Annotated in this window: 37 protein-coding genes, 2 tRNA genes and 2 pseudogenes; 20 read left to right on the forward strand and 21 right to left on the reverse strand. The window is 64.8% G+C overall.

The window, feature by feature from the left end; genetic code table 11:
- The coding region (locus tag ABSF49_RS02305) for an efflux RND transporter permease subunit (protein WP_424111014.1) at positions 1–1,196 on the reverse strand (1,196 nt) is incomplete at its 3' end.
- 1 nt (position 1,197) lies between these two features.
- On the reverse strand, positions 1,198–2,484 hold the full coding sequence (locus ABSF49_RS02310) for an efflux RND transporter periplasmic adaptor subunit (RefSeq protein WP_424111015.1): 1,287 nt from the start codon (positions 2,482–2,484) through the stop codon (positions 1,198–1,200).
- Between the two features lie 526 nt (positions 2,485–3,010).
- Here ABSF49_RS02310 and ABSF49_RS02315 point away from each other — a divergent pair.
- Complete coding sequence (locus ABSF49_RS02315) at positions 3,011–3,313, forward strand: hypothetical protein (protein WP_424111016.1); 303 nt, start codon at positions 3,011–3,013, stop codon at positions 3,311–3,313.
- Between the two features lie 249 nt (positions 3,314–3,562).
- On the opposite strand, the gene ABSF49_RS02320 is transcribed toward ABSF49_RS02315, so the two are convergent.
- On the reverse strand, positions 3,563–4,123 hold the full coding sequence (locus ABSF49_RS02320) for a general stress protein (RefSeq protein ID WP_424111017.1): 561 nt from the start codon (positions 4,121–4,123) through the stop codon (positions 3,563–3,565).
- Positions 4,124–4,466: 343 nt separating this feature from the next.
- On the opposite strand from ABSF49_RS02320, the gene gad reads away from it, so the two are divergent.
- From gad to ABSF49_RS02350, 6 genes and pseudogenes are all read left to right on the forward strand, one after another.
- A complete protein-coding gene (gene gad / locus ABSF49_RS02325; RefSeq protein ID WP_424111018.1) occupies positions 4,467–5,849 on the forward strand; it encodes a glutamate decarboxylase in 1,383 nt (460 codons plus the stop codon).
- Positions 5,850–5,872: 23 nt separating this feature from the next.
- Positions 5,873–7,357, forward strand: a complete 1,485-nt coding sequence (locus ABSF49_RS02330) for an amino acid permease (protein WP_424111019.1) — start codon at positions 5,873–5,875, stop codon at positions 7,355–7,357.
- Between the two features lie 302 nt (positions 7,358–7,659).
- Positions 7,660–7,815: pseudogene (locus ABSF49_RS02335) on the forward strand (glutaminase); the annotation flags it as partial.
- Positions 7,816–7,899: 84 nt separating this feature from the next.
- On the forward strand, positions 7,900–9,522 hold the full coding sequence (locus ABSF49_RS02340; protein ID WP_424111020.1) for a bifunctional aspartate transaminase/aspartate 4-decarboxylase: 1,623 nt from the start codon (positions 7,900–7,902) through the stop codon (positions 9,520–9,522).
- Positions 9,523–9,657: 135 nt separating this feature from the next.
- The gene (gene aspT, locus ABSF49_RS02345; RefSeq protein ID WP_424111021.1) at positions 9,658–11,403 is read left to right on the forward strand and encodes an aspartate-alanine antiporter; all 1,746 of its coding nucleotides are present in this window, start codon (positions 9,658–9,660) and stop codon (positions 11,401–11,403) included.
- A gap of 328 nt (positions 11,404–11,731) precedes the next feature.
- Positions 11,732–12,778, forward strand: coding sequence for a CBS domain-containing protein (locus ABSF49_RS02350; RefSeq protein ID WP_424111022.1), 1,047 nt, complete (start codon positions 11,732–11,734; stop codon positions 12,776–12,778).
- A gap of 382 nt (positions 12,779–13,160) precedes the next feature.
- Here the strand turns inward: ABSF49_RS02350 and ABSF49_RS02355 are convergent.
- Both ABSF49_RS02355 and ABSF49_RS02360 read right to left on the reverse strand, forming a co-directional pair.
- A pseudogene (locus ABSF49_RS02355) lies at positions 13,161–13,595 on the reverse strand (integrase core domain-containing protein); the annotation flags it as partial.
- A gap of 420 nt (positions 13,596–14,015) precedes the next feature.
- The gene (locus ABSF49_RS02360) at positions 14,016–14,438 is read right to left on the reverse strand and encodes a VOC family protein (RefSeq protein ID WP_424111023.1); all 423 of its coding nucleotides are present in this window, start codon (positions 14,436–14,438) and stop codon (positions 14,016–14,018) included.
- A gap of 364 nt (positions 14,439–14,802) precedes the next feature.
- On the opposite strand from ABSF49_RS02360, the gene ABSF49_RS02365 reads away from it, so the two are divergent.
- Positions 14,803–15,690 (forward strand): NAD(P)-dependent oxidoreductase, encoded by an 888-nt coding sequence (locus ABSF49_RS02365; protein WP_424111024.1) that lies wholly within the window; start codon positions 14,803–14,805, stop codon positions 15,688–15,690.
- A 722-nt stretch (positions 15,691–16,412) separates the two neighbouring features.
- Here the strand turns inward: ABSF49_RS02365 and ABSF49_RS02370 are convergent.
- The 13 genes from ABSF49_RS02370 to ABSF49_RS02430 form a co-directional block, all read right to left on the reverse strand.
- Positions 16,413–17,540 (reverse strand): lactonase family protein, encoded by a 1,128-nt coding sequence (locus ABSF49_RS02370; protein WP_424111025.1) that lies wholly within the window; start codon positions 17,538–17,540, stop codon positions 16,413–16,415.
- A 71-nt stretch (positions 17,541–17,611) separates the two neighbouring features.
- Positions 17,612–18,877 (reverse strand): glycerate kinase type-2 family protein, encoded by a 1,266-nt coding sequence (locus ABSF49_RS02375; protein ID WP_424111026.1) that lies wholly within the window; start codon positions 18,875–18,877, stop codon positions 17,612–17,614.
- Between the two features lie 302 nt (positions 18,878–19,179).
- Positions 19,180–20,169, reverse strand: a complete 990-nt coding sequence (gene acuI / locus ABSF49_RS02380) for an acrylyl-CoA reductase (NADPH) (RefSeq protein ID WP_424111027.1) — start codon at positions 20,167–20,169, stop codon at positions 19,180–19,182.
- A gap of 181 nt (positions 20,170–20,350) precedes the next feature.
- Positions 20,351–21,190, reverse strand: coding sequence for a 3-hydroxyacyl-CoA dehydrogenase family protein (locus ABSF49_RS02385; RefSeq protein ID WP_424111028.1), 840 nt, complete (start codon positions 21,188–21,190; stop codon positions 20,351–20,353).
- A 23-nt stretch (positions 21,191–21,213) separates the two neighbouring features.
- Positions 21,214–21,948: a 3-oxoacyl-ACP reductase FabG gene (gene fabG, locus ABSF49_RS02390; protein WP_424111029.1), complete on the reverse strand. Its 735-nt coding sequence runs from the start codon at positions 21,946–21,948 to the stop codon at positions 21,214–21,216.
- Positions 21,949–21,960: 12 nt separating this feature from the next.
- On the reverse strand, positions 21,961–23,550 hold the full coding sequence (locus ABSF49_RS02395) for an acyl CoA:acetate/3-ketoacid CoA transferase (protein WP_424111030.1): 1,590 nt from the start codon (positions 23,548–23,550) through the stop codon (positions 21,961–21,963).
- A 1-nt stretch (position 23,551) separates the two neighbouring features.
- Positions 23,552–24,742, reverse strand: a complete 1,191-nt coding sequence (locus ABSF49_RS02400; RefSeq protein ID WP_424111031.1) for a thiolase family protein — start codon at positions 24,740–24,742, stop codon at positions 23,552–23,554.
- A 109-nt stretch (positions 24,743–24,851) separates the two neighbouring features.
- A complete protein-coding gene (locus ABSF49_RS02405) occupies positions 24,852–25,730 on the reverse strand; it encodes an SMP-30/gluconolactonase/LRE family protein (RefSeq protein WP_424111032.1) in 879 nt (292 codons plus the stop codon).
- A gap of 62 nt (positions 25,731–25,792) precedes the next feature.
- Positions 25,793–26,725 carry a 3,5-dioxohexanoate:acetyl-CoA acetone transferase gene (kce, locus tag ABSF49_RS02410; RefSeq protein WP_424111033.1) on the reverse strand — a complete coding sequence of 311 codons (933 nt, stop codon included), beginning with the start codon at positions 26,723–26,725 and terminating at the stop codon, positions 25,793–25,795.
- An 18-nt stretch (positions 26,726–26,743) separates the two neighbouring features.
- Positions 26,744–27,706, reverse strand: a complete 963-nt coding sequence (locus ABSF49_RS02415) for a 3-hydroxyacyl-CoA dehydrogenase (protein ID WP_424111034.1) — start codon at positions 27,704–27,706, stop codon at positions 26,744–26,746.
- Between the two features lie 64 nt (positions 27,707–27,770).
- Positions 27,771–29,867, reverse strand: coding sequence for an ABC transporter permease (locus ABSF49_RS02420; RefSeq protein WP_424111035.1), 2,097 nt, complete (start codon positions 29,865–29,867; stop codon positions 27,771–27,773).
- Between the two features lie 11 nt (positions 29,868–29,878).
- On the reverse strand, positions 29,879–31,441 hold the full coding sequence (locus tag ABSF49_RS02425; RefSeq protein ID WP_424111036.1) for a sugar ABC transporter ATP-binding protein: 1,563 nt from the start codon (positions 31,439–31,441) through the stop codon (positions 29,879–29,881).
- Positions 31,442–31,530: 89 nt separating this feature from the next.
- The gene (locus ABSF49_RS02430) at positions 31,531–32,643 is read right to left on the reverse strand and encodes a sugar ABC transporter substrate-binding protein (RefSeq protein ID WP_424111037.1); all 1,113 of its coding nucleotides are present in this window, start codon (positions 32,641–32,643) and stop codon (positions 31,531–31,533) included.
- 189 nt (positions 32,644–32,832) lie between these two features.
- Between ABSF49_RS02430 and ABSF49_RS02435 the strand changes: the two genes are divergently transcribed.
- Positions 32,833–33,645: a GntR family transcriptional regulator gene (locus tag ABSF49_RS02435; RefSeq protein WP_424111038.1), complete on the forward strand. Its 813-nt coding sequence runs from the start codon at positions 32,833–32,835 to the stop codon at positions 33,643–33,645.
- A 627-nt stretch (positions 33,646–34,272) separates the two neighbouring features.
- Here ABSF49_RS02435 and ABSF49_RS02440 read toward each other — a convergent pair.
- Positions 34,273–34,349: transfer RNA gene (locus ABSF49_RS02440), tRNA-Arg, on the reverse strand.
- A gap of 181 nt (positions 34,350–34,530) precedes the next feature.
- Here ABSF49_RS02440 and pyrC point away from each other — a divergent pair.
- From pyrC to dprA, 3 genes are read left to right on the forward strand one after another with little or no spacing between them, the layout of a single operon-like run.
- On the forward strand, positions 34,531–35,823 hold the full coding sequence (gene pyrC, locus ABSF49_RS02445; protein WP_424111039.1) for a dihydroorotase: 1,293 nt from the start codon (positions 34,531–34,533) through the stop codon (positions 35,821–35,823).
- A 41-nt stretch (positions 35,824–35,864) separates the two neighbouring features.
- The gene (gene plsY / locus ABSF49_RS02450) at positions 35,865–36,461 is read left to right on the forward strand and encodes a glycerol-3-phosphate 1-O-acyltransferase PlsY (protein WP_424111040.1); all 597 of its coding nucleotides are present in this window, start codon (positions 35,865–35,867) and stop codon (positions 36,459–36,461) included.
- 2 nt (positions 36,462–36,463) lie between these two features.
- Positions 36,464–37,648 (forward strand): DNA-processing protein DprA, encoded by a 1,185-nt coding sequence (gene dprA, locus ABSF49_RS02455; protein ID WP_424111041.1) that lies wholly within the window; start codon positions 36,464–36,466, stop codon positions 37,646–37,648.
- 132 nt (positions 37,649–37,780) lie between these two features.
- On the opposite strand, the gene ABSF49_RS02460 is transcribed toward dprA, so the two are convergent.
- Both ABSF49_RS02460 and ruvX read right to left on the reverse strand, forming a co-directional pair.
- Positions 37,781–38,056 (reverse strand): hypothetical protein, encoded by a 276-nt coding sequence (locus ABSF49_RS02460; RefSeq protein ID WP_424111042.1) that lies wholly within the window; start codon positions 38,054–38,056, stop codon positions 37,781–37,783.
- Between the two features lie 103 nt (positions 38,057–38,159).
- Positions 38,160–38,648 (reverse strand): Holliday junction resolvase RuvX, encoded by a 489-nt coding sequence (gene ruvX / locus ABSF49_RS02465; protein ID WP_424111043.1) that lies wholly within the window; start codon positions 38,646–38,648, stop codon positions 38,160–38,162.
- Between the two features lie 134 nt (positions 38,649–38,782).
- Here ruvX and gatC point away from each other — a divergent pair, with 134 nt between their 5' ends.
- The 8 genes from gatC to ABSF49_RS02505 all read left to right on the forward strand — a co-directional run.
- Positions 38,783–39,070 carry an Asp-tRNA(Asn)/Glu-tRNA(Gln) amidotransferase subunit GatC gene (gatC, locus tag ABSF49_RS02470; protein WP_424111044.1) on the forward strand — a complete coding sequence of 96 codons (288 nt, stop codon included), beginning with the start codon at positions 38,783–38,785 and terminating at the stop codon, positions 39,068–39,070.
- Positions 39,071–39,101: 31 nt separating this feature from the next.
- Positions 39,102–40,634 carry an Asp-tRNA(Asn)/Glu-tRNA(Gln) amidotransferase subunit GatA gene (gene gatA / locus ABSF49_RS02475; protein WP_424111045.1) on the forward strand — a complete coding sequence of 511 codons (1,533 nt, stop codon included), beginning with the start codon at positions 39,102–39,104 and terminating at the stop codon, positions 40,632–40,634.
- A gap of 116 nt (positions 40,635–40,750) precedes the next feature.
- Complete coding sequence (locus ABSF49_RS02480; RefSeq protein WP_424111046.1) at positions 40,751–41,170, forward strand: DUF7662 domain-containing protein; 420 nt, start codon at positions 40,751–40,753, stop codon at positions 41,168–41,170.
- Entirely contained in the window at positions 41,163–41,579 is a 417-nt protein-coding gene (locus tag ABSF49_RS02485) for a type II toxin-antitoxin system VapC family toxin (protein ID WP_424111047.1), read from the forward strand. Before ABSF49_RS02480 ends, ABSF49_RS02485 begins: the two co-directional genes overlap by 8 nt.
- A gap of 22 nt (positions 41,580–41,601) precedes the next feature.
- On the forward strand, positions 41,602–43,083 hold the full coding sequence (gatB, locus tag ABSF49_RS02490; protein WP_424111048.1) for an Asp-tRNA(Asn)/Glu-tRNA(Gln) amidotransferase subunit GatB: 1,482 nt from the start codon (positions 41,602–41,604) through the stop codon (positions 43,081–43,083).
- A 557-nt stretch (positions 43,084–43,640) separates the two neighbouring features.
- The gene (locus ABSF49_RS02495) at positions 43,641–43,922 is read left to right on the forward strand and encodes a hypothetical protein (RefSeq protein ID WP_424111049.1); all 282 of its coding nucleotides are present in this window, start codon (positions 43,641–43,643) and stop codon (positions 43,920–43,922) included.
- Between the two features lie 352 nt (positions 43,923–44,274).
- Positions 44,275–44,368, forward strand: a tRNA-Ser gene (locus ABSF49_RS02500).
- Positions 44,369–44,926: 558 nt separating this feature from the next.
- Positions 44,927–45,292: hypothetical protein (locus ABSF49_RS02505; RefSeq protein ID WP_424111050.1), on the forward strand; the 366-nt coding region annotated here is incomplete at its 3' end.

Below are 45,292 nucleotides of genomic sequence, written 5' to 3' on the forward strand. Positions count from 1 at the left end.
CCGACCGAAATCGTCAGCGCCATCAGCGACAGATTGTCGAGGCTGTAGCCGGCGACCCACATCAGCGCGCAGGCGCCGAGCAGCGCCAGCGGCACCGCGACGCTCGGGATGATCGTCGCCCACAGGCTGCGCAAGAAGACGAAGATCACCATCACCACCAGCGCGACGGTGAGCAGCAGCGTGAACTGCACGTCCTGAACCGAGGCGCGGATCGTCTGCGTGCGGTCGCTCAAGGTGAAGATGTCGATCGAGGGCGGCATCGAGGCCTTGATGCGCGGCAGCTCGGCCATGATCTGGTTGACGATGTCGATGACGTTGGCGCCCGGCTGCTTGAAGATGACGAGGAAGACGCTGCGCTTGCCGTCGGCCCAGGCGGCCTGAGTCGTGTCCTGCGGGCCGGTCACCGCCTGGCCGATATCGCGCACCCGCAGCGGCGCGCCGTTGCGGTAGGCGACGATGACGTCGTTCCAATCCGACGACCGGACGAGCTGATCGTTGGTGTAGATCGTGAAGGCGCTCGCCCCGCCGTTGATCGTGCCCTTGGGCTCGGCCAGCGTCGTAACCGAGAGCGGCGTGCGCACATCCTCGAGCGAAAGCCCTTTGGCGACGAGCTTGGCGGGATCGAGCTGGATGCGGATGGCGGGCTTCTGCTGGCCGCCGACCGTCACCTGGGCGACGCCGGGAACCTGGCTGATCTGCTGGGCGAGCTTGGTCTCGACGTTGTCGTCGACCTCGGTCAGCGGCAGGAGCGCCGAGGTCGCGGCGAGCAGCAGAATGGGCGAATCCGCCGGATTCACCTTGCGATATGTCGGCGGACTCGGCAGATCCTTCGGCAATTGCCCGCTGGCGGCGTTGATCGCCGCCTGGACGTCGGTCGAGGCGGCGTCGATGTCGCGATCGAGGTCAAATTGGATGGTGATGGCGGTCGAGCCGAGCGTGCTCGTCGACGTCATCTGCGAGACGCCGGAGATCTGCGCGAATTGCGATTCGAGCGGCTGGGCGACAGCGGAGGCCATGGTGTCGGGGCCGGCGCCCGGATACTTGGCGGAAACCTGAATGGTGGGGAAGTCGACCTGAGGCAGCGGCGCGACCGGCAATCTCGGATAAGCGATGATGCCGACAAACAGGATGCCGACCATCAGCAACGAGGTGGCGACGGGATGCCGAATGAACGGTTCGGAGATGCCGCCCGCCATGTCAGGGCGCTTTCACGGGCGCGCTCGGCGCCGCCACCGCAGGGGGCGTCGCAGAACTCGCAGGTGGGGTCGCGCCCGCAGACGGGGTTGCGCCCGCAGGCGCCGCCGTGGCGCTCGCCGCGCTCGACTGGACCAATGAGCCTTGAACCAATCGATATTGGCCCGCCGTGACCACGGTCTCGCCGGCCGTCAGGCCCGTCAGCACGACCGACTGGCCGTCGCCCTCTTCACCGACCGTGATGGCGCGCGATTCGACCTTGTTGTCGCTACCGACGACGAATGCGTAGAGACCGTTTGGACCGCGTTCGACGGCCCCGTCGGGAACGACGACGACTTGCTTCAGCGTGTCGACCAGCAGGCGCGTCGCGACCGACAGGCCGGGCCACAGCGCGCCGTCCTTGTTCTCGAAGGTCGCCTTCATGCCGATGGCGCCGCTCGCCGGGTCGATCGCGTCGTTGACGACGGCGAGATGGCCCTGCGAAAGCGTCCTCAACCCGTCCGAGCTCAGGGCGATCACCGGCGTGACGCCGGCCGCGAGCGCCTTATTGATCTGCGGCACGTCCTCCTCGGGCGCCGTGAATACGACCGCGATCGGCTGCAACTGCACGATGGTCACGATGCCGGTCGTGTCGACCGCGTGCACGATGTTGCCGGCGTCGACCAGGCGAAAGCCCGTCTTCCCCGTGAGCGGAGAGCGAATTGTCGTGTAGTCGACTTGCGTCTGGGCGCTGTCGATCGACGCCTGGTCGCCTTTGACCTGCGCGATGAGTTCATTGACCGTCGCCCGTTGCGTGTCGACCTTCTGGGCAGCAACGGAATCCTCTTTGGCGAGCCCGGTGTAGCGCACAAGGTCGAGCTGCGCGTTCTTGAGCGTCGCCTCGTCCTGCGCCTTCTTCGCGACCGCCTGATCGAGCGCCGCTTGATACGGACGCGGATCGATCTGCGCGAGAACATCGCCCTGCTTGACCATTTGGCCTTGCTTGAAGGCGATCTTGGCGACCTCGCCATCGACGCGGCTGCGGATGAGCACCGTCTGGTAAGGCTCCACGGCGCCGAGCCCGTTCAAGTAGACGGGGAAATCGGCCATTTTCGCCGGCGCGATAGTGACGGGGATGGGCGCAGCCGCCTGGGCGCTGTTGGCCTTGTTCCGATCCGCCGTCCCGACGTCGGCGCCGTAAAAGTGGCGCCAGCCAAAGGCGCCGCAGAGCGCAAGCGCGACCAGGGCGGCTGCCAGCGTCCAACGGCTACGGAGAAGCGAAGGGCGAGGCGAGGCCAAGACGCGCTCCAAAAAGCGGCGGGTCGACGAGATCGGCGGCTTCCCAGCCGTTCGGCGGCGTGTCGCTTCCGCATCAGGCCGCCGCGTCGAGAATACGGGACAGCGGAACGCGCAAGGAGGGTCGGAAAATACCTAGAGGTCGCGAGGCGTGACCGATTGCCGCGCTCTCAGGCAATCGCCTCGCCAAGCGGCCGAGCGCAGACAGGCGAGGTAGGTAGTTTCCGAGTCTGACGGCGCCGGCCGCCGCGCCCTATTCGTTGGCGCAGCTCGACAAAAGGGAAAGCCGGGCGTCGCTCAGCTCGCCACCCGGCCTCCGCGCTCAAGAAGAGAATCGCCTGTTGACATGGCCCATGCCGCCCTAGCGCCTCTCATTGGAGCGGAGTTCGACAAGTTCCTCTACGCGCCGATCCGCGAGGATCGTAACGGAACGCCGCTCAGCGTCCTTTCCGCGCTCGCGCGGCTGGACGTCGACCCTTGGCAAGAAGCCCTCAGCCTGGCGCTCATGCCGAAGGCGACGGCCGCCGTGCGGCTGGCCGCGTTGATCGCCGCGCTGCCGGACGAACAGACCAAGGATAATCCCGCCAAGTCGATCGCCGCCGATCTTGTGGCGCTGTTGCCGAAGACGGCCGGTTTCAGCGCCGGTTCGCCGGACAGCGTGTTTGCTGCGGTCGGGCCGCAGCGGGCGCAGATCCGTTTTGCTTTGGGCGCTCTGGCCATCATGGTTATGATCGCCCTTGCGCTCTCCGCCAGTCTTTCGTCGCCGCCAGGAAACGGCGCCAAGCCGACGGCCGCTCCGGTCGGCGACGCCGCGACCACCTTGCCGCACGAGCGCGATCATTAGGGTGTCGACGCGATCACGGCGCTGCGCTGGCCTCGCCGAAGGGATCGCGCGCGGCAAATCGCAAACGCGCGGCCGGCCCGTCGCAGGCTCGGCGCCAGCGCTCCGATCGCCTGAAATCATAGCAAGACCGCCAGCGCCCGACCTGCGCGCGTCGGCGCGGGTCGGGTCCGGCGGCGGTTGAGTCCTGCTTAGACCGGCGCGGTCTCGCCGCCGGTCTCCGCGGTCGTCGGTCGGTTTGCCGAGCGGCGTTCAGGCGGCGGCAGGCGTAGAAGACGCCGCCGCGGCGACGGCGTCGGCATCGCGATGAATATCGAGCCGCGACGGATTGGTCGCGCCGAGGATCGTCTTGGCGCGAGCGATCTCTTCCTTCGTGCCCCGCGCCATGACGAGAAAGCTGTCGGCCTTGAGGGCCGACTCGTACTGGATCACGCTGTCTTTCGGCACGCCGATGCTATAGAGCGCGGCGGCAAGCGCAGCCACGCCGCCGACGACGACGGCGTTCTCGATGCCGGCGACGATGATCGTGGCGAGAAAGCCGAGCACCACGACCGGCCCGGTCACCGGCGAGGCCAGGAATAGGCCGCCGAAGAACAGGCCCCAGAAGCCGCCCCAGAAGGCGCCGCGAGAGCCCCAAAACTTGATCCGATCGCCTGTGCTGTAGAAGCCGACGACCTTCTCTTCGGAGTGATAGCCGTTGCCGACGACGCTGAGGTTCTTCATGGCGAAACCGCCCGACGTCAGCGTCTTCACCGCTCCTTCGGCCGCATCGTGATTGGGAAATACGGCGATTGCCGTTTCTAACTTATCCATTGGGGTCTCCTTGCGACGAGAGGGCGCCGAGCCGTCGCGCCGAGCGCGGCTTCGCGCGAAAGCGGCGGCGGGCGAAGCGAACCATTCGCCGGCGCGTCGTCCGCTGAAACGACACTACCCGTCGGCGTCGGCGCGAAGACAGGCTCGGAAACTACTCAACTCCTTCGGGCCCCTGCGGACGCCGAAGTTGACCATATGCGCCGAGCGCACGGCCGGTCGATCGATCCCCGCGCTAGGTAGTTTCCGATTCTTTCCGACGACCCGCCACGAACTAAGGTCGAGCCACAACCCCATCGACGACGTTCGCGCGTCGAGCGGAACCATCGACAACCAGGAGACCATCATGCCGCTGCACAGGATCACAGGGTCCGGCGAGTCGGAGATCGAGGACGTATACGCGACCGAACCCGCCAACCGGCGGCTGCCGCGGTATCGCATCCCGAAGCTGTCCTCCGCCGCGCAGCCCATCTACGATCTGGTGCGCGACGAACTGCTTCTCGACGGCAACTCGCGGCAGAATCTGGCGACGTTCTGCACCACCTGGTCAGAGCCGGAAGGCCGCCAGTTGATGGCCGATTCGATCAACAAGAACATGATCGACAAGGACGAGTATCCGCAGACGGCGGAGATCGAGAACCGCTGCGTGCACATGATCGCCGATCTCTGGCACGCGCCGGGCGCCCGCAAGACGGTCGGATGCTCGACCACCGGATCGAGCGAGGCCTGCATGCTCGGCGGACTGGCGCTCAAGTGGCGGTGGCGCAATCGGCGCATCGCCGCCGGCAAGTCATACGCCAAGCCGAATTTCGTCTGCGGACCGGTGCAGGTGTGCTGGCACAAATTCGCCCGCTACTTCGACGTGGAGATTCGCCAGGTTCCGCTCGAGGGCGACGCGCTCGGGCTGCGTCCCGAGGACCTCAAGAAATATTGCGACGAGAACACGATCGGCGTCATCCCGACGCTCGGCGTGACGTTCACCGGCGTCTACGAACCGGTCGCCGCGTTGGCGGCGGCGCTCGACGACCTTCAGCGCGAAACCGGCCTCGACATCCCGATCCATATCGACGCCGCCAGCGGCGGGTTCATCGCGCCGTTCGTCGAACCGGAGCTGGAATGGGATTTCCGCGTCGAAAGGGTCAAGTCGATCAGCGCTTCCGGCCACAAATACGGGTTGGCGCCGCTCGGCGTGGGTTGGGTGGTCTGGCGCGACAAGGAGGACCTGCCTGACGAGTTGATCTTCAACGTCGACTATCTCGGCGGTCAGATGCCGACCTTCGCGCTGAATTTCAGCCGGCCCGGCGGTCAGATCATCGCGCAATATTACAATTTTCTGCGGCTCGGCCGCGAAGGCTATACGCGAATTCAGCAGACCTGCGCCGACACCGCGCAATGGCTGGCCGGCGAAATCGCCAAGCTCGGACCGCTGGAGCTGGTTTACGACGGCAAGGGCGCCCTGCCGGCGGTTTGCTACAAGCTGAAGGAAGGCCACAACTATGGCTTCACGCTGTACGACCTGTCCGAGCGGGTCCGTATGCGCGGCTGGCTGATCGCCTCCTATCCGCTGCCGCCGAACCGCCAGACGACCATCATCCAGCGGGTCTTGATCCGCCACGGCGTCAGCCGCGATCTCGCGCAACTGTTGCTCGACGATCTTAGCCGCGCGCTCGAGCATCTGCAGGCCAATCCCGTTTCGCATTCGGCGGCGGGGCCGACCTTTCATCACTGATACCCCACCCGAGGGAGGCGACAATGGCCCAATCCAAGTTAGCAGTGGTTTCCACTTTCGGCATTGCGATGATGACAGCGGCGGCTGTCGTCAGCCTGCGCGGTCTGCCAATGATGGCGAAGGAGCAGTTGACGCTGTTCGTCTATATCGCCTTCGCGACGTTCATCTTTCTCATTCCCGCCGCGCTGGTTTCGGCGGAACTCGGCGGCGCGTTCGGCGAGAAGGGCGGCGGTGTCTATACCTGGGTGAAGGAGGCGTTCGGCTCCCGCTGGGGCTTTGTCGCCATCTGGCTGCAATGGATCCAGAACGTGGTCTGGTACCCGACCGTGCTCGCGTTCGCTGCAGCCGCCATCGCCTACGTCGTGGGCAAGCCGAATCTGGCTAATAACGGCATCTATGTCGGTATCTTCTGCATCGCCGCTTATTGGGTTGCGACGCTGATCACGTTGCGCGGCGTGAGCACCATCGCCAAGGTGACGAGCTGGGCTTTTCTTTTGGGAACGGTGCTGCCCGGCGTGGTGATCATGGTTCTGGCGGTGATCTGGATCGCCCAGGGCAACCCGATCGCCTTGCTCCATCCCGTAGCGACCGACTCGACTTCCGTCATGTCGATGGCGGGCGGTCACCCGCATCCCCGCTATTTTCCTAACATTGCCGGATTGGGCGACATCGCTTTTCTCGCCGGCATCATTCTGCTGTTCGCCGGCGTCGAGGTGCACGCCGTGCACGCCAACGAAATGTCGGACCCGAAGCGCCAATTCCCCATCGCCATGTTGATCGCCTCGGTGGCGGTCATCCTCTTGTTCACCCTCGGCTCGTTCGCGGTGGCGACCGTGCTGCCCGACGCGCAGATCAATCTTCAGGAAGGACTGATGAAGGCCTTCCAGCAGATCTTCGCGCGTTTCGGGATCGACTGGGCGACGCCGATCATCTGCCTGCTGCTGGCGTTCGGCGGGATCGGCGGTGTGATGTCGTGGATCAGCGGTCCCAGCCGCGGCTTGCTTTGGACGGCCCAGGAAGGCGAAATCCCGCCAATCCTGGCCAAGACCAACAAGAATGGCGTGCAGATCAGCATCCTGATCGTTCAAGGCGCGATCGTCACCATCCTCTCGCTGGCCTATTTCGTCATGGCCGACGTCAGCGTCGCGTTCTTCCTGCTCAGCGCGATGACGATCACGCTCTATTTGATCATGTACATGCTGATGTACGCCGCGGCGATCCGACTGCGCTATTCGCAGCCGGATCTGAAGCGCAGCTACCGTGTGCCGGGCGGGACGGTCGGGATGTGGATCGTCGCCGGGGTCGGCTTCGCCGGCGTCGCCTTCTCCTTCCTGGTCGGCTTCTTTCCGCCGACCCAACTGCCGGTCGGAAGCCCGTCGCTCTACGTCGGACTGGTCGTCGGCGGCACGGTGGTGTTCACCGGCCTGCCGCTGCTGATCGGAATGCTGAAGCAGTCGTCCTGGCGGGCCGTCGCTCCGGCCAAAGCTGCTACCCCGAAGGCGGCCTGACCCGCTCCACATGCGCAAACGGCGACGCGGCGACGCGTCGCCGAAAGCGCTCGGTCAAAATCGTGATGGCGAGCTTCGTCGACTGCGATCTCGTCGTGTCTGAATGCGCCAGAAGATCACACCTAAAGGGAGAGTTTCGTGGCATACGGCACGCGCGACGAAGCTGGAGTCCTCTCCGCCCGCGCCTTATCGCGAAGGCGATTGATGGCGATGGGCGCCGCCGGCGCTCTGATCGCGGCCACACCGTTGGGCTCCGGCGCGACCCGCGGCCCAAGCGCGGGTCAATCCCGAGCCGGTAGATGAGCGGCGTAGGGGGAGGGATCATGGCGGTCTTTCCAGGGAACTGGTCGATCGCGGCCTTTTCTCCGCCGCTGGATGTCGCCGGCAACAGCGTGCGGGCGCAGCTTGCGATCGCCTGGATCGCTGATCAGCTCAGCGCGAACATCTATGCGAACTGAGTCGGACTTCGAGCGCCGCACAGGCCCGATCAAGTCGCTTGGGCGAGTAGAAACCCCGATGACAAAAGGCGACGGCGGCTACCGATGAGCACGATCGATTACGCCAAATTGGCGAAGCTGGGCCCGTTCGAGATCAAGGACCAGTTGACGAGGCTGGCGTCCAGTCACGCCGACCGCTTGATGCTCAACGCCGGCCGCGGCAACCCCAACTTCGTGGCGACCATCCCCCGCTACGGATTCTTCCAGCTCGGGCTGTTCGCCATGCAGGAGGCGGAGCGTTCCTTCGCCTATATGCCGGAAGGCGTCGGCGGGCATCCGCGGTTCGAGGGAATCGAGACGCGTTTCGACGCCTTCGTCACGGCCCATCGAAACGCGCCGGGCGTCGCCTTCCTCAATGCGGCAGTCTCCTATGTCCGCGACCGGCTCGGCCTTTCGACCGCGGCGTTCTTGCACGAGATGGCGTCGGGGATTCTCGCCTGCAGCTATCCCACCCCGCCTCGCATGCTTTCGATTACCGAAATCATCGTGCGCCACTACCTCGAGCGGGAACTGGTCGGCGGCCCATTGCCGTCAGGAGGCGCGGACCTGTTCGCGGTCGAAGGCGGCACGGCGGGAATAACATACGTCTTCAATACACTGCGAGAGAACAAGCTGCTGGCGCCGGGCGACAAGATCGCCATCGGCGCGCCGATCTTTGCGCCCTACATCGAGATCCCCCAATTGAACGACTACCAATTGGTGGAAGTTCAAGTGGACGCGGATTCTGCGGAAGGCTGGCAGTATCCCGCCTCCGAACTCGACAAGCTGGCCGATCCGGAAGTCAAGGCGTTCTTTGTCGTCAATCCGAGCAATCCGCCGTCCGTGAAGATCAACGCCGACGGCCTGCGCGAGATCGGCAAAATCGTCACCGACAGGCGGCCCGATCTCATCATCATAACCGACGACGTCTACGCCACATTCGCGGACGACTTTGTTTCGCTGTTTGCGATCTGCCCGCGCAACACCATTCTGGTGTATTCCTTTTCGAAATATTTCGGCGCCACAGGCTGGCGGCTGGGCGTCGTCGCGACGCATCGCGACACGATCCTCGACGCTCGGCTCGCGGCGCTGCCGGAAGCGGACAAGACGATGTTGGACGCGCGTTATCGCTCGCTGACGGCGGAGCCGCGAAAGCTCAAATTCGTCGACCGCCTGGTCGCCGACAGCAGGACCGTCGCTCAGAACCACACCGCTGGGCTCTCGACTCCCCAGCAGGTTCAGATCGCCCTGTTCTCCCTGTTCGCCCTGATGGACGAGTCCGGCGCCTATAACAATGCGATCAAGCGCATCATTCGACGCCGGCAGGACGCTCTGTATCGTGAACTGGGAATCTCGACCGGGCGCGATCCGAACGGAACGGACTATTACACGTTGCTCGACCTCGAGGCGATCGCCACCGAGCTCCATGGTCCCGAATTTGCGCACTGGATGCTCGAAAAGAAGGAGCCGTTGGAAATGCTGTTCCGGCTCGCGGACGAGGGCGGCGTCGTCCTGCTGCCCGGCAAGGGATTCGGAACCCTGCATCCGTCGGCGCGCGCCTCGCTCGCGAACCTCAACGAATATGAGTACACGAAAATCGGACAAGTCATTCGTTCGCTCGCCGACGAGTATTTCGCGGAATTCCGGCGAAGCGAGGCGGGGGGCGCTGCAAAGACCCCCGATACCTAGGCGGACGTGGCGCACCTGCAGGCGCGCTCCGATTGGAAACGAAGCTGTCGCGTCTTGTGACTCGCCCATCTCCGCGTCGACGAAACCGGCGCGGGCGAGGACGGAGATCAGTCCGGTCTCCCGGAGCTACACGCCATGTTGCACGACATCCTGTCGACCGCGCCCGCGCTCGTCGCGACCGTGAAGACCCTCCTGCTCGACCGCCCCGAACTCGCGATCTTCGCCGCGCTGATCGTCGGATACGCGATCGGCTCGATCAAACTGGGGCCGTTCCAGCTCGGCGGCGTGGCAGGCACGCTGCTCGCTGCGCTGGTGATCGGGCAGGTCGGAGTCATCATCGACCCGACCCTTCAACGCTTCATGTTCACGCTGTTCATCTACGCGCTGGGCTTTTCCGTTGCGCCGGAATTTTTCGCCAGCGTCGATCGGACCACCTGGACCTGGGGTCTGCTGGTCGGCGTCGAGGTCGTTCTCATCATCGTTGTCGTATTCGTCGCCACCTGGCTGTTCAAGCTGGACGTGGGAACGGCAAGCGGCTTGCTCGCCGGATCGGCGACCGAGTCGGCGATGGTCGGCACCGCGAGCGAGGCGATCGGCAGGCTGGGACTCGCGGCCGAAGCAACGAAAGCGCAACAGGCGAACGTCGCCACCGCATACGCCCTTTCCTACATTTTCAGTCTTGTCACCATCGTATTGTTCGCCAGTCAGGCCGCGCCGAGACTGCTCGGAATCGACTTGCGCGCCGAGAGCCGCCGCGTTCTGGCGAAGCTCGGAGGACCGGATCTGAATTTGGATTCCGATCAGAGCCATTCTTTCCCCCCGATCATCAGTCGAGGATTCCGGGTGGCGGCCGCCGCCGGCAAGACCGTCGAGAAGGTGGAAGCCGAGCTTGGCGGCGGCGCGACCATCGAGCGCGTCGAGCGCGGCGACGCGCAGGCGCCAGTGAGCGCCGCCTGCCTGCTCGCTTCAGGCGACGAAGTTGCGCTTTCCGGGCTGCGCGCCGTGTTGGCCGACGCGGCTCGCGTCATCGGCCCCGAACTCAGCGACCCCAAGGACGTCGACTTCATCGTTGAAACGCGCGATGTCGTATTCACCTCCCGCGCGGTCCCGGGGGCGGACGCGGGAGCGATCGTCAAGTTCTTGCGCGCTGCCGACTGCCGCGGCGTCTACCTCGCAGGGATCGTGCGCTTAGAGCGCGCGCTCCCGTTGCTGCCGGGCCTCAAAGTGCGGCGCGGCGACGTGTTGCGGCTGTTCGGCAAACCGACAGACGTTGCGCGCGCCGCGCGCCTCCTCGGCGAGGCCGAAACCCCAAGCAACGCCACCGATTTCGTCTACCTCGGCGCGGGTCTGGTCGTCGGCGTCCTGATCGGCGCGTTGTCCGTGCCGGTCGCCGGCGTTTCGCTCTCTCTTGGGAGCGCGGGCGCTTTGCTGTCCGGTCTCGCCTTTGGCTGGATGCGCTGTCGCCGGCCGACATTCGGCCAGTTCCCGGCCGCGGCGTCGCAAATCCTGAAGGACCTCGGACTCGCAGTCTACATTGCCGCGATCGGGTTGACTTCCGCGCCAGGCGTTCTGGCGCTGCTGAAGACACGCGGGTGGCAACTGCCGGTCGCCGCCGTGCTCGTCTCGCTCGTCCCGACGCTGGCCTCGGTCTATATCGGCCGATACCTGCTGCGCATGGAGCCGGCGATCCTGTGCGGTGCGATCGCCGGGCAGCAAGCCAGCACGCCTGCGATAAAGGCGACGGAAGCCGCCGCAGGCAACTCCGTGCCGGTCATCGGCTATACCGTGACTTACGCGATCGCGAACGTCGTCTTGCCCCTGTTGGGACCCATATTTGTCGCCGCTTTCGCCGCCATGAGCGGGCATCCGGTTGCGCCTTAGGGCGAGGGATTGCGCTACCGATGTCAAAACGCAGCGGCGTGGCTCGACGATTCGTGGGCGGCGTCGCTCAACCGTCGCCAGCCTCGTGATCCGCGGCTGAGTAGATTCCGACTCTGCCGGGCTGGGCAAGGCTTTGGCATTCTGCATGGACTTGGGATCGGCGTTCCCTAGCGCCGCGATCAGCCGGTGGTTTTCCATGCCGGCGCCAGCCAGGGCGCGAATGCGAATGTCAGCGGCGGCGGGATCGCGGTGGAATCGCAGACCTCGGCCTAACCGCGTTCCACAAGCGTTGCATGCCGCGCTTCCTTGGCGCGGCGGAGAGAATCGCATGACCCACGAATCGCCCAGCGCCCCGGTGGAACAGCCGGAAGTCGCCCCAAGCCTGGAGACGGCCGGCGATCTTATGACCACCGCTATCGTCTCCGTTGCGGTCGGAACCAGCGTGCGCGACGTCGCGCGCCTGCTGCTGGAAAAACGCATCAGCGCCGTTCCCGTGCTCGGCGCCGACCAGCAACTGCTTGGAATGGTCAGCGAAGGCGACCTTCTCGGTCGCAGCGACGCCGACCGGGTCGCCCGGCGCGACTGGTGGCTGGCCCTGCTTGGAGATGGTCAACCCCTGGCCGAACCGCTCGAGGCGCTGGGCGCTCGGCCAGTCGAGCAGGTCATGCGCGCGCCTGTCATGACGATCGAAGCGCAGGCGCCGTTGCGAGAGATCGCCGAGATGTTTCGTGTCTATGACGTAAAGCGGCTGCCCGTCATCCGCGCAGGCCGCATCGCCGGAATCGTCAGCCGGGCGGATTTGGTGCGCGCCATGGCGGCCATGGTTCCGCAGCCGGCGACGAAGGCGTCGCTCGGCGGCTTGGCCGGAATGTTCGCCGGGATGATGAAGACCGAGAGCCGACCGCCCGCGTTGGCGCGTTCTTCCACAGCCCCGGTCGTCGTCGCGCCCGCCATGACCGCGGACGCGTTTCTCACCCTCGTGACCGCTTCGAAACAAGCCGGGCAGGACGAGGCCGTCGCCGCCAAAGATCAGGCGAAGCAGGAACTGGAGCGCCAGGTCAAGGCCATGCTGCAGGAACACATCGACACGCCGGCGTGGAATGCGCTGCTCGAGCGCGCGCGATCCGCGGCCAGGCTTGGCGAGAACAGCTTCGAGCTCATCCGCTTTCCCTGTGACCTCTGCAGCGACGGCGGCCGCAAGATCGACGTCGGCGAGACCGACTGGCCGACCACCCTGAGGGGCGAAGCGGCCGAGTTCTACACGCGATGGGAACGCGACCTACGCCCGGCAAAATTCGGGCTCTCCGCCCAACTTGTCGATTACATCGACGGAATCCCGAGCGATGTGGCGCTGTCGCTGACGTGGCGCGCGTAGGCGCGCTTCCGGCGAGCGTCGACGCCCTGCGACTTCGCCAGCTCGAATTCGGCCAAAGGAAGCGAGGGTGGAGCGACCGGCGGACTTCCGCTCGCAATATCAATTCGTTGCAATGGCGCACCCGGAGAGATTCGAACTCCCGACCCCCAGATTCGTAGTCGGGTGCGGGCCATCGATTTCATTGAGTCTTGTTACCGAGAGGTCGGCGCCCTGCCCCAAGGCCGCGGCAGTCGACGCACTTCGCGGCGCTGTTCGTCACCAGGACCTTGGAAGGAGGGACACGCGAAGAGACCGCGCGAGTCTCGGCTTTCGGACTTCTCGTCACGCTCCCGACGTGACGGGGGCGGCGGCAGCCTGCCCCGAGGTTGATCCAATTTCAATGTTAGCGCACGGCGAGTTCTGACGCCATGGTTGGGGTGGGCGAGCGCGCGGCCCCGACAGCAGGCGCGCTCGCCCACGGCGCGATGTTTTCGCTGTTGGGAACGTAGCTTTCAGGCGCTGGCTGACGGTAGCCGAGGGAACTGTGCGGTCTGATGGCGTTGTCGTGACGCCGCCAGGCTTCGATCGGGACCTGGGCCTTGGCCAGGCTGAAGAAGACCTCGCCGTTGAGCAGCTCATCGCGCAGCTTGCTGTTGAAGCTCTCGCAGTCGCCGCTCTCCCAGAGGCTGCCGGGCTCGATGCAGACGGTCTTGGCGCCGACCGCGGCGATCCCCTCGCGCAGAGCCAAGGCGATGAACTCCGGCCCGTTGTCTGACCGCACATAGGCTGGCGGCGCGCGTAGGATCATCACGTCGGCCAAGCTCTCCAGCAGAGCGGTCTCGAAGCCGGCTTCAGTCAGCCCCGCATGCAGCCACTGCGACAGCGGTCCCGCCTCAAGCCCGACCCGTTCGATCGAGTGACCGCGCCCGCGCAAGAAGCTGACGAGCGCGTCAGGCTCGCTTGTCACCTTCGCTTCGCGGATGATCGCGCCTTTGGCGTCAACCACGCGGACGCTGGAGAGTTCCAAGGAGACACCAATTTCGACATAGTGTTCCATCGCTTGTCCTTCGACCCGAATCTTCGGGGCCGGCCTCAACCGGGGACCCCGATCACCAGGATCGGGGGACAAGCCAATGTCCTCAGCTTTCAGGCTCAGGCACGGGGCGATTACGGCATCTAGTTAGACGGCAAAATGGACATGCTTGCCGCCGCCGCGCCAGAAACAGATTGATCAAATTGCGACTTCGTCACCGGGCTGCTAAAGGGCCATGCTCGGGTCCTCGATGATCTCGATGAGCCCCATTCCCTTCACGGAGTAAAACGACACCAACATCCCGTCGAACAGCACCGCGGCCTTGGGGGACGACACGCAAGAGAGCCGCATCCCTTCCATGCCCTCGATCGCGCCGAGGGTTGCGCGCAAATCACCGCACCTGTAGCACATATGATACACGAGACCTTCCTCATGGGTTTTGAGCAGCTTGTCCAGCGGCCCGCCCGCCGACCCCGGCGAGATGATCTCGACCGCCGGCATGTTCGGGTGCCGGCTCATACCGAGCCAGACGTTCTGCAGTGGGTCGTAGATCCTCGGCTCGACGCTGTATCCCAGGCCGGCCAAGAAGCGCTCGGCAATTTCGGGCGTCTTCACCGCCAGTCCTAGATGATGGAACAGCAATCCCAACCTGTTCATTTCCTGTGTCAAGCCCTTGACCCTTTCGTCGCGTTCTCAGCGGTATCGCGCGTGAAGGTGTGCCCACCGAATACATCAGCAAAGGCGGCCGACTATGCCGAACCATCTCCGATGTCAATCGGCCCTTTAATTGCGGGGAAGAGTTTTACTCCGGCGCTCCCGGAACACCCGGCCGCTTCAGTGAGGGATTATTGCTCCGGCGCTTACAAGCTCCTAATGGAAGGCCTGGGTCAGTCCTTGACGGAAAGCAACACTCATTCAACTCGCGATGAAAACGGAGCGTGGCCGTCGTCATGCAATCGAGTATGGCATTGCTCGTGAAGGCGCATTTCATCGTCATTCATAGAGGTTTCGCATGGATATCGGCTTTATTGGACTGGGCGGCATGGGTCGCGCAATGGCGCTCAACGCGTTGAAGGCGGGACATTCAGTGCGGGTGTGGAATCGTTCGCGCGATGCCACCAAGCCGCTGGCCGAGCAGGGAGCGACCGCGGTCAATACCCCCGCCGAAGCCTTCGCCGGAGAAGCGGTGTTTTCCATGCTCGCCGATGACGCCGCGCTGCGCGCCGTGCTTATCGACGGCGGCGTGCTGAAGCACGCGCAAAGGGGCTTGATCCACGTCAACATGGCGACAGTTTCGATAGCGCTCTGCGACGAACTCGTGGCGCTTCACGAACAGCATGGCGTGGTCTATGTAGCCGCGCCTGTCCTCGGCCGGCCCGATGTGGCTGCGGCGGGCAAACTCAATATAGTGGCGGCGGGCAGCGATGAAGCGATCGACCGTGTGCAGCCCGTGTTCGACGTGATCGGCCAGAAAACCTGGCGTGTCGGCAGCAAGCCGCAGCACGCAAACGTCTTCAAGCTTGCGGCGAATTTCATGCTGGCGTCGGCGATAGAAACCACGAGCGAAGCTGCTTCGCTGATGTCGGGGCATGGCATCGATCCGCACGCTTTTCTCGACGTGATCACGAACACGCTGTTTCCCGGCCCGGTGTACCAGGGCTATGGCCGGATGATCGCCGACAGCCGCTACGAGCCTGCGCTCTTCAAGGCGAAGCTCGGCTTGAAGGACGTACGGCTCGCCATGGCCGCGGCGGAGGCGGTCAACGTCGCGTTGCCAATGGCGAACGTGGTGCGCGACAACCTGATCGAAGTGCTGGCCCAGGGCGATGGCGAAAAGGACTTCGCGGTGCTTGGCAAGATCGCGGCGCGACGCGCGGGAAGAGGCGATTGGTCGGTTTGACGCCGAGAAAATACGCGGCGACGTGAGCGTCGGCCGACCCGCTCCGCACGATTGTCTGATGACGTAACGACTTTCTGCGATCACCGCTGCGGTAGAGGGGCCCCTCGCCTCGGGCGCGTCGGCGACCATTTGCAAGAGACAAGGAACGTCAAAGGCCGGAAGCGCGCTCGCGACCAGTGAAGCGGATGGGATTTCAGAACGAGTTCGACGGAGGTTACGGGCTCCTGTTTGACGGTCGCTGGAATGCCGTCGCGCTTGCCGTCACCTACGGCTCGACGTCGCCCTCTGTCCGTCCTCGAAACGCTGGTGCGTATGCAGGACCCTGACCTGCTCCCCGGAACGGCCATGGTCCGGCGCGCCGCGCCCGACGACCTGACGATTGAGGACCTTTCCCTCGGCGACCTGCCGAACGACTGGCGGGACCAGGAGCCGTGGACCCAAGGGCGCAGCGACGAATGGCGCGGCGCGCTGCGGACGCCTCTCGTTCGGCGCCATCGGTCGTCGCGCCGCTCGCGAATTCGCCCGACCTGAATGTTCTGATCAACGATCGCCGCCCTGCAATTTGTGCAATAAGCCTCGACTCCGTTCAGCCCTTCGCGCTGGATCATAGATCGCTTTGACGCGACGACGGGCGCCGCGTCTTTTGACCAGGGCCATGCGCAGAGGGCTCCACGGATCAAAGGCGAAGGGGTTGTCTGGGCGAGCCAGCCACCTTCGCCAGATTAGGCGCGCGGGCACATCTTGACGCACATCGGCGCGCCGACGTCGACCTTGTCGATGCGTTGGAGGAGTCCGGTCTCGGCGTCCCGGCGGAAGATCACGATGGTGTCGCTGGCTTGGTTGGCCACCAGCACGAACCGGCCAGATGGGCTGATGGCGAAGTTGCGCGGCCAATGGCCTTCGGTCGAGACGTGACCGACCAACGTAAGCCCGCCGCTCTCCGCGGCGACTTTGAAAATCACGATGCTGTCGTGGCCTCGGTTGGAGCCGTAGAGGAACCGCTCATCCGGCGAAAGATGCAGGTCGGCGCAGTCGTTGCGGCCCGTGAAGTCGGCCGGCAGCGAAGAGACGAGCGAGACGAGCTCCAGCTTGCCGGTGCGGGAATCGTAGTTGAGGTGGCCAACCGTCGAGCCCATCTCGTTGATCACATAGGCGGACCGACCATTCTCACAGAAGACAAAATGCCGCGGCCCCGAGCGGGGCGGCAGGCTGACAAATGGCGTCTCGGCCGGCGTCAGCATCCCATTCTCGAAGCGATAGCTCATCACCTTGTCGAGGCCGAGATCGGTCACCACGACGAACCTGTTGTCCGGGCTCGGCACGGCGCAGTGCGGGTGCGGACGTTCCTGGCGAATGGGCGCTGGTCCCTTGCCGTGATGTGCAACGCTGCACAACGGCGCCTTCAGCCCGCCGTTCTCCGCAATCGGGTACACGACGGCGGCTTGCCCGGGATTCTCAGTAGGGAGAGCTTCCGCGTTCCACGGCTCATGGGCGTAGTTGGCGACCAGCAGAAACCGTCCGGAGCGATCGACCGTGTTCCAGGCTGTGATGCTGCCGAGCGTGGGCTGCATGTTGATGTAGGTAAGCGCCCCGGTATGGCGGTCGAACGCGTACGCGGTGACAGTGCCCTCGTTCCAGCCGAACACCTCAGCGGTGGCATAGAGACAGGCCTTTCCCTCGTGCAGGGAAAGATAGCCAGGGTTCTCCACGCCTTTGACCTTGCTCTGCAGGGTGAGGCGCCCGGTTGTCTCGTCGAACACGAAGACCAGGATACCTTCGCCATTGGCGCCTTCCAGATAGGGCGTTCCCCGCGTGAGAGTCCCAACAAATACCAAAGCCTCGTTGCTCATTTCTTGTTCTCCTCTTAGCTCCGCCCGATCGCACCAGCGCTGAAGGACGCTACCCTCACCCGCGCGGTCCATCACCGCGCGACAAGGATCGCCCGGAAGTCGTTGACGTTGGTGAGCGTCGGCCCCGTCACAACCTGATCGCCGAGCGCGCCGAAGAAGCCGTGGGCGTCGTTCCGCGCCAGACGCTCGCGTGGGTCGACGCCGAGCGCAGCGGCGCGCGCCAAGGTGTCGGGCGCCACGATTGCGCCTGCGATTTCCTCGGCCCCGTCCACGCCGTCGGTGTCGCCTGCGATCGCCCAGACGTCAGGCAATCCGTCGAGCGCGATGGCGAGCGACAGCAAGAACTCCACATTGCGTCCGCCGCGTCCATCGCCGCGGATCGTCACCGTGGTCTCGCCGCCCGAGATCAGCACCCCCGGCGCACGCACGGGATGACCACGCAGAGCGGCGCTGTGCGCGAACCCCGCCATCGCACGGCCGAGTTCTCGCGCTTCGCCCTCGATCGCGTCGCCGAGCAGCAGCGGCGCAACGCCGGCGTTGCGTGCGACTTCGGCCGCCGCCTGCAACGAGGTCCAGGGCGTTGCGATCACGACCGCCTCGGCGCGCGCGAGACGCGGATCGCCCGGTTTCGGGGTCTCGTCCGCAGCGCGTTCCAGGTGCTTGATCACCGACAAGGGTTCGGTCACGCCATAGCGCCTCAGGATCGATCGCGCCTCCGCAAAGGTCGTGGAATCGGGCACCGTGGGGCCTGAAGCGACGGAAGAGGGATCGTCTCCCGGCACATCCGAAATGATCAGCGTGACCACCCGGGCCGGAAATGCGGCTGCGGCGAGTCGTCCCCCTTTGATCGCAGAGAGATGCTTGCGCACGCAATTCATCTCGCCAATGGGCGCGCCGCAGGCGAGCAGCGCCCGGTTCACCGCCTGCTTGTCCGCCAGCGTCAGCCCGGCGGCGGGAAGACTGAGCAGCGCCGAGCCGCCGCCCGAAATCAGGGAAATGACCAGGTCGTCCTCAGACAGGTCCTGGACCATGTGAAGAATACGTTCCGCCGCTTGCTGGCCTCGCAGGTCGGGGACGGGATGCGCCGCCTCCACGATCTCGATCTTTCGGCATTGCGCGCCGTGACCGTAGCGCGTGACGACCAATCCCTCGAGCGGCCTGTTCCAGTTGTCCTCTACGGCGCGAGCCATGGCGGCGGCGGCTTTCCCGGCGCCGACCACGATTGTTCGGCCTCTCGGCGGCTGCGGCAGGCGCGCCGGGACCACTTTCGCCGGAAGCGCCGTTTCAATCGCCGCGGCGAACATAGCTCTCAGCAGCTCACGCGGCGCGTCTAGCATTCGCGACATTCCTTGCCTAATCAACTGACTTCGATCTTGACGCTTCTGACCGGGACGCAAAGTGGGGGGCATTTCGAGGCGCGCCTGGGAACTGTCGACCACCGCGAAAAGTTGCGACGGCGCACCCCTGGGGCCTTTCGGTTCGTTTCGCGCCGGTTGGGTTTCGCAATACGCCGATCGGAGGCCGCCCTATGTGCGCCTGTTCGTGCAGCGCAACGGCTGCCGACCATATGAGTCGGGCAGGATGCCGATGTCGCGCCCGATGGAGGACTGTTGAAGACACGCGGGCCTTTAGAGAAGGTTCAAGACTTGCCGAGAGCGATCACCATGCGCCCCCGGACTCTGCCGGCAAGCAAGTCCTGCGCGGCGCCGATCGCATTCTCGAGCGGCGCCTCGTTGGTCATCAGGTCAAGCTTGGAAATGTCCAGCGTCTGCGCGAGACGGCTCCAAGCCAGTTCGCGGGTGGCGTTCGGTTGGTAGACACTCTCGATGCCCGCCAGCGTCACGGAGCGCAAGATGAACGGCGCCACTGATGCGGGGAATTGCAAACTGTCCGCCATTCCGCAGGCGGCGACCACGCCGCCGTAGCGCATCGTCGCGCAGACGTTGGCGAGAGTTTGGCCGCCCGCGCTGTCGATGGCGCCTGCCCAGCGTTCCTTGCCGAGCGGTTTGTCGGGCGCAGAGAACGCTTTGCGGTCGATGATCTCGTCTGCGCCAAGCGCGTGGAGATAGTCGGCCTCCGACACCCGGCCGGTGGCGGCCGCCACACGGTAGCCAAGCCGGTGAAGAATCTGGATCGCGACGCCGCCGACGCCGCCGCTCGCGCCGGTAACGAGAATTTCGCCAAGATCGGGGGTAACCTTCAGGCGCTCAAGCGTCATTACCGACAGCATGGCCGTCAGCCCCGCCGTGCCCAACGCCATCGCGCGCTTATGACTCAATCCGTCTGGTTTGCGAACCAGCCAATCGCCGTTCACGCGCGCCCGTTCCGCAAGACCGCCCCAGTGAAGCTCGCCGACGCCCCACCCCGTAAGGATGACCTCGTCGCCTGTCCGAAATTTCGGATGCGCGCTCGCTTCGACGATTCCCGCCAAATCGACGCCCGGGACCATCGGGAACTTTCGCACCACGGGCCCCTTCCCCGTGATCGCCAAACAATCCTTATAGTTGAGTGCCGAATAGGCGATGCCTACAGTCACATCGCCCTGCGGCAGATCTACGTCTTCCAACTGCGTCAACTTGGCCGTATAACTTCCGCCAAGCTTGTCGATCAGGATTGCTTGAAACTTCACCGCTTCTCTCCGGGACCTTGACGATCAAGGGCGGTTAGGGTTTTGGGGTCGTCGCGTCGCAGGTCAGAGAGTTGCCGCGGAGCAGACGGGAACAACTTAGTCATACCCGACGAGGCGCCGCAAGCAATGCACTCTTCCTTTGCGAGACCCATGTCCTGTGCGAGATACACAATCACAATCGCTAGTACGCGTAGAAGCCGCGGCCGGTCTTGCGGCCCAATCGCCCGGCTTCCACCATCTTCACGAACAACGGGCAGGGACGGTATTTCGAATCGCGGAGGTTGTCGTAAAGCCCGGTAATGGTGGCTAGAGCGACGTCAAGACCGACAAAATCCAGTAACTCCAAAGGGCCCATGGGAAAGTTGCAGCCGAGCTTCATGCCGGCGTCCACATCCTCGGGCTTCGCACCCTCCATGACGCAAAACACCGCTTCGTTGAGCAACGGCAGCAAGAGTCGGTTGACGATGAAGCCGGGGTAATCTGGCGCAAGCACCCCCGTCTTGCCGATCGCCTCCACGTAAGACCGCGCCCGTTGATAGGTGTCGTCGGAGGTCGCCAAGCCGCGCACAATCTCCACCAGCTTCATCCGGGGCACTGGATAGAAGAAGTGCAACCCGACCACCTTGTCAGGCCGCTTCGTCACCGCACTGATTGCGGTAATGGACTGCGCCGAAGTGTTGCTGGCCAGAACGGCATCGGGACCGACGATCGCGTCCAGTTTCTTGAATGCGTCCTTCTTGACGGCCAGATCTTCAAAGACCGCCTCGATCACGAAATCGGCCGCCGCCAGCGCCGCGATGTCGGCGCTGAGCGTGATCCGGTCGAGCACGTCCTTGGCGGCAGCCGAATCCAATTGCCCTTTCTCCACCGATTTCCGCACGCTCGCCTCGATCCGGCCCCGACCCTTCACGGCGGCGCTCTCACTCGCATCGACCAAGATCACTCCGCTCCCAGCGCGAGCGCTAACCTCAGCGATGCCGGCGCCCATGAGGCCGGCGCCCAAAATCCCCACCGTCTTCATTCATCGTCTCCAAACTGTCGGGGCTAAAGAACCATCCCCCCGCTGACATTGATGACTTCGCCCGTGACGTAAGCAGCCTCGTCGGAGGCCAGGAAAGCGACCACGTTGCCGACATCTTCTGGCGTGCCGACTCTTCCCGCCCAGATCTTGCCGACCATGGCGTCCCAAACATTCTGCGGCACGCCGCGGGTCATCTCGGTGTCGATGAAGCCGGGGCAGATCGCGTTGACCGTCACGCCCTTTTTCGCCAACTCGCGCGCCGCCGTCTTGGTCAGACCGACTATGCCCGCTTTGGAAGCGGCATAGTTTGCCTGGCCGAAGTTGCCCAGCCAGCTCATCGACGCGATGTTGACAATCCGCCCGTAGCCGCGCTCGCGCATCTGCTGCGCCGCCAGGCGCAGGCAGTAGAAGGCGCCGGTCAGATTGACGGCAATGACCTTATCCCAGGCCTCGTCGCTCATCTTATGAAGCATGCCGTCGCGGTTGATCCCGGCGTTGTTCACCAGGATGTCGATCGGGCCGAAAGCGGCGGCCGCGGCGAACATCGCTTCCACTTCGATCCGCTTGGATACGTCGGCGCAGGCGGCGACGGCTGATCCGCCGACTTTGACGATCTCCTCGGCGACCTCATGGGCATTGCGCTCGACCGCATCGCCGATCACAACCTTGGCCCCTTCGCGCGCCAGCTTTAGCGCTATGCCCTTTCCTAGTCCGCGCCCCGCTCCCGTGACGATCGCCACCTTATTCGTGAGTCGCATCTCTCGCCTTCCTTACTTCGACGCGCCATTCGCTTGGATCATTCTCTTCAGCCCGCACGGGCCCGTGTTGTAGAAGCTCGAATCCGTGACCTTCAGGGACTCGGCGATGAGCGGCGCGAACTCCATCTGATCGAGAATGTCGCGCCTGAGGTCGACGCCGGGGGCGATCTCGATCAAGGTTGGCCCGTCGCGCCGCAACTCGAACACCGCCCGCTCCGTAACGAAATGGACCTTCTGGCCATTGCGGCGTGACAGTTCTCCATTGAAAGAGATCTGTTGAACCTCTTTGACGAGCTTTTTCTGTCTGCCCTCCTCGACGATGTTTACCTTGCCGTCTGAGAATTCGACCACCGGTCCGCGAGCGGTAAAGGACGAACAGAACAAGACGTGATGGGCGTTCTGGGTGATGTCGATAAGGCCGCCGCAGCCCGTGGGGCGATCGCCGAACTTAGTCGCGTTCACATTGCCGGCCGCATCCATTTCTGCGGCTCCCATGAAGGTGAACGGGACTCCCATGCCGTTGTAGAAGTCGAACTGCGTATCGTGACAGAGAAGCGCATAGGGACTGTGGGCGACTCCGAAGTCGACGCCACCCTCGGGAAGGCCGCCATAGGTCCCGGACTCGACGGTGACCAAGATATCCTGTGAGAGGTCCTCCTCGGCCGCGATCGGGCCGATTACGTCATTCGGGATACCGGTGCCCAGGTTGATTGTGGCGCCAGGGAAGAGTTCACTCATGGCCCGACGGCCGATCACCTTGCGCACCGACAACGGGAGCGGCGCCACGGCCGCCTGTGGCGCGACAAGGTCGCCGCTCAGCGACGGGTCATAGTAGATCGACGACGTCTGCCGATGGTCCAGCTCCGGATCTTCGCACACAACGATGGCGTCGACGAAGACGCCCGGGACCAGCACCTTCTTGGGATGCAGCGAGCCGGCTCGGGCGACGCGCTTGACCTGCGCGATGACCTTGCCGCCGAAGCGCTTGGCCGCAAGCACGGCGCTGATCGCCTCGAGATTCATCGCCTCGTCTTCGAAGCTGATGTTGCCCATCTCGTCGGCGGTCGTGCCGCGGAATATCGTGAAGTCGAGAGGTACAGCCTTGTAGAACAGATACTCTTCGCCGCCGTACGCGATCACGTCGATGATGTCCGGCAACGCTCGGGTGCGAGCATTCATTTTGCCGCCCTCAAGCCGGGGATCGATATACGTGCCGAGCCCGACCTTGCTCATCTTTCCAGGAAGGCCACAGGCCATCGAGCGGTAGAGTTGCGCAAGCTGGCCCTGCGGTATGTTGTAGGCCTCAACTTTCTCCGATGCGATCATTTCCATGATTCGGGGCGCGAGCCCCCAATGGGCGCCGATGATGCGCTTGAGCATGCCTTCGTGGCAGAAATGCTGAATGCCGCGCTCGCGGTTGCACTGTCCGGCCGAGTGAACGAACGTCAGATCTCTGGGGCTTCCCGTCTCAAGAAAGCTGCTCTCCAGCGCCTTGAAGATGCTTTCGGCGACGCCGCACAGCGTCATGCCGACGGAGCTGATCGTGGCTCCGTCGTGGACGAGAGCGGCCGCTTGCGCCGCCGTGATGAAGTTGGCTCGCATGTTATGATACCTGCAGATTCTCGAAAACGGTCGCTATACCCTGGCCGCCACCGATGCACAGGCTGACGACTCCATAGCGGCAACCACGCCGTTTCATTTCGTTCATCAGCTTGACCACGAGGATGGCGCCCGTGGCCCCGATCGGGTGCCCAAGCGCCACGGCGCCGCCGTTGACGTTCACCTTTTCCTGCGGAATTTTGAGGTCGCGTACTACCGCGACGGCCTGCGCCGCAAACGCCTCGTTGATTTCAAACAGGTCGATATCAGCCAGGGTCAGGCCGGCCTTGGCGACGGCCTTCTTGATCGCCATGGCCGGAGCAAAGCCCATGATGTCAGGGTTGTTGCCGATCACCGCCTGGCTCTTGATCGAGAGCAACGGCTTGACGCCAAGGGCGTCGGCCTTTTCCCGGCTCATCAGGACCACGGCGGCGGCGCCATCGTTGATGCCCGACGCATTGGCCGCCGTCACCGAGCCACCCGCCTTGAAGGCCGGCTTCATCTTGCCGATGGCTTCCAAGGTGACGCCGAAGCGCGGATGTTCATCCTGCTGGAACACCTTGGTCTCGCGACCGATCTTGACCTCGACCGGCAGGATCTCATCGACGAACTTGCCGGCCTTGATCGCCGCTTCAGCCTTGCGCTGGCTGGATAAAGCGAACTCGTCCTGGGCCTGCCGCGAAACGTGAAACTGCTCGGCGACATTCTCGGCTGTGATGCCGTTGTGATATGGGCCCAGCGGCCAACTCAGGATCGAGATCACGCCGTCTTCCAGCGTGTCGTTGCCCATCTTGTTGCCGTATCGATGCTTGCGGAGATAATATGGCAGCAAGTCCATATTCTCGGTGCCGCACGCCACCACGATCTCCGCCTCTTCGGTCTGGATCGCCTGCACGGCGCTGTTGACCGCCTGCAGGCCCGACCCACACTGACGGTTCACCGATACAGCGGTGGTCTCGAGCGGCAACCCGGCCTTCAGCATGGAGGTCCGAGCGATGAAGCCCCCCTCCGCGATCTGGCCGACACAACCGACGATGACCTCGTCCACCTGGCTGCCTTCGAGGCCGGCGCGCCGCACGGCTTCCTTGATGACCAGACCGCCGAGATCGTCCATGGGTACGTCCTTGAGACTGCCGCCCATCGCGCCGATCGCCGTCCTGACTCCGCTGACGATGACGATTTCTTTTGCAAGCATGGCTGTCCACTCTTTCTTGTCGTTACCCTCGCAGAGCGAAGGTTCAGGTGAAGCTCGAACGGGCCCCCCGACTCAGAGCCGGCGCCGGACGCGCAGACGTTGCGCCGCTTTAGGCGCCGAAGCGCGGCTCCGCGACGCCACGAATGCCGAGATCATGAATGGCGAACAGACTGCCGCGGAGAACCCCGTCGCCGGGGAAACGCGGAAGCGGCGGTTTCGCCATGGAAGTCACATAGAGGATGTCGAGATTGGGGCCGCCGAACATCACGCTCGTCACTTTCTTCACCGGCATCTCGATGACGCGGTCGACTTTCCCGTCCGCCGTGTAGCGCACGATCTGCCCCGCATAGACGAGAACGTTCCAGAGGGCGCCTTCCGCATCCACCGTCGAGCCGTCAGTGCCGCCGCCGCCGCTCATGTCGGCCATCACGAAAGCGCGCCGGTTCGAGACGGATCCGGTATTGATATCGAAGTCGTAAGCCCAGATGTCGCCGGTCCAGGTATCGGAGAAATAGAAGGTCTTGTCGTCCGGGCTGAAGCAGGGACCGTTCGAGCAAGTCATCCCGCTGTCGATCCGGGTGACTGAGAAATCGGGGTCGAGGCGGTAGAGCGCGCCGGACGCATTCTCCTCCATCGTGTCCATGGACCCGGCGAAGAACCGGCCGCGCCGATCGACCTTGCCGTCGTTGATCCGATTGCGCGGCAAGTTTGGCTCCGGATCATGGATCAGCGTGACCTCGCCGGTCTTGAAGTCGAGCGTGTAGAAACCGCGCTCGAGCGAAAGGATCGCTCCCTCGCCATCCTTTCTCAGCGCCATGGAACCGATCTTCTGGGGGACATCCCAGCACCGCAGCTCCCGGCCGTCGGCGGTAGAACGGAACACGCGACCGTCAAAACTGTCAATCCAGTAAAGGCGCTGCTGAACGACATCCCAGAGCGGTCCTTCCCCCAGGGTTGTCTTGACGTCCAGAACTACTTCGATACGCATGATGGTCTCCTATGCAATACGACGTCGTTCAGGGGGCCTCGCACGGCGAGGCCGCGGACTCCTCAGAAGGCGACCTCGTCGCCCCCCTTCAACGAGAGCATGGCGCGCGCGTCGGCGGGAGTTGCGACTTCCAGTCCGAGGCCTTCGATGATCTTTCGCGCCATCGCAACCTGCTCGGCGCTCGAGGTGGCGAGCTTGCCCTTGCCGGCCCAAAGACTGTCTTCCAGTCCAACCCGGACATTGCCTCCAAGGGCCATCGCCTGCGCCGCGATGCGCAGTTGACTCGCTCCGGCGCCGAGTACGGACCAGCGATAGTCCGAGCCGAACAGCCGGTCGGCCGTTCGTTTCATATGCTGGACATCCTCGGGGTGAGTTCCGATTCCACCGAGAATCCCGAACACGCATTGGACGAAATAGGGCGGCTTAACGAGACCCCGGCCGACAAAATGCGCCAAGTTATAGAGATGAGCGACGTCGTAACACTCGAACTCGAAGCGCGTGCCGTTCCCGTAGCAGGTCTCGAGAATATACTCGATATCCTTGAAGGAGTTGCGGAAGATCAGGTCTTTGGTGGCTTCGAGGTGAGGCTTTTCCCAATCGAACTTGAACGTTTCGTATCGCCTAACCAGCGGGTAGAGCCCGAAGTTGATCGATCCCATGTTGAGCGACGCGAGCTCCGGTCGAAATCTCGCGGCCGCCTGCGCGCGTTCCTCAACCTTCATGTACGGACTACCCCCCGTCGTGATGTTGATCACCGCGTTGGTGCCCTGTTTCACCCGCGGCAGGAAACGGGCGAAAGCTTCCGGCGCCTGGTCCGGCTTACCGGTCTGCGGGTCGCGGGCATGCAAGTGGAGAATCGAGGCCCCCGCTTCCGCCGCCCCGATCGCCGCAGTCGCAATCTCGTCGGGGGTGATCGGTAGATAGCGCGACATGGTCGGGGTGTGGATCGCCCCAGTGACTGCGCAACTGATGATGACTTTTCCGGGAGTGTCCATTGCGATTTGTTCCGTCCTTCAGCGACCGACGTCGCGTTCGGCCTTGCGCTTGTGGCTGCGCAGCGCCATGAGGCGTCGATCCCGCCACAACTGGCGCGCCGCCAAGCCTTCTTCGGGAAGGCTTGCGCGCCGGCTCTGAAGTACCTTCGACAGCACTGGTCCTGCCCAGTCCACGCGCTCTTTCATGCCCTCAAAGAGACCGGCGTACATTGGCTGGTACCGCGCGACATAGTCGGCAACGCCGCCCGGCGCGTTGAGATCGATTGTCTCGAACGGTCCCATGAAGGACCAGCGCAACGCCAGTCCGTCGGCAATGCCCCTGTCCACATCGTCGGCATCGGCATAGCCGTGTGCGACCAGTCGAAATGCTTCTTCCAAAAGCGCGCCCTGCAAGCGATTCATTATGAACCCATCGAGCTCGCGCTTCATCACGAGCGGCGCCTGGCCGACCGAGAGGAGGAAGGCCTTAGCCCGCTCCATCACCGCCTTCGCCGTCCAGGGCGCCGGAACAAGCTCAACAGCGGGGACGAGATAAGGAGGATTGATCGGATGCGCGACAACGCAGCGTTCCCGACCCTCCAATCCCTCCGAGATTGCCGACGGCAGCAACGCCGAACTCGAGCTGGCGAGAATCGCGGCCGGCGCCGCGAGTTTATCGACGCGTCCAAATATCTCGCGTTTGACCTCGAGCCGTTCCGGGCCGCACTCCTGAACCCAGACGGCGCCCTCCAATGCCTGCGGCAGTTCCTCGCACGCCGTGACGCTGGACAGGACGTCCGCAACGGAGCGACCGAATAACAGGTCATTTGCCGCCAGAGTATCTGCGACGGACTCAATGAAAGCAATGGCCCGCTCGGCGGCGCTGGGATCGGTGTCCCATAGCCGCACGTCGCAGCCGCCGCGGGCAAAGGTAATCGCCCAGGCGCGGCCGACGAGGCCGCTGCCGACGATCGCAACAATCGTTCGCGAACTGTCTGACATTCTGTTCTTCGTCCCTGCCGACGTGACGGCCGTCGCACCGTCATTCCGCTGTTGCGCCGCCATCTCAGTTACCTCTGCGCTCGCGAAGCGCAATCACCGCGACGAGAACGACACATCCGAAGAGAATGGCCCGGAAGGCGTAAGGCAGGGTCGTGCCGGCAAGCAGCGTCTGCAGTGCAGTCAGCAGCAGGGCTCCTCCGATCATGCCGAGATAGTGACCGCGTCCGCCGGTAATCAGCGCGCCGCCGACGACCACCACCGCGATCGAGGGCAGCAAATAGTCGTCACCCATTCCCAGGCTGGCCTGACCCGAGAATGCGGTGAGAAGAACGCCGACGATCGCCGCGCAGAGACCAGAAAGGACATAGACGGATATTAGCACCCGCCCCGTCGGCACGCCCGAAAGCCGCGCCGCTTCCAGGCTGTTGCCGACGGCGTAGATGCGGCGCCCGAACGGCGTGCGAACGAGAAGCAGCGTGCCGACGATGATGAAGAACACCAGAAAGGCGACGACCGGCGTCACTCCCGCGACATGGCCCGTCATGAACCACCGCAGCCAGGGCGGACTATAGCCGGCCGGCGTCCCGTTGGAGTAGAGCATCGCGGCGCCTTCCAGAATGCCATTCATGGCCAGCGTCACCACGATCGGCGACAGCCCGAGCATGACGACGCCAATGCCATTGACCAGGCCGACAGCGCTCCCAAGAAGCAGCGCCACAGGCAGCGCATACAACATGGCTGCGTCTGACCCGTGCGCCAGTCCCGCTAGCACAACGCCCGAGAACGCGATGTTCCACGGCAGCGACATGTCGAGGCCGCCGGTCAGGATGACCGCCCCTTGCCCCAGCGCCAGCACCGCGAGGAAGCTCGAAAGGACGAGCAGCGAATTCCAATAGCTGAAGTTGCTGAAGACGTTGCCCAGGACGAACTGCGAGACGACAAGCACAAGCACGAGACAGACATACGCCGGCGCAGAATGACGGATGACCTCCGCGTGTCTTTGCAGGAATGACGGGCTGGGTCCGACGGCGGGCGCAGCCGACGCGCGCCGGGCGGCGAAGGCAAGGCGTCGATCGGTCGGGTCGCGCTGCGAAACCAGAAGCTTGCCCTGGTACGCCCAGACGACGTCGACGGCGTGGCGGACCTGAGCGTACAAAACGGAATCGCGCGACAACGAGCCGAGAAACACCGCCATGAGCAGCACGCAGCCTTCTGCGATCGTTGCGAAGTAGGCCGAGACGTTCAACCCCAGCAGAATGTTGACGATGATCATCAGGATGAAGGCGCCGAACACGCTGCCGACCGGGCTGCCCTTGCCGCCGCCGAGCCGGGTGCCGCCGATGACGACCGCCGCGAAGATCGACAACATCAGCGAGTTGCCGACCAATGGATCGCCTGAACCAATCTGAGCGCTCACGAACACGCCGGCCAATCCATAGACGCCGCCGGCGAGAACGTAGGTGGCGAAAAGCACGCGCGGCGCGCGAATGCCGGTGGTCGCGGCCGCTCCGCTGTCGCTGCCCACCGCGTAGAGGGCGATGCCATAGGGCGTGCGCTTGAGCCAAGCCCAGAGCGCCAGCACCACAACCAACAGCACCACCGGGGCTGGCAGGATGCCCGGAATGGCGTTGCCCATGTAAAAGTTGCCCAGGGAGGGAGCGATGAAGCCACCCGGCTTCTCCATGACGAGCAGCGTTCCGCCTTGGACGATGAACATTGTCGACAGGGTGACCACGATCGGCTGTAGTCCCAAGAAACCGATGAAGAAGCCGTTGAACGCTCCCACGCCCATGCCGACCGCGATGCCGATGGCGGTCCACAACAGAACAGAGGCTTGCGGATCCGCTCCGTTCATCCAGGTGGCAAGCACCGTATTGATCAGAGAGACCACCGCGCCTGCCGAAAGATCGAATCCGCCGGTGAGAATGACCAGCGTCTGACCGACGGCGGCAAGCGCAAGCGGGGTTCCTCCGCTCGCCACGCTTGTCACGTCGAAGTAGGTGAGCGGACTGGGACTGATCCAATCCGTCACCAGGAGGAGCAACGCGAAAATACCGATCGCGACCAGAATCGTCCGACTGCGGCCCAGCGAACGGCCGACGGACCGCCAGGATGCTGAGGATGAGACGACGCTCCGCGCGGCGGCGTTCGATATGCTCATGTCTGCGCGACTCACTGTCCGTACCCAGTTTCACTGACCGAAGAGGCTTCGATGCGTTCCTTCCCAAGCACGGCGCGCATCACGGCCACTTCGTTGATCTCATTCCCCTGCAGGCTCTCCACCACCGCGCCGTCGTAAAGCACCGACACTCTGTCGCAGAGATTGACGAGTTCAGGAATCTCGGTGGAATGAAGAAGCACGGCGCCCCCAGCGTCGGCGAAGTCGCGAATCAGGGCGTAGAGTTCGGATTTCGTGCCGACGTCGATGCCGCGAGTGGGATCAAAGAGCAGAAGGATTCGGCTTTCGGCCATGATCCATTTCGCAACAGCGATCTTCTGTTGGTTGCCGCCCGAGAAGGCGCTGACGCGCGTGAACAGCGCCCGATCCGAGACCCCGACGGCGGAGAATATGGTGCGCGCCGACTCACGCTCGGCCGCCAGGTTCAGCAGCGCCAGGCGGCAAAACCGATTGATGACGGGCAGGCTGACGTTCGTGGTTCCGTCAAGGTTCAGGAAAAGACCCTGCGTCTTGCGATCCTCGGGCAGAAGGCCAATCCCGATGGAGCGATGCAACGCGTCAGCGGGAGAGCTAAGATGAACCGGACGGCCGTCCACCCTCAACTCTCCCGATAGGATCGGCGTCGCGCCGAAGCAGGCCTGAAAGAGCGATACCTGTCCCATTCCCTGAAGCGCGGCGACGCCATGGATCTCGCCCGGTCGAAGAGCGAGGTCGACGTTCTTCAGCTTAGGGCCGGCGCAAAGCCGCCTAACCTCCAGCACGGGCTCGATTCGGGACGTCGAAACGCCGGTCGGTCGCGGTGGGTAGGTTTGCGCGATGGAGCGCCCGATGATCTTCTCGACGATCTCGTCATCGCTGATGGTTTTGACGTCGCCGGTGACGATGTGGCGCCCGTTGCGCAAAATCGTCAGGCGATCACAGAACATGCGCACCTCCTGCATGCGGTGCGTGATGAAAAGCACGGTTGCGCCTTGCGCCTTGACCTGGGCGATCATCTCGCCAAGCCAGGCGACATCGCCCTCCGAAAGCGCCGAGGTCGGCTCGTCAAGCAGAAGGATCTGCGGCTTGCGGTGGAGGGCGCGAGCAATCTCGACTTTCTGGCGGACACCGAGATCGAGATCGCTCGCGAGAGCATGGAGATCGACGCTGAGTCCAATCGCTTCAAAGTGCCGCGTGATGTCGCGCGCGGCCGCCGTCTTGCGAACCATGCCCGAGAATTCGATCGGCGCCCTCGGGATCAGCATGTTCTCCAGGACCGTGAGGTCTGGGATCAATGTCAGTTCCTGGAAGGCCGTCTGAATGCCGATATGTTGTGCATCCCGTGGCGAACGCAACCGAACCGACCGCCCCAGGACGCGAATCGTCCCGCTGTCTGGTTCGATCAGCCCCGACAGCAGCTTCATCGTCGTCGACTTTCCAGCTCCGTTCTCGCCAAGCAGAGCGTGAACGGCGCCGGCGGCTATCGAGAAACTGACGTCGTCGACCGCCTTGGTGGCGCCGAACGCCTTGCAGACGCCATCGATCTCGATGGCTACAGATGACGCCACTGTAGGCATGGCCCTGCTCTCAAAGATCTCACACACGAGGTCGATGTGGCCGTGGCGCGAGCGGCCACGGCCAATCTGACTCAGTATTCGGGACTCAGTTATTCGGGCTGACCGACGAGCGCGGCGTTCAGGCCGATTTCCGGAAGACCCTCATAGAAGATCTGGGCGTACCAGCCGGGATTCGACACGATAGACGGCTTAAAGACGTTGCAGCCGCCCTTCATCTCGGTCCAACTTCCCGTCTCGCAGAGCTTGATGGTTTCGTTCGTCACGTAGACCTGCGGCACGACGGTGTTGTGTGGCACGTCCTTGCCTTCCAGCGCCTGCACGGCAAGTTTGAGCGCCAACGCGCCAGTGAACGGCATTGCAGCGTAGGTGATGCCCTTTACGCCAAGCGGACGATAGGTGCCGTCCATGCCTTCCACCTCGGTGCCCACTGGCAACATCTGGATGCGACTACCGTTCTCGCTCTCGCCGGCGCAAGGCTTCAGCTGGTCCGGCTTGATTCCGGCCTCGATCTGAAGTGACGACAACGTGAAGCAGCCGACCTGGGCCCAGAGCCCATCAATCTGATCCCAATTGCGGGTGGCGAGCAGCTTCGACATCTCAGTGCGTGCGACGGCTTGGCTCCACTGCCCGACTAGCTCGCCAACCACCTTGATGTCCGGATATTTCGCGAAGACTTCCTTGGCGCCCTTGGTGCGCCCGATGTCGACGGAGGTGCCTGGCACGCCCGTCACCATCACGACGTTGCCCTTGCCATGCAACTGATCGACCAGCCACTGGGCGATCTTTCGGCCGGCGTCGACTTGGTCGATTCCAACGTTGTAGGCGCACGGCTCGGTGATGCCCGAGTCATAGGCGAAGATCTTCACGCCCTTGTCGCAGGCATTCTTGACGACCTGGTTCAGCGCCGTCGGAGAAATGGGATAAACGATGATCGCTTGCGCGCCCGCCTGAACCATGGCGTTGATCTGCTGGATCTGGCGCTGAGCGCTGGGCCCCGCCACCTGAACCTGCAGATCCACCTTGTCAACGTAATCCTTGGAAGCGGCAAGCGCCTTGATCATATTTGTAGCTTCGGCCTGCCAGTCATTGCCGATGTAGCTCATCGACAAGTAGATCTTGTACTTTCCGTCGGCTTGCGCAAGACCGCCAAACCCACAGGTAAGTACGGTTGCGAGCGCCAACGATTTCATGACTTTGTTCACTTTAGTCTCCTCCTTCGGCTCACGCCCCGCGGTTTCATTCCGCCGTAGCCGCCACGGTCGCATTTGTGAGACACTTTTGATCAAAGATCAATACCCCCCTTCCAAAAAAAATTGCTCCGTATATAACAGGGCGGACCGGCACGGAAAGCCGACGGAACGGTAAACCGACGGATTTGCACCGAGGGCCGAATGCCAAACCTGAAAGCCTCTGTCGCACCGCTTCGCCGGGAAACGCTGAAGAATGGCGTCTACCAGCAGCTACGTGACTTGATCCTGCAAGGCGGCTTGGTGGCGGGCGAATCGATGACTGTGGCCAGCCTGGCGGATGCGTTCGGCGTCAGCCCGATGCCTGTGCGCGAGGCGTTGACGCGTCTTTCAGCCGCGGAGGCGGTGACCGTCATTTCCGGTCGCACGGTCGGAGTGCCGCCGCTGAGGCGAGAACATTTGGACGACCTCAGGAAGGTCCGCCTGGAGCTTGAACCGGTGGCGGCCGAATGGGCGGTCGAAAACAGGGATTCGAAATTCGTCGAGGAGCTCCGGCAACGCCTTTCTAGACTCGTGGCCAGTGAGGCCGCCGGTAATTCAAAGCTCTATATCAAAGAGAACTACGGTTTTCATATGTGTCTTTACCGGCAGTCGCAATCGCCAACCATGGTTATGATCATAGAAACTCTCTGGCTGCAGGTGAGCCCGTATTTGCATTTGTTACGTGAATCGAGGAACTACGAACTCTCGAACTATTTCCATCGGCAGATATTTGACGCGGTGGCGGAAGGCGATAAGTCTGATTTGCGAACCGCAATCCAAAATGACATTGACAGAGCGTACGAGGCGTTGATTTTGGAGCATGACGTTCTGTCGGGTTACCCGAAAGCCGTCAACGACGACAAAAAAACAATCCGCCGGCGGGGCTATGAACAGGCGCCGAAGGTTGATCCCGCCAATGTAAAGCCGATCAGTAGGTTGCGACGCCGATCGGCGTTCGGGCCCCGGGCCGATTGACAACGGATCGCTTCTGGCCCGACGGCAATCGCGCGCCCGTCAAGACTCGCCTTGCTCTCGTTGCCCCGCCATAGCGCCTGACGAAGCTCTCCAAATTGACCGCACCGCAGCGGTGCATGGAATCGCCGATCGTATGCCACGCACATCGTGGCAGACTCACCTTTGCCGCGGTCCGATATTTGAGCTGGCCAATTTTCGGGAGAAATTCTGAACCCAATCTTGGAGACGCCGCTTCTCGTTTTCAGTTCCCCCTTGGGGGGCTGTCGAGGGAAAACGAATTGCTTGATCGCCATCACGGGCGCAGGCGTCTCGCGGTGTCGGGCATCGTTCGCCGGCCTTGTCAAGCTCGTGCTGGCCGGCCTGTGGAACAGCGGCGCCTGACGGGCGCTACAGGATCACGGCCAGCCCGATCGACACGTGTCGATCATCACAACGACGGGCGAGTCTGCGTGATCGCGACAGTTGCGTCTCGGTTCGGCGCGCCGGCGCTGCGGGAGTTGGCGGGTCGCGCGCCGATCGCGCGAGGGCAAGCGCAGGAAAAATCCCGCCGGCGCTTCCCATGTGCTTCCCAATCGCGATTTTGGGAAACAGGGAAGGGCCGACATTTCAATAAGCCGTCGATTTTAGTGGCGCGCCCGGAGGGATTCGAACCCCCGACCCCCAGATTCGTAGTCTGGTGCTCTATCCAGCTGAGCTACGGGCGCTTGCTTGACGGCGGGAAGGGCTCCCCGCGCGGCAGAGGCGCCCTCTAGCCGGTTTTGGCTGGCCAGACAAGAGCGAAACGGCCGCCGGCAGGGCGGCGGAACTGCACGCGTCTCCATTGCCGACCGTCCGCGGCGTCGGTTCCCCTTGCCTGCGCTGCGCGGCGCGGCTAATGCCGTTGGCGTGCCGCAGCCCCGCCCTATCGCCTTTCTCGACGCCCGGCTGATTGATCCGGATCGCCTCGAGGAATTGCGCGGCGGCGCGCTGATCGTCGACGGCAAGATCGCCGCGCTCGGCCCCGCGGTGAAGCGCGACGCGGTCCCGCCCGAAACGCTGATCATCGAATGCGGCGGCGACGTCGTCGCCCCAGGCCTGATCGACATGCGCGCCTTCATCGGCGAGCCGGGCGCCGAGCATCGCGAGACCATCGCCTCCGCCAGCGCCGCCGCGGCGGCGGGCGGGGTGACGACGCTGGTGGCGCGGCCCGACACCAATCCGCCGGTCGACGATCCCGCGGTGGTCGATTTCATCCTGCGCCGCGCCCGCGCCACCGCCAAGGTGCGCGTGTTGCCGACCGCGGCGCTGACCAAGGGTCTCGGAGGGCGCGAGATCGCCGAGATCGGCCTGCTCGCCGAGGCCGGCGCCGTCGCCTTCTCCGACGGCCCGCTGAGCGTCGTCAATGCGCAGACGATGCGCCGCGCGCTGACCTACGCGCGCGATTTCGGCGCGCTGGTCATCCACACTTGCGAAGACCGCGACCTCGTCGGCGAGGGCGTGATGGCCGAAGGCGAGCGCGCGAGCCGGCTCGGCCTGCCGGGAATTCCGCGCGAAGCCGAGACGGTGGTGCTCGAACGCGACCTGCGCCTCGTCGCGCTGACCGGCGCGCGCTATCACGCGGCGTTGGTCTCCAACCGTCTGTCGCTGGAGGCGATGGCGCGCGCCCGCGCGAGCGGCCTGCAGGCCACCTGCGGCGCGTCGATCAACAACCTCACCCTCAACGAGAACGACGTCGGCGATTACCGCACCTTCCTCAAGCTCAACCCGCCCCTGCGCGGCGAGGACGAGCGCGAGGGTCTGGTCGAGGCCTTGAACGATGGGCTGATCGACGTCGTCGTCTCCGACCACGACCCGCAGGACGTCGAGACCAAGCGCCTGCCGTTCGGCGAAGCCTCGTTCGGAGCGATCGGCGTCGAGACGATGCTGTCGGCGAGCCTGCGCCTCGTCGCCGCCGGTCGCATATCGCTGCCGCGGCTGCTCAGAGCGATGACGACCCGGCCGGCGGAGATCCTCGGTCTGCCGAGCGGCCGGCTCAAGCTCGGCGCGCCGGCCGACCTTGTCCGTTTCGATCCCGAGGCGCCCTATGTGCTCGATCCGGCGACGCTGCACTCGCACTGCCGCAATACGCCCTTCGACGAGGCGCGGCTCGACGGCAAGGTCAAGATGACGCTGGTTGCCGGACGCGTCGCGCACGAATAGGCTCTCGCCCGCTTCTCGTGGTTTTGCCCGGCGCCTTGCGCATGACGCTGTCCCTCGCCGATCTTTACGCCCTCATCCTCGGCTACCTGTTCGGCTCGATTCCTTTCGGTCTGATCCTGACGCGCTTCGCCGGCGCCGGGGATTTGCGCGCGATCGGCTCGGGCAACATCGGCGCGACCAACGTGCTGCGCACCGGCCGCAAGGACCTCGCCGCCGCGACCCTTGTCCTCGACGCGCTGAAGGCGACGGCGGCGACGGTCGCGGCGTACAATCTGTTTGGCGAGCCGACCATGCTCGCCGGCGCCGCAGGCGCCTTCTTCGGCCATCTCTATCCGGTCTGGCTGCGCTTCCGAGGCGGCAAGGGCGTCGCCACGTTCCTTGGCGGCTCGATCTTCATTTGTTGGCAAGCCGCGCTCGGATTTGCGGTCGTCTGGCTGGCCGTCGCGGCAATGACCCGCTACTCGTCGGCCGCAGCGCTGGCGGCGAGTGCGGCGACCCCAGCCGTGATGCTCGCGTTTGGCTATCAACCAGCCGCAATCGTCTTCGCCCTGCTGGCGGCGCTGCTGTGGGTTCGCCACAGCGCCAACATCGCGCGGCTGCTGGCGGGAACCGAGACCAAGATCGGCAAGAAAGGGTGACCATGGCCGCGCGGCTGGTCGAGACGCGTCTCAGCGACGACGAACGTTTCGACTGGCTGCGGCTGATCCGCAGCGAAAACGTCGGCCCGCGCACCTTCCGCGCGCTGCTCGACCGCTGCGGCGGCGCGGCGGCGGCGATCGCCGCCCTGCCCGATCTCGCGCGGCGCGGCGGCGCCGGCCGGCCGATCCGCGTCGCCGGCGTCGACGAGATCGAGCGCGAGATCGAAGAGTCGCTGAGGCTCGGCGTCCGCTTCATCGCCTATTGCGAACCGGACTATCCGCCCGCGCTGCGACATATCGACGCCGCGCCGCCGCTGCTCGCGTTGCGCGGCCGCGAGGAAGCCTTGCAGCAGCCGTCGGTCGCCATCGTCGGTTCGCGCAACGCTTCGGCCGCCGGCCTTGCCTTCGCCGATCGTCTCGCGCGCGGGCTCGGCCAGGCGGGCTACGTCGTCGTCTCCGGCCTGGCGCGCGGGATCGACCAGCGCGCCCATGTCGCCGCGCTCGAGACCGGCACCGTCGCCGTGCTCGCCGGCGGCCATTCCAAGCCCTACCCGCCCGAAGCCGCGCCGCTGTTGCCGCGCATCGCCGAAAACGGGGCGATCGTCTCGGAGGCGCCGCTCGCATGGGAGCCGCGCGGGCGCGACTTTCCGCGCCGCAACCGCATCGTCTCCGGCCTCGCGCTCGGCGTGATCATCGTCGAGGCGGCGCGCGGCTCCGGCTCGCTGATCACCGCCCGCCTCGCCGCCGAGCAGGGCCGCGAGGTGCTCGCCGCGCCCGGTTCGCCGCTCGATCCGCGCGCCGAAGGAACCAACGACCTCCTGCGCGACGGCGCGACCCTATGCGCGCGCGTCGAAGACGCGCTCGCCGCGCTCGAGCCGTTGCGCGCGCGCGCTTCCCTCGGCCGCATGGAGGAGCCGCGCCCCAGCGACGATCTGTGGCTCGACGAGCCGGCCGAGGCCGAGGAACCCGCCTCCGCCGAACGGGTCGAAATCGGCGAAATGTCGGTCGGCGCGCGCATCGCCGCCCTGCTCGGCCCTGCGCCGGTGTCGATCGACGACCTCGCGCGCGCGGCGGGCGCCGATGTGCGTTCGGTCCGCGCCGCCCTGATCGAACTCGAACTCGCCGGGCGAATCGAGCATAGCGGCGGCGATCGGGTTGCGCTGCTCACCGGGCGGGAGCGGGATTAGGGCGCCCGACGACATCGGCTGCCCCCGGCGTCGTTGCGCCGACAAACGCCGACGTTCCGAGCGACGCGGCGTCCCCTTGCGCTTTGGCCGCGCCCACAGAGCATGTCGCCGCGCTCGACGATGGTCGTCCGCTTAGCCTGACGGCGCGTCTTCGCTGGCCGCGCCAGCGCCCTCGCGCGACGCCGCCTCGCTTTCGGCGCGCGCCATCGCCAGAAAATAGGCGAGGAGATCGAGACCGGCCGCCGTCGCCATCGATTCGAGCTGCGCCGTCATATCGGCGATATAGAGGGCGACCGCCGGCGCGTCAGCGCCGCCGCTCGTTCGGCTTTCACGCCCCGGCGCGAAAGCCTGTTCTCCGACACGACGCCGCACATCGTGCCGCCGCGTCGCGACGCCGCGATCGCTCATTGTCCGCTCCTCCCGCAAGGAGAGTCCCGATCGGATACTCTCATAGCGTGTATCGCGCCGCAAGGCCTACTCTGTGGCGAAATCCAGCCCTGTAACGCTGACGTCACGCGGGGGGCAGGCGGGCGAGCCCGGCGAGACGGTCGAGCGCCCCCTGCAGGATATAGGCGGCGGCCATCTGGTCGACGACGGCGGCGCGGCGCGCGCGCGAGACGTCGTTGGCGATGAGCGCGCGCTCGACCGCCGCGGTCGACAGGCGCTCGTCCCAAAAGATGACCGGAATCGAATCGAGGCGGGCGAAATTGCGCAGGAACGCGCGCGTCGCCTGAACGCGCGGGCCGGCGCCGCCGTCCATGTTGAGCGGCAAGCCGACGACCAGCGCGAAGGCGTCGAACTCGCGGATGCGCGCGCTCAGCGCTTCGGCGTCCTTGGCGAAGCGGGTCCGTTTCACCACGCCGAGCGGCGTCGCAACGCGCCGTTCGACGTCGGAAAGCGCGAGTCCGATCGTCTTGGTCCCGAGATCGACGCCAATCAGCCGCGCCTTGGCGGGCAGGCGCTCGGCGAGCGCATCAATCGAGAGGGGCGTCGACGACATCGCCGCCTGCGCTAGCACGGCGCGCGCGCGCCGCCAAAGGCCGAATTGCGGCTCGACCGCGCGTTGCCACGCCGAAACACGCGATGTAAGAGGACCATGGCCCGCCTGGGTTCGGCGCGCCTCGTGGAGTTGCGATGCCCGTCGATCTCGCCACCGTCCGCCGCATTGCGCGTCTCGCCCACATCGCCATCAGCGACGCGGAAGCCCCCGCGCTGCAAGGCGAGCTCAACGCGATCCTCACTTTCGTCGAGGCGCTGGAAGCGGTGGACGTGACCGGCGTCGAGCCGATGACCTCGGTCACGCCGATGAAGCTGCCGATGCGCGAGGACGTCGTCACCGACGGCGAGATCGAGCCGCAAGTGCTCGCCAATGCGCCGCTCGCCGAGGACGGCTTCTTCGTCGTCCCCAAGGTCGTCGAATGACGAAGCGCTTCAGCCGCCTCGCCTGCCTGAGATGGAAACCGAATTGTCCGACCTCACCTCCCTGACGCTCGCCGAAGCCCGCGACGGGCTCAAAGCGAAGCGCTTTTCCTCGCGCGAGCTGACGGAAGCCCATCTGCAGGCGATCGCGCGCGCCAAGGGTCTCAACGCCTTCATCGTTCAGACGCCGGAACGGGCGCTGGCGATGGCGAAAGCGAGCGACGCCAAACTCGCCGCCGGCGACGCCGGTCCGCTCGAAGGCCTGCCGATCGGCATCAAGGACCTCTACGCCACCAAGGGCGTCCACACCCAGGCGTGCAGCCACATCCTCGACGGCTTCAAGCCGACTTATGAATCGACGGTCACCGCCCATCTGTGGCGCGACGGCGCGGTGATGCTCGGCAAGCTCAACATGGACGAGTTCGCCATGGGCTCGTCGAACGAGACCTCCTACTACGGCCCGGTCGCCTCGCCCTGGTTGCCGCCCAACTGGAGCGCCGAGAAGGCGCGCGCCGCGCTCGCCGGCGACAAGCGCGGCCTGCTCATACCCGGCGGCTCGTCGGGCGGCTCGGCGGCGGCGGTGGCGGCGCGACTGTGCCTCGCCGCGACGGCGACCGACACCGGCGGCTCGATCCGCCAGCCCGCCGCCGTCACCGGAACGGCGGGGATCAAGCCGACTTACGGCCGCTGTTCGCGCTGGGGCATCGTCGCCTTCGCGTCTTCGCTCGATCAGGCCGGGCCGCTCGCCCGCACCGTGCGCGACTGCGCGATCATGCTCACCTCGATGGCCGGTCACGACCCCAAGGATTCGACCTGCGTCGACCGCCCCGTGCCGAACTACGAAGCGGCGATCGGCGCCTCGATCAAGGGCCTGACGATCGGCATTCCGCGCGAATATCGGCTCGACGGCATGAACCCGGAGATCGAGGCGCTGTGGCGGCGCGGGGCCGAATGGCTCAGCGCGGCGGGGGCGAAGGTCGTCGACGTCTCGCTGCCCAACACGCGCCACGCGCTGCCCGCTTATTACATCGTCGCGCCGGCGGAGGCCTCGAGCAACCTCGCCCGCTACGACGGCGTGCGCTACGGCCTGCGCGAGCCGGGCGCCGACATCCTCGAGCTCTACGAGAACACCCGCGCCAAGGGTTTCGGCGCCGAAGTGCGGCGGCGCCTGATGATCGGCACCTACGTGCTGTCGGCCGGCTACTACGACGCCTATTACGTGCGGGCGCAGAAGATTCGCACGCTGATCAAGCGCGATTTCGAGACCGCGTTCGCCGACGGCGTCGACGCGATCCTGACGCCGGCGACGCCGTCGCCCGCCTTCGGCATCGGCGAGAAGGTCTCGGCCGACCCGGTCGAAATGTACCTCAACGACGTCTTCACCGTGACGGTCAACATGGCCGGCCTGCCGGGGCTCGTCGCCGCGGCGGGCAAGTCGGCCGAAGGCCTGCCGCTCGGCCTGCAGCTGATCGGCCGGCCGTTCGACGAAGAGACCTTGTTCTCGCTCGGCCACGCGATCGAGGAAGCGGCGGGACGCGCGCCCTTCCCCGAGCCGTGGTGGGGCTGAGGCGAGCGGCGCGAGCGGCCGCGGACCGAATCCGAGCGCAGCGAAGACACACGATTGACACTAACACTAACACACACTATACATCTCCCCGTTCCCGCGAATGGGGGAGAGGACGTGTGAGCGCCGTTTCGTCGTCGAAGTACCGACCTTTGACTTTGCATCTGCGGACGCAGCGCGCCAACCGTGTGGCGATGAGTTTCGCCGAGGTCGAGCGCGTACTGAGAACGAAACTGCCGCCCTCTGCGTGCGCGCATCGAGCCTGGTGGAGCAACAACCCGAACAACAACATGATGACCAAGGCTTGGCTCGAGGCCGGCTTCCAGAGCGAGCAGGTCGACCTCGAAGGACGGAAGCTTGTGTTTCGGCGCGTGGCGCCGATTCCGTCGTCTGCGACCTTCGCGGAGAGCCCCCAGTCCAATTTTTCCGCCGCGCCCAAGCTCGGTCTGTTCGGCTGGTTGCGTGGAACCGTGGTCTCGACGGGCGACTTGACCGAACCGGCGGATCCAGACTGGGCGAGGCGCGTCGCCGATGGCTGATCCGCTGTTGCTCGACACGTGCGCCATCATCTGGGTCGCGAACGACGAACCCATCGCCAAGGAAGCGCAAGAGGCGATCACGGCCGCGCTCCTGGCGGACGCTCCGGTTTACGTTTCGCCGATCTCCGCCTGGGAGGTTGGAATGCTGGCGGCGCGGCGGCGCATCAGCTTGCGGATGTCGCCGGACAAATGGTTCGACCGGCTGCTAGGCGCCCCCGGACTTCGCCTGGCGGAGTTGCCGCCGAGCATCCTGATCGCTTCTTCGTTCCTGCCGGGTGACACGCCGACCGACCCGGCTGACCGCATCATCGCAGCGACGGCGCGCGAATACGATCTGCGCGTCGTCACGCGCGACCGACGGCTGCTGGCTTACGCCGAATCCGGGTATTGTCGGGCGCTGGCGTGCTGAGGATCGTGAGAGAGAGGCGGAGATGGCGGAAACCGGTGCGAAGCTGATCAAGGGCGCGACGGGCGAATGGGAGGTCGTCATCGGCCTCGAGGTTCATGCCCAAGTCAACTCGCGCGCCAAGCTCTTCTCCGGCGCCTCGACCGAATTCGGCGGCGCGCCCAACGCCCACGTTTCGCTGGTCGACGCGGCGATGCCGGGCATGCTGCCGGTGATCAACCGCGAATGCGTCGCCCAGGCGGTGCGCACCGGCTTGGCGCTGAAGGCGAAGATCAACCGCCGCTCGATCTTCGACCGCAAGAACTACTTCTACCCCGATCTGCCGCAGGGCTATCAGATCTCGCAGTACAAGAGCCCGATCGTCGGCGAGGGCGAGATCCAGGTCGACCTCACGCCCGAGCATTCGATCCGGGTCGGGGTCGAGCGCCTGCACCTCGAGCAGGACGCCGGCAAGTCGCTGCACGACCAGTCGCCGACGATGAGCTTCGTCGACCTCAATCGCTCCGGCGTGGCGCTGATGGAGATCGTCTCCAAGCCCGACCTGCGCTCGGCCGAGGAGGCCAGGGCCTATGTCGGCAAGCTGCGCAGCGTGCTGCGTTACGTCGGCTCCAGCGACGGCGACATGGAGAAGGGCAACCTGCGCGCCGACGTCAACGTCTCGGTCCGCCGCCCCGGCGAGCCGCTCGGCACCCGCTGCGAGATCAAGAACGTCAACTCGATCCGCTTCATCGGCCAGGCGATCGAAGTCGAAGCGCGCCGTCAGATCGCGGTCATCGAGGATGGCGGCGTCATCGGGCAGGAGACGCGCCTGTTCGATCCCGTCCGCGGCGAGACGCGCTCGATGCGCTCGAAGGAAGAGGCGCACGACTACCGCTATTTCCCCGACCCGGACCTGCTGCCGCTCGAGATCGACCAGGCGTGGATCGACGCGCTCGCCGCCGATCTGCCCGAGCTGCCGGACGCCAAGAAGGCGCGCTTCCTGGCCGCGTATGGGCTCTCCCCCTATGACGCGACCGTGCTCGTCGCCGACCGCGAGACCGCCGATTTCTTCGAGGCGGCGGTCAAGCACGGCGGCGCGGCGCGCGACCCCAAGGCGGTCGCCAACTGGATCATGGGCGACCTGTCGGCCTCCGCAAACGCCCAGAATCTGCCGGTCTCCGAGGCCGGGCTCGGCAGCGCCGCGCTGGCGACGCTGGTCGACCTGATCGGCGAAGGCGTCATCTCCGGCAAGATCGCCAAGGACCTGCTCGTCATGCTGCTCGGGCCCGACAAGGGCGCCGACCCGCGCGCTTTGGTCGAGGCTCGCGGCCTGCGCCAGGTGACCGACGCGGGCGCGATCGAGCGTGCGGTCGAAGCCGTGATCGCCGCCAATCCCGACAAGGCGGAGCAGGCGAAGGGCAAGCCCGGCATGCTCGGCTGGTTCGTCGGCCAAGTGATGAAAGCGACCGGCGGCAAGGCCAATCCGCAGGCTGTCAGCGACGTGTTGAAAACGCGCTTGGGGCTGTGAGAGAGCGCGCTGCGAATCGGTCGCGATGACTGATTCGCGCGAATCGGGTCGCCGCGCGTTCGCGAATCCAACGTGCGTGCGACAAGAATCTGACGCTCGTCACCAAGAAAAATTCGATCGCGATTCGCCTTTCTCGTGCATCATTCTGGAACGCGGCGCCGACGCTTCACGCGCATTCGGCGACGCCGCGCGACGAAGCAAGGCGCGCCCACGACGGCTCGACGCGGCGTGCGCCGCCTCAGCGTCTGTTCTCGGAGATACGCAGAAAACAATGCCACCCACGCAATGCGGCGCATGCGGGCGCAGCGCTCGCGCGCGCGTCGCGGCGGTCTCGCGATGAAGTCGCGACCGGCGTCGACGCTCGCTGCGGCGCGTGTTCGCCGAGCGCCGCACAGAGCGGGCGCCCGTGCGATAATTCGATAGGCACGCGCGATTCGCGTCGTCGCTCGCCGTCGCTTCGCTTGCTCTGCGGAAATTCACAGCTAATTTCTTCAGCGTTCTTCCATCGCGCGCGCGACGTTGCGTGGGCGGGGAGTGATCAAGAGGGACGCAACACTATGGCGAAAGCTGCTAGGAAACCGGCGAAGAAAACCGCCGCGAAGAAAACCGCCCGCAAGGCGACCAGAAAGACCGCCGCCAAGAAGGGCGCGCGCAAGGTCGTCGCCAAGAAGGCCACGCGGAAGGCCGCAGTGAAGAAGGGCGCCCGCAAGGCCGCCAAAAAGGGCGCCCGCAAGGCGACCAAGAAATCCGCCGCGAAGAAGGCCCGCAAGGCCCCAGCAAAACGCAAGAAGGTCATACCGCCTCCGGCGGCCCCGACCGAGACTCCCGTCGCTCCGTGACGCGGTCGCTCTGACGAGCATCGGCTGATCAGATTCGGCGTGCGGCGTTTTCGCCCTGTCTGATCAGCCAGCTCGACCCATAGGCGCCGTCCCGCCATCGGGCGTCGCTGAGGCTTCGCGCCGAAGCGCGGCGATGGCGCATTGTCGATTCCGACCAGAGGCCGCCGCCGTTTGGGCGCCTTGTCGTTTGCCGACTCGAGTCGAGCGGCGCTTTCCTTTTTTTGCTGTCGACGACCGCGCCCTTCTCCCGGGCTTCGTCGTTCGCGCGCCGGCGGATCGGCCGCGGCCCCGCGGCTCTTGCAATGGCCGGGGCCGTCGGGCATATGTCCGCCACAGCGCCCGGCGCTGCCGCGGAGATGTGGCCGAGAGGCTGAAGGCGGCGGTTTGCTAAACCGTTATAGGGTTGTAAAGCCCTATCGAGGGTTCGAATCCCTCCGTCTCCGCCAGCCTGCGCCGAATTCTGATTTTACTTCAATAGCTTAGCCGCGAGGCCCGAGACCGATCCACAGTTCGGTCCACAAGTCGCGCGCCGGCGTCGTGCTCTCTCGCATTCAACTGCCGAACGCGACGCCTTCGTGGAGTGTGGTAGTCTGACAGGCTCTTCGAACCGCGGGGTTTGGCAATGCTAGTGAACGTCGGCGGCAAGGATTATGAAATCTCTGGGCTGGCCTACGGACGCCTGCCCGCTTGGTCGCTAATCAAGAGCGGCGGCGTACAATTGACAGCGGAGGCGTTCGATAGGCTTCCCGACGCCGACAAAGTTGAGCTTGCACGGCACGTCCAAGCCCACATCAACTCCTTGAGCAAACCGCTTCCCCGATAGTCAGAGGCGTTGGGCGGGATCAAGCCCAACTGCTGCCACTGCCGGGATGGCGAAGCTGACGGCCAAGAGGCAATCGACCATGGGAAGCTTGGTCCGACAGACCGGACGTCGGTTGCTCGGAGTTGGCTCGAAGGCTGGTCGCGCGCTCCTTAGGGTTGCTGCACTGGCTGTCCCGCTGCTGATGCTGCTCGCGCAGGCGGCACAATCGCAAAACGGCGCCGATGAGTATCAGGTTGCAAATGACGCAGCCGAGCAGGCGAATAAATGCAGTGGTGAGGCTCTTTTTCGCTATTCGCGCCAGCGCGGTGAGGCCGCCGCCGAAGTTGCCAAGGCCGCGTTCGACGTCTGTGAGGGGGAATGGGAAAGGGAGGCCGAGTTGCGGGCGGCCGCCATCAATCACGATCCCGCCTCAGAAGCGGTCAAGCTCAGACAGATTTGTCGCTTGATGCCGCCGTGCTTAGAAGTCAGGCCATCGGACCTTCTGGCCGCGGCGCGCGCCGCCTTCGTGCACGAGGCCACACCGCAAGTTTTCGAGTGGAGAGACTAC

The organism is Roseiarcus sp. (genome assembly GCF_049514155.1).
GTDB lineage: Bacteria > Pseudomonadota > Alphaproteobacteria > Rhizobiales > Beijerinckiaceae > Roseiarcus.

Coding starts and splice junctions, on each gene's coding strand:
- ABSF49_RS02320 (WP_424111017.1), bottom strand. CDS start 4,123: ATGGATAAGTTAGAAACGGCAATCGCCGTATTTCCCAATCACGATGCG.
- gad (WP_424111018.1), top strand. CDS start 4,467: ATGCCGCTGCACAGGATCACAGGGTCCGGCGAGTCGGAGATCGAGGAC.
- ABSF49_RS02330 (WP_424111019.1), top strand. CDS start 5,873: ATGGCCCAATCCAAGTTAGCAGTGGTTTCCACTTTCGGCATTGCGATG.
- ABSF49_RS02340 (WP_424111020.1), top strand. CDS start 7,900: ATGAGCACGATCGATTACGCCAAATTGGCGAAGCTGGGCCCGTTCGAG.
- aspT (WP_424111021.1), top strand. CDS start 9,658: ATGTTGCACGACATCCTGTCGACCGCGCCCGCGCTCGTCGCGACCGTG.
- ABSF49_RS02350 (WP_424111022.1), top strand. CDS start 11,732: ATGACCCACGAATCGCCCAGCGCCCCGGTGGAACAGCCGGAAGTCGCC.
- ABSF49_RS02365 (WP_424111024.1), top strand. CDS start 14,803: ATGGATATCGGCTTTATTGGACTGGGCGGCATGGGTCGCGCAATGGCG.
- ABSF49_RS02370 (WP_424111025.1), bottom strand. CDS start 17,540: ATGAGCAACGAGGCTTTGGTATTTGTTGGGACTCTCACGCGGGGAACG.
- ABSF49_RS02375 (WP_424111026.1), bottom strand. CDS start 18,877: ATGCTAGACGCGCCGCGTGAGCTGCTGAGAGCTATGTTCGCCGCGGCG.
- ABSF49_RS02385 (WP_424111028.1), bottom strand. CDS start 21,190: ATGAAGACGGTGGGGATTTTGGGCGCCGGCCTCATGGGCGCCGGCATC.
- fabG (WP_424111029.1), bottom strand. CDS start 21,948: ATGCGACTCACGAATAAGGTGGCGATCGTCACGGGAGCGGGGCGCGGA.
- ABSF49_RS02395 (WP_424111030.1), bottom strand. CDS start 23,550: ATGCGAGCCAACTTCATCACGGCGGCGCAAGCGGCCGCTCTCGTCCAC.
- ABSF49_RS02400 (WP_424111031.1), bottom strand. CDS start 24,742: ATGCTTGCAAAAGAAATCGTCATCGTCAGCGGAGTCAGGACGGCGATC.
- ABSF49_RS02405 (WP_424111032.1), bottom strand. CDS start 25,730: ATGCGTATCGAAGTAGTTCTGGACGTCAAGACAACCCTGGGGGAAGGA.
- kce (WP_424111033.1), bottom strand. CDS start 26,725: ATGGACACTCCCGGAAAAGTCATCATCAGTTGCGCAGTCACTGGGGCG.
- ABSF49_RS02415 (WP_424111034.1), bottom strand. CDS start 27,706: ATGTCAGACAGTTCGCGAACGATTGTTGCGATCGTCGGCAGCGGCCTC.
- ABSF49_RS02420 (WP_424111035.1), bottom strand. CDS start 29,867: ATGAGCATATCGAACGCCGCCGCGCGGAGCGTCGTCTCATCCTCAGCA.
- ABSF49_RS02425 (WP_424111036.1), bottom strand. CDS start 31,441: ATGCCTACAGTGGCGTCATCTGTAGCCATCGAGATCGATGGCGTCTGC.
- ABSF49_RS02435 (WP_424111038.1), top strand. CDS start 32,833: ATGCCAAACCTGAAAGCCTCTGTCGCACCGCTTCGCCGGGAAACGCTG.
- plsY (WP_424111040.1), top strand. CDS start 35,865: ATGACGCTGTCCCTCGCCGATCTTTACGCCCTCATCCTCGGCTACCTG.
- dprA (WP_424111041.1), top strand. CDS start 36,464: ATGGCCGCGCGGCTGGTCGAGACGCGTCTCAGCGACGACGAACGTTTC.
- ABSF49_RS02460 (WP_424111042.1), bottom strand. CDS start 38,056: ATGAGCGATCGCGGCGTCGCGACGCGGCGGCACGATGTGCGGCGTCGT.
- ruvX (WP_424111043.1), bottom strand. CDS start 38,648: ATGTCGTCGACGCCCCTCTCGATTGATGCGCTCGCCGAGCGCCTGCCC.
- gatC (WP_424111044.1), top strand. CDS start 38,783: ATGCCCGTCGATCTCGCCACCGTCCGCCGCATTGCGCGTCTCGCCCAC.
- gatA (WP_424111045.1), top strand. CDS start 39,102: ATGGAAACCGAATTGTCCGACCTCACCTCCCTGACGCTCGCCGAAGCC.
- ABSF49_RS02485 (WP_424111047.1), top strand. CDS start 41,163: ATGGCTGATCCGCTGTTGCTCGACACGTGCGCCATCATCTGGGTCGCG.
- gatB (WP_424111048.1), top strand. CDS start 41,602: ATGGCGGAAACCGGTGCGAAGCTGATCAAGGGCGCGACGGGCGAATGG.
- ABSF49_RS02495 (WP_424111049.1), top strand. CDS start 43,641: ATGGCGAAAGCTGCTAGGAAACCGGCGAAGAAAACCGCCGCGAAGAAA.